Source organism: Paracidovorax cattleyae, assembly GCF_900104515.1.
In the GTDB taxonomy this organism is placed as follows: domain Bacteria; phylum Pseudomonadota; class Gammaproteobacteria; order Burkholderiales; family Burkholderiaceae_C; genus Paracidovorax; species Paracidovorax cattleyae.
On sequence record NZ_FNJL01000033.1, the window covers coordinates 1 to 55,795 of the forward strand.

Sequence of the window (55,795 nt, forward strand, 5' to 3'; positions counted from 1 at the left end):
CTCGCCCTGTCCAGCAACTGGTATTCCATCTGCTCGTCCGACAGGTTGTACAGGCGCTTCAAGACCAGGATGCGCACCATCACCTCGACGGGATAGGCCGGCCGACCACCCTTGCGGCCATCGCCGCGCTCGATGAGTGCATCCACCAGCCGCGCCAGCTCGGCGAAGTCGATGTGCCGCGCGATTACCTGCAACGGATCGCCCACTTCATCTCTCTTATGCTGGCGCGACGCCTCGGCAAACAGATCGAACTTCAAGGCGCTGCGAGGAGAGATCATGGTGAGGAGGACGGCTCAGGTCTTGTCGGTGAACAAGGGAGTGGCCGGGTTTTGAGAGGTTCCCGGTAGAGATAGGTGGCGAGACGTAACAGTTCCACTCGCCGAAACGCATGCCGTCACCGCTTGACTGCTCTGTGCCAACCATGCCAACGAGGCTTCCCGGCCCATCGCGTCCCACACTGCCAGCCTTGCGCAAAGCCGCGGGCCGCGCGCCGCGGTGCATGCCACACTGCTGCTTTCCCCGCCTTCGCGCCCGCGCGCCCGTCCCGTGCCCTCCGATACCGCTGCTGCCTCTCCTCCCCCCGCAAAAGCCGCCACCGGCCTCGTCCTCGCCCTCGTGGGCGCCATTGCCTTCAGCGGCAAGGCCATCATCGTCAAGCTCGCCTACCGCTATGGGGTGGATGCGGTCACGCTGCTGATGTACCGCATGCTGTTCGCGCTGCCGATCTTCGCGGTGATGGCGTGGTGGGCGAGCCGGGGCAAGCCGCCGCTGTCGCGCCGCGACTGGGCGGGCATCGTGGGCCTGGGCGTCACGGGGTACTACCTCGCGAGCTTTCTCGATTTCGCCGGGCTGGCCTACATCACGGCGAGCCTGGAGCGGCTCATCCTGTACCTCAACCCCACGCTGGTGGTGGTGCTGGGCTGGCTGCTGTACGGGCGTGGCATCCGCCGCGGGCAGGTGCTGGGCATGGCGATCAGCTATTGCGGCGTGGTGCTGGTGTTCGGCCACGAAGCGAGCCTGCAGGGCAAGGACGTGGCCTGGGGCGTGCTGCTGGTCTTCCTCTCGGCCGTGAGCTATGCGGTCTATCTGGTGTACAGCGGCGAGATGGTGCGGCGCGTCGGCTCGCTGCGGCTGGTGGGGCTGGCCACCACGGTGGCGTGCGTGTGCTGCATCGCGCAGTTCGCGGCGCTGCGCCCGCTCTCGGCGGCCGTGGTGGCGCCCGAGGTGCTGTGGCTGTCGGTATGCAATGCGGTGCTGTGCACGGCCGTGCCGGTGCTGCTGGTGATGATGGCGATCGAGCGCATCGGCGCGGGCGCGGCGGCGCAGGCCGGCATGATCGGGCCGCTGTCCACGATCCTGATGGGCGTGTGGCTGCTGGGCGAGCCGTTCACGCTCTGGGTGGCGGCCGGCACGGTGCTGGTGATGGCGGGCATCTTCGTGTTCACGCGAATGCGGGCCTGAAGGGCAGGCGCCATCCGCTATTCCCCGGCACCCCACGCGGATGCCGTGCTTCCGTACCATCGCGGTTCCGGCGCCGGGCGCGCCACCAACCACCACTGCGTTGCCGCACCGTGCGGCACGGCGCGGAACGAAAGGACAAGCACTATGGATCTGGGTATCACGGGCAAATGGGCACTGGTCTGCGGCGCGAGCAAGGGCCTGGGCTACGGCTGCGCCGAGGCGCTGGTGCGCGAGGGCGTGAACGTGGTCATCAATGCGCGCAACCCCGAGGACCTGCGCCTGGCGGCCGCGCGGCTGGCTTCCGCGGGTGCGGAGATCACGGCGGCCGCGGGGCAGAAGGGACCCCCGCCGCAGGTGGTGGCCGTGGCCGCCGACATCACCACGCCCGGAGGGCGCGAGGCGGCGTTCGCCGCGCCCGGCGGGCCGGGGCGCGATTTCGACATCGTGGTGACGAACGCGGGCGGCCCGCCGCCCGGCGATTTCCGCGAGTGGGACCGCGAGGCCTGGATCCGCGCGGTGGATGCCAACATGCTCACGCCGATCGAGCTGATCCGCGCGACGGTGGACGGCATGGCGGCGCGCGGCTTCGGCCGCATCGTGAACATCACGTCGAGCGCGGTGAAGGCGCCGATCGACATCCTGGGCCTGTCCAACGGCGCGCGCAGCGGCCTCACGGGGTTCGTGGCGGGTGCCGCGCGCAGCGGGATCGCCGCGAAGGGCGTGACCATCAACAACCTGCTGCCCGGCAAGTTCGACACCGACCGGCTGGCGGCCACGATCCAGGCGGCCGTGAAGAAGTCGGGCAAGAGCGGGGACGATGTGCGCCGGGCCCAGCAGGCGGCCATTCCGGCCGGCCGCTACGGCACGCCGGAGGAATTCGGCGCGATCTGCGCCTTCCTCTGCAGCGTGCAGGCAGCCTATGTGACCGGGCAGAACGTGCTGGCGGACGGCGGCGCCTACCCCGGCGCGTTCTGAGCGGCGTCCCGCGGGCGCTCAGTGCCGGCCCGCGAGGCCGACCAGCAGGCGCGCGAGCGCCAGCCGGGCGCGCGTGTAGGGCGGGAACAGCAGCCGCAGCCCGTTGAGCGGGCCGTCGGCCAGGCAGGCACGCTCATGCGAGAAGGCGCGGAAGCCGTGCCAGCCATGGGCGCTGCCCAGCCCGGAGCGGTTCACGCCGCCGAAGGGCAGGCCGGCATGGGCGTATTGCTGCACGCACAGGTTCACGCCCAGGCTGCCGGAGCTGGTGCGCGCCGCCACCCGGGCGATGGCCTCCCGGTCGCGGCTGAAGATGTAGAGGGCCAGGGGCTTGGGCGCGGCGTTGGCGCGCGCGATGGCTTCGTCCAGCGTGTCGAAGGTGCGCAGCGGCATGACCGGCCCGAAGATTTCCTCGGCTTCGATGCGGGCGTCTTCCGGCACCTCGGCCAGCAGGGTGGGCGCGACGTAGCGCGCGGCCGCGTCGTGCGTTCCGCCGTCCAGCGCCACGGCGCCGCGCGCGAGCGCATCGTCCAGCAGTTCCGCCACGCGCGCGGCATGGCGCACGCTCACCATGCGCCCGAGGTCGGGGCTGGCGGCCACCGTGTCCGCACCGCGCCCGTAGTGCCGCGCGACCGCCTCGCGCCAGCATTCGGCGAAGCGGGCCGCAACGCTGCGGTGCACGAGCACGTGGTCGGGTGCGACGCAGGTCTGGCCGGCGTTGGCGAGCTTGCCCCAGGCCAGCATGCGCGCGGCGGCGGGCAGGTCGGCGCTCGCATCCACGATCGCGGGCGACTTGCCGCCCAGCTCCAGGGTGACGGAGGCGAGGTGGCGCGACGCCGCGGCCATCACCACCTGGCCCACGGCGGGTGAGCCGGTGAAGAAGATGTGGTCGAAGGGCAGGGCCAGCAGGTGCGTGGCGGTGGCCACGCCGCCCTCGACCACGGCCACTTCGGCGGAATCGAACACTTCCGCGATGACCTCGGCGACGAGGGCATTCACGTGCGGCGTGAATTCCGAGGGCTTGACGATGGCCGTGTTGCCGGCCGCCACGGCCGAGACCAGCGGGCCCAGCACCGTGTTCAGGGGGTAGTTCCACGGGCCGATGATGAGGCAGCGCCCGCGCGGCTGGCATTGCACTTGCGCCCGGGTGCCGATGGTGGCGAGCGTGGGGCCGACGCGGCGCGGCCGCATCCAGCGCTGCAGGTGGCGGATGGCGTGGCCGGCTTCGCCGAGCACCGGCAGCAGTTCGGTCAGCTCCACCTCCACCGCAGGCTTGCCGAGATCGGCGCGGAAGGCGGCATACCAGCGTTCGCGGCGCATCTGCACGGCACGGTGCAGGCGGCGCAGCATGCCGCGGCGCCGGGCGGCATCGGAGTGGCGCAGCGCCAGGGCCGTGGCGGCCTGCGCATCGAAGAGGGCGCGCACGGCGGCCTCGGAGGCATCCGGGGGTGCGTTATCGCGTGCGGGAGGCAGCAGCATGTTCAGTAGCCCTTGCTTTCCTCGGGCAGCAGGCCGTGCCGCACGCGCTGCCGGGCACTTTGCTCGTCCTTCATGAGCCGGCGGTTCGCCACGTGCCGCACGATCCAGGGCAGGGGCCGCACCGCGCCGCCGCTGGCCGTGGCGAGCACGTAGGCCTTGGCGCATTTCTCGAACAGCTCGGCATTGAGCGCCAGCCGCGCGCCGGTCATGCCCAGCGCCAGCGGGTCGCCCTCCACCAGCAGCACGTTGCCGCCCCGGCCGAGGGCGGATTGCAGCCGCCCGCCAGCCGCCGTGGGCTGGGGCGGTGGCATGTGGCCGAGGTGGCGCACCTGTTCGTCGAACACGCCGGGCATGGCGCCGCCGAAGCCTTCCAGGCAGAGCCCGAACGGGCCGCCACCGGAGGCCACGGCGCAGACATCGGGACGCAGCGCGTACACGCCCGCATGCAGCGGCGCGCGCGCATCGGCAGGTCCCAGGGCGCCCGGTTCGTCCAGGCCGAGCAGGGGCAGGCGGCGCGGCGCGACGTCTGCCGCGCGGCCGAACCACATGTCGCCGGTGCCGGGAATGCGCAGCGACAGCGCCGGCCGGCGGCCGCCCAGCAGCTGACGGGCCTCCAGGCGGTCGCGCAGCGTGTGCCAGAGTTGCTCGAGGGTTGCGTCCATGGCAGTCTTCCTCACACCAGCGCGAACACGTCGTCGAAGCGGTTGAGGGCGTCGTCGATGACGCCGTCCGTATCGGCCAGGCTGGTGTAGATGCGGCTGCCCGCCAGCGTGACCAGGCCGTGCGCGGTGTAGGCCGCGCCGATCTCTTCCATCATGTGCTTGCGTTCCTTCGCCTCGTTGCGCACCCGGATGAGCTTCCACAGGCTGCCCGTGTCCAGCAGCAGCACGCCCGAGGTCTGCAGGTGGACGATGGAGCCCATGTTGTAGGCCACGTAGGGCAGGCCGCGGCGGCGGATGATGTCTTCCAGCCCGGCGCGCAGGCGGTCGCCGGCCCGGCCCGCGGCCACGGCGGCCTGGGTGCGCTCGGCCTCGACGAGGGCGTGGTAGCCCGCGGCGCACGACAGCGGGTTGGCCGAGAGCGTGCCGCCCACGAAGGCCCGGCGCGAGGTGGTGCCGATGCCGCCCACCAGCGACATCATGATGTCGCGCCGCCCGCCGATGGCGCCGGCCATGGGGTAGCCGCCGGTGAGGCACTTGCCGAGCACGGTGATGTCCGGCACGACGCCGAAATAGGCCTGTGCGCCGCCCATGCCGACGCGGAAGCCCGTGACGACCTCGTCGAAGATCAGCAGCGCGCCGAACTCGTCGCACAGCGCGCGCACCTGGCGGTTGTAGTCCGCGAAGACGGGCCGCGTGCCGCTTTCGGGGCCCAGGGGTTCGAGCAGGACCGCCGCCGTTCCGCCGCGCAGGCGGTTGAGCTGCAGCTTGCGCCGCAGGGCGTCGAGGTCGTTCGGCGGGCATTCCTGCGTGGGGCCGGTGGCGCCGCGCGGGATGCCCGTGGCCTCCATGCGGCCGGTGTTTGGCAGGCGCATGCCGTAGACGAGCTGGTCGCTCCAGCCATGGTAGGCGCCGCCGATCTTGATGATCCGGTGCTTGCGGGTGAAGGTCCGCGCCAGCCTTACCGCGCCCATCACGGCCTCGGTGCCGGAGCCCAGCAGGCGCAGCATCTCCACGCCGGGCATGTGGCGGCACACCAGCTCGGCGAGCTTGACTTCGTATTCGTGCAGCAGGCCGGTGACCGGCCCGCAGCCGTCCAGCAGCTCGTGCATTTTCTGGCGCACGGCCGGATGGTTGCTGCCCAGCAGCGTGGGGCCGCCGGCCTGCAGGAAATCGATGTAGCGGTTGCCGTCCACGTCGGTCAGGTAGGCGCCTTCGGCCTGCGCGATGGCCAGGGGGAAGGGGTGGTTGAATGCCAGGTTGTGCTGGATGCCGCCGGGGATGACGGCCCTGGCCTGTTCGGCCAGGCGCTTCGATCCCGCGCATTTCTCGTCGAACCAGCGCAGCACCTTGGGCATGGCATCGCGCCGCACGGGGCGCATGGGCTGGCGGACCAGCTCGGCGAAGCGGTCATAGAGCGCGGCGGTGCCGGGCCAGGCGGAGATGGCGGAAGGCACCGTGGCGGGGCCGGTGGCGGCAGGGGCGGAGGGAGGGGGGGCGGGGTGTCTCATGGCGTTGGCGGCGAAAGAAAAGGGCTGGGGCGGGCCTTCCCGGGGTGGGGCGGTCTGCAGGGGCTAGTGGGTTGCGCGAGGCGGGTGGGGCCCGGCGTGCTGCCGGAGCGCGTCGTGGACGCGCCACAGCGCATCGCTGCCGGCGGTGTCGGCGATGGCGGTGGCCGTGGCGGCGCGTTCTGCGATCCGGTCGGCCAGCAGTGCGCGAGCCAGGGCTTCCAGGTCGTCCACCGCCTGCAGGGCGGCCTGGCTGTCCCGGCCGCAGCACAGGATGCCGTGGTTGCGCATCAGGTAGGCATGTGTGCCGGGCCGCACCGTATGGGCGAATTTGGCTGCGAGCAGGCCGGTGCCGGAAGGGGCGTAGCCCACCATGGGCAGGAAGGGGCCCAGCTTGGCCTGCCAGCGCGGCGGCACGGGCACGGCGCGGCCCAGCAGGGCCAGGGCACTGGCGATGGGCTGGTGCGTGTGGATGCTGCAGCCGGCATCCGGCCGCGCGCGCAGCAGGCCGGCGTGCAGGCCAGCCTCCACCGATGGGGCACGGTCGCCATCGACCTGCTGCAGGTCCGACAGGCGCAGCACGCAGACGTCGGCAGGCCGCATCGCGTGGTAGTCGATGGCCGAGGGCGTGACGGCCACGTGCCCGGCATCGAGGCGCAGCATGATGTTGCCGCCCGTGCCGGCGAAATAGCCGAGGCGCGACAGGGTGAGGCAGAGGTCCACGACGTGCTGTTTCTGGGCGAAGTGCTTCATGGCGATTCCGGAACGGCCGTGGGGGAGGCGGGGGCCGGTGCCGCGGCGGCATCGGTGGTGGTGGCCGGCGCGTTCAGCCGGCGGTAGAGGGGTGCCAGGCGGGTGCGCACTTCCTTGAAGGCCTCGAACTTGTCCGCATACAGGCGCTGCAGCGCGGCGTTGGGCTCGTAGACGCGGCGCGTGCGGCGCAGCCGGTGCAGCCCGGAGAACTCCAGCTCGCCGGTGCCCACGCCAGCGATGAAGGCCGCGCCGATCGCGTTGGCCTGGATGGGGTTGTCGGGCTGCCGTATCGGCTGGCCCGTGACGTCCGCCATGATCTGGCACCAGACCTCGCTCTGCGCGCCGCCGCCCACCGCGGTGACGGTGCCGGGATCGCGGCCGAGCAGCCTGGCGAAGGGCTCCATCATCCAGCGCGTGTTCAGCGCCACCCCCTCCAGGAAGGCACGGAAGATGTCTTCGCGCGAGTGCTCCAGGGAGAGGTTGACGAGCCCTGCGCGCAGCCGTGGGTCGTCCACCGGCGTGCGCTCGCCGAAGAGCCAGGGGGTGTAGATCAGGCCGCGCGCGCCGGGCGGTACCCGGGCGGCGATGCGGTTGAGCACTTCGTACACCTCGGGGTGCTCCTCGTCGCTGGCGAGTTCGTCGGGGTGGTAGAGGATGCGGTCGCGCAGGAACGAGAGGTTCGCCCCGGCGGTGGATTGCAGCGCCATGGCCAGGTAGCGGCCGCCCACCGCGCAGGGCACGGCGGCGATCTTGCGGAACACGTCGGTCTTCATGGCCGGCACGTGCGCGCCGAGCCAGGACGAGGTGCCCAGGTAGAGGTGCGTGGCGTGGTCGTCCACGGCCGCGCCCACGGCGACGGCGGAGTTGTCCACCGCTCCGGCCACCACCACGGTATGCGGGTCCAGGCCCAGGGCCCGCGCGACCTCGGGCCGCAGCGGGCCCAGCACGTCGGTGGACTGCACGATCTCGGGCAACTGGCACGCCTCGATGCCCAGCCGCTTCAGCAGGCCCGCGTCGTAGCGGACGCGGTGGGGATCGCGGTTGTCGGTCACCCAGGCCGTGAGGATGGAGTCCTGCGTGGCGCACACGCGGCCGCACAGGCGCATGTTGAGGTAGTCCAGCGCATTGAGGAATTTGTCGGTGCGCTCGTAGAGGTCGGGGCGCTCGTCGCGCACGTAGGCGATGTGGCCGGCGATGTCGCGGCCGGTGCCGGAGGGTGCCCCGCCCGTCAGGCGCAGCCAGCGCCACAGCTTCAGCGGCGCGTAGCCCGCGATGTTGGCGAAGCGGCCCCGGGTGCGCCGGGCGATGGCGGCGGCCCCGCGGGCATCGAGCCAGCTGATCGCCCGACCGAGGGGCCGGCCGGCGCGGTCCACGCACACGGTGACCTCGGTCTGGGTGGAGCAGCAGACGGCGACCACCTGCCGGCGCCGCGCCGCATCGGCCTGCAGCAGTTCGGCGGCGGCATCGAGCAGGGCCTGCCACCAGTGTTCCGGATCCTGCTCGGCCTGCATGCCCTGCACGTGCAGGGCCACGGGGCGGAAGGACCAGGCATGCACGGCACCGTCCAGCGACACGAGCGCGCACTTGCAGCCGGAGGTGCCGAGATCGATGGCCAGGACCAGCCTTTGGGCGAGGGGCATGACCATCTTCAGAACTTGCGCGAGACGGCGAGCACGAGGCGGTTGCCGTCGGCCGCGCGCAGCCGGTCGCCGTCCACCACCTGGAACATCTCGCGCACGCGGGTGTGCGGCATGACGTATTCGGCGCTCCAGTCGAAGCCCCAGCGGCGGTGCAGGATGCCCACCGAGTAATCGGAGAAGTCCACCTCCTTGAAGTGGCGGATCTTCTGCGTGCCCGCGTGCAGTTTCAGCGTGGTCTGTGCATCCAGCGCGATGCGGTAGTCCAGGTCGAACAGCCAGCTGCCGCGCGAGTTCTGCTCGCCGCGGGCATAGCATTCCAGCGCGCGCGTCGGATCGGACGAAACCGACAGGATCTGGCCGCAGACGCCACCGGTATCGGCGCCGCGGTAGGTCTTGGAGATCACGTTCAGGATGCGCCCTTCTAGCGCGCCCCAGCCGATCTCCAGCACCGCGTACGAGGTGTCGTAGCGGGTCGTGCGGAAGTCCGTCGGCGCCCCGGCGCCGGGGTCGATCGCATGCGGCGCGCTGAAGCTTGCGCCGGGGAAGAACTCGGTGGCGAGCCCGGCGCCGAAATGCCAGCCATCCGGATCGCCGAAGCGCCATCCCGCGCCCAGCAGCAGGTTGTAGCCGTCGCTGCCCGTATAGGCCTTGCTGCTGACGGTGGAGAACTGCGCCTGAGCGACCAGGCCGCTTTCATGGGCGACCTGCACGCTCAGCTGCGCGCCGGGGCGCATGACCGAATCAGAAATGCCGCGCGTGCGCTGGTCGCTGACGAGCTTCACCTCGGTCTCGACGACATAGCTGGCGGTCTCGTCGGCCGGGGCGGCGCCAGCGGCGCCGCCATACAGGGCGCCGACGGCACCGAGGGCGGCGATGGGGAGCAGGGTGGAGTGCATGGAGGGCCTTTCTGGAGCGGGGCGGGGCAGGGCGTGGACGGGAGACGGCATGGGCGGGCCGTGTCAGTGCCGGCAGGCCGGCGCCGCGGGGATCTCGGCCACGCGCTGCAGCCGCTCGGTCTGGCCGAGCAGTTCGGTGCCCACGAACGCCCGCACCTGCAGCTCGCCCGACTTCACGCGCAGCGCGCCCTTGTATTTGCGGCTGTCGCGCGGGTCGTACACCCAGCCGTCGCGCCAGGCGTCGTTGTCGTAGCGCTCCAGGCGCGCGATCTGCGCGCCGCAGGTGTCTCGGGGCTGGCCGGCGTCCTTGTCCCAGACGACCTGCCCGCAGAGCGCGGAGGGTGCGTCGGCGCAGGGCTTGAACTCCAGCACCGCGTCCTTCTCCGCGGTCATCCACAGCCCCTTGGCGTCGTCTGGAGCCGCCCGGGCCGGCGACAGGAATGCCGACAGCAGGCCGGCGGCGAGGAGGAAGCGCGTGCGTGGCGTCATGGAGGGTTCCATGTTGTTTGATAGTGATGACTATTTTATAGCTATGACTATTTTTATGACAACGGTGTGGCATCCGTAAAAACCCTATCCCGGCATGGAAAAACCGTGGAAGGACAGGCCTCACGTGGGGAGTGGAGTGCGGCGGGGCGCGGCGTGGGCGAAGACCGTCGGCGCGGCCCATGCCGGCAGACATGCCCCGGGCCGGAGGTGGCGATGGATCGGGCCGGGCGCTGTGCCGTTAGCGGCGCGCCCCGGGGGGCGGCAGGGCGGTGGGGGCGCACCGCGGCCTTCGCCGCGTCAGCGGGCCAGCGCGCGGCGGCGGGCTGCGGATCCCAGTGCGAGCACGAGCACCGCGGCCGCGCCGAACGCGGCGCTGACGAGCGGAACGGTCCGCGCCTGCTCGCCTTCGACGAAGAACGATGCGGCCAGCGGGCCGCACGCGATGCCGAGCAGCTGGGCGGCAGGCACCAGCGAGGCCACGCGGCCGCTGGGGTCCGCATCGAGGGCCAGGCGCATCTGGAACGGCGTGATGAACAGCCACAGGAAGGCGAACAGGCCGCACAGCAGGACGAAGGCCGTGGTGCCGCCGCCGGCCGTGGCCGGTACCGACAGGGCCACGGCCCCCAGCAGCACGGAGGCGGGCAGCAACACCGCCGTTGCGCCCACGCTGCGCACGAGGGCCGACCCGCAGCTGCCGCCGACGACCTGGATGCCCAGGCAGGCAGCGATCAGCGTCTGTACGGCCGTGGCCGAGAGACCCGCGTCCCTGCCCAGGGGCTCCACATAGGCCCAGAGCGCGCCCAGCGTGGACAGTTGCAGGAAGGCCGCGAGCAGCGGCATCGCGCGCGCGGGCGTCCAGGCGAAGCCGCCGTTGTCCGCCGCCGGCAGGGGCTGCAGCGAACGGGGCAGCGCGGGCGCCAGCACCGCCGGCACGGCCAGCAGCGCGGCCAGCAGGGTGAATGCGCCCTGCCAGCCGTGGGCCGGGATGACCACGTGCGCCAGCAGCAGGCCGGCGAGCGCCTGGGCCACCGTCTGGGTGACGAAGAAGGCGCCCGCGATCCGGTCGGGCTGGGCGCTGCGCACGATCACGGCCGTGGTGCCCCAGACCAGGATGCCTTCGGCCAGGCCCGCCGCCCCGCGCACCAGGGCGAAGCCCAGTACGCCGCTGGCGTGCAGCGTGCCCCAGTCCAGCGCCGCGGCGGTTAGTGCGGCGCCGGCCGTCGCCAGGGGGAGGAACCGGAGGGGCAGCACCTGGTCGCCGAGCAGCACGCCCAGTGCCAGGGCGATGATTTCCGCCATGGCGACTGCGCCCAGGCCGTCGAGGCCGAGGCGACCGGCCTCCAGCAGTTCCCCGAGCAGGATCGGCTGCAGTCCCAGGGTCAGCAGCGCGAGCGATCCGACGCCCAGGGCCGACAGCAGGGCGACGGGGCGGATCTCTTGCTGGATGCAGGTCATGGGAGTGTCCGGAAAATAGTGATTGCTATCGTATAGTCAATGGGCCCGGAATGCCATCCACCATACCCTGGGAGAATCCCGAACCGACATGACCAAAACCGCCGCTTCCCGGCCCCGCCGGCCCCAGCCCGACCTGGCCACCAAGGTGCAGCCCGCGCAGCAGCGCGCGGCCGACACGTTCGAGCGCATCCTCGAAGCCGCCGCGCAGACCCTCGACGATGTGGGCATCGAGCGGCTGTCCACCAACCTGGTGTGCGAGCGGGCGGGCCTGACGCCCCCGGCCCTCTACCGCTACTTCCCCAACAAGTACGCGCTGCTGTCCGAGCTGGGCCAGCGCCTGATGCAGCGCCAGAACGAATGCGTGGGGCGCTGGATCGGCGCGGAGGTGTTCTCGCACGGTGAGCAGGCCCTGGCGAGCGCGCTGGAAGGGCTGTTGCTGGACACCTACGAGGTCACGCGCAGCACCCCCGCCGGGGTGTGGATCATGCGCGCCATGCGCGCCGTGCCTGCGCTGCAGCAGGTGCGGCTCGCCTCCCACGCCGAGGTGACGCAGGCGCAGACGGAGCTGCTCGCGCAGGTGCTGCCCGGGACGGACCGCGGTGAGCTGCGCCTGGCCAGCCGCGTCGTGGTGGAGATGATCTATGCCGCCGTGGAGATGCTGTTCGACGAGGCGCTGGACCCGAAGGCCGTGGCGCGCACCGTGGCCGCCATGCTGGCGAGCCAGCTGGGGCGCACGGCGCATGCAGCGCCCCCGGTGCCTGCCGCGGCCTCCCGGCCTGCGCGCAAACGCACGCGCTGACCGCAGCCGGCGCGGCGGGCTACATCGCCCAGATGCGCGGCAGCCGGGCCGGCAGGCCCCACAGGTGCGTGCGCCAGGCGCCCCAGGCCTGCCGCAGCAGTTCCATGGCCGGCTCCACCACGGGCGCCAGCACGCGCACCACCACCACCTGCGGGTGCGGGCTGGTCGCGCCCGCGGTGTCCCGCAGTGCATGGGCATCGATCACGGCGCGGGCCGCGTCCAGGGCCGACTCCCGGCGCTCCCGCGGCAGCGCCTCGCCGGCCACGAAAAACACCGAGGCCAGGCAGCGGTGCCCGGCCAGGCCGAGGTGGCCGTCCATCAGCAGCGTGTCGGCGGCGTCGATGGTGCCGCGTTCCAGCCAGATGCCGGGCACTTCGATGTGCTGGGTGAAGCGCCCTTCGGCGAAGGGCTGGCCCGAGTGCGGCAGGCCCAGCGCCGTCACGTCCCAGGCGATGCATTCGGCGCCCGGCGCGAGCGAGAGGGCGAGCCGGTTCTCGGCCTGGCAGGCGCTGTGGCACAGCGCCTCCAGCGGCAGCCATTCGAGGCGCGCGCCGGCGGCCAGCGTGGCCTGCGTGCGCTGCAGCGCGGGAGCGCCGGTGGAGCGATAGAAGCGCGTGGCGCCCGGCGTGGTGACGAGGCCGTGGGCCCCCGGCGCCACCGTGGCCGCGATGTCCAGCGTGTCCCCGCCCACCAGTCCGCCCGGCGGATGCACGAGCACGTTGTGGCAGATGCCGTCGCCTTCGGGGTAGAGGCTCTGCAGGATGCGCAGCGGACCGTCGTGGAGGAAGCGGGCCACGGTGCGCGGGCCTTCCCGCCGGTAGTCCAGTTGCAGGCGGGCGTGCCAGGTCATCGGTCGGGGTTGCCTTGCGGTCGTTGCGTGGGGTGGGTGGAGCGAGCGCCGCATGATAGCGGCGTGCCCGGGCGTCACGCCTTCCAGGCGCCCTCGTGCGATGCGGAGGCTTCGGCGACCAGCGCCGGGCCGATGCAGTCGATCGGGTGCGGCGAGGCGTCGAAGACGTCGCGGCAGGAGAGTTCCGCGTCGCGCTGCTCCTGCCGCTCGCCGCGGAAGCCGCGCAGGCGCACCGCGTCGATGCCATAGACCACGCGGCCGATGTTGGCCCAGAAGATGGCACCCGCGCACATCACGCAGGGCTCGCCCGACGAATACAGCGTGGCGCGGGCCAGGACCTCGCGCGGATGCTGCGGGCTCGCCACGCGGATGGCGGAGGTTTCGGCGTGCGCCGTGCAGTCGCCGGTTTCTCCGTTGGCGTTCCAGGCCTCCGCGAGCACCGTGCCGTCGTCGCCGACGATCACCGCGCCGAACGGCCGGTTGCCGCGCGCGCGGGCCTTGTCCGCCAGGGCGATGGCCTGCCGCAGGTAGCGGCCGTCGCGTTCGTCCAGCGGCATTTCCTCGGGCAGGGGCATGGCGCTCATGCGGCGCCTTTCGGGCCTGCGGGCAGGAAGCCGTTGTTGAACACCCGCTCGGGCGCGGGCTTCGCGGCCAGCTGGAACACGGTGGCCACTTCGTCGATCTGGCGCTCGAGCACGTCGGGCTGCACGCTGCCCAGGGCCTGGGCCTGCAGGTCCGGCGGCGCCAGGTACTGCCGGGTGATGGACCAGCGCTCGCGTTCCACATCCATGTTGAGGATGGGTTCGCGCGCCTTGATGGCCGCCAGCGCCGCATCGGGGTTGGCGAGGGTTTCGCGCAGCGCCCGCTGGCTGGCGCGCAGGAAGCCGCGCGCCGCCCCGGGCTTTTCCTGCAGCAGCCGGCCCGCCAGCAGGGCGTTGCCGTACAGGTGCAGCCCGGCCTTGCCGTATTCGAGCACGGCGAGGTCCCTGGGCGGCATGCGCGCGAACAGCGACACGGCGGAGTCGTGGAAATAGGTGGCGGCATCGACGTCGCCGCGCACCATCACGTTGTCGCGGGCGCTGAAGTCGGTCGTCACCCACTCGAAGAGGTCGGGGCCGGTCTTGAGCGCGCGCGCCACCATGGGCCAGCAGCGGCGGGTGGATTCCACCGCTGCCGCTGCCACGCGCTTGCCCTTGAGCGACATGAAATCGGTGGTGATGCCGCGGTCCTTGCGGCCGATGATGACGAAGGGGGCGCGCTGGTAGTACTGGTAGATGGCCTGCACCGGCGTGCCGGGGTTCTGGGCCTGGAACTCGACCAGGGAGCTGAGATCTCCCAGGCCCAGGTCGTAGGCGCCGCTGACCACGCGCGTGATGGACGCCACGGAGCCCGAGCCCACGTCGATGCTCACGTCCAGTCCCTCTTCCCTGTAGTAGCCCTTGGCGAGCGCGAGGAAGAAGGGCGATGTCTGGCTGGTGACGCGGAAGTCGAGCGTGAACTTCAGCGGAACGAGCGTGCCCTGCGCATGGACGAAGGGCGCGAACGGGGCCCCCAGCGCGGCGGTGGTGGCGAGGGAGCGTGAGAGAAACTGGCGTCGTTGCATGGCCGTGCCTTGTTGGTCATTGCGTGATGGCCAGTGCGCCGCTCGGCGTGCGCCGCGCGCAAGGGCACGGCGCACCGCCGGGCGCGCACCGGTGCGGATCGAGCAATTTCCGGGCGACGGCGGGGTGGGCCCCGCCGTGCTGAACGCTTCTACTCGCCGGCGTCAATGCATGAAGCATGCCCATCGTGACGCCGCCGGCACGGCACGCGAAAGCCGGGGCGGGCGGCGTTGGTGCTGCGTTGGTGCGCCATGGGCGCGCCGGCAGTGCACCGCCGTTCCTGCATTCCTCGTTCTGGTGCGCGCGGTCACCGCGGCAGTGCGGGGGACGGCGGTTTTGCCTGGCCCGCGGATTGCATCCGGCTCTGGCGAGAGTAGAAGCGTTCAGCAGGGCCGCCACCCCGTTTGCCGGGGGCGGCCGGCGGGTCATTGCTCTTGAAGCCGGAACCGGCACCGTGCCCGGCACGGGGCCGGAGCCTTTCCCACTTCAAGGGCCTGCGCCGCGTGCGCCATGGAGGGTGACCATGGGCGTGCTTCCACGGCCCCTGCATGCTGCAACGACAAGGAAACCACCATGACTTCTGCCACCATTCCCGGCACGGCCGACCACTCCGGCGTCCAGGAGGAACTCTCCCGCGAGGCCCGCATGGGCGGGCTGGGCGAAGAAACGCGCGAGCGCGAGGTGCGCTGCATCGACATCTCGGATTTCGACCGCCGCAAGGAAGAGATCGCCGAGCAGCTCTGGAGCGCGTCGGTCGATATCGGCTTCTTCCAGGTGTCCCACCACGGCATTCCCATCGAGGACGTCTGCGCGGCCTTCGGGCGGGCCGAGGCCTTCTTCGCGCTGCCGCGCGAGACCAAGGCGCAGTGGCCGCTCGCGCGCAACGCGGGCTGGGAGCACAAGGCGCAGATCCGCCCCTCCACGCGCACGCCGGACCAGAAGGAGTCCTACCAGGTCACGCGCCCGCGCATGGAAGGCCTCTGGCCCACGGACGAGGAACTGCCGGGCTTTCGCGCGGCCACGCTGGCGTTCGAGCGCCAGTGCTGGGAGGTGGGCATGCGCCTGCTCTCGTGCTTCGCGTGGAAGCTGGGGTTCGACGACGCGTTCTTCACCCGCGCGCACGATCCGTCCGTGCCCGCCTACCAGAGCACGCTGCGCATGCTGCATTACTTCGCGGTGGATCCGGCGCTGAAGGATGAACTGGGCCTGTGGCGCGCGGGCGCTCACACCGACTTCGACTGCCTGACGCTGCTGTTCCAGAAGCCGGGGCAGGGCGGGCTGCAGGTGCTGCCGGGCAAGGAGATGGAGGGCCGCCGCTGGACGCCGGTGGAGCCCGCGGAGGGCGTGATCACCTGCAACATCGGCGACATGCTCATGCGCTGGAGCGACGACGTGCTGCCCAGCAACTTCCACCGGGTGCGCAATCCGCTGCCGCACGAGTACCAGGGAGCGCGCTACAGCCTGGCGTTTTTCTGCCAGGCCAACGAGGATGCGGTGATCGCGGGCCCGGCCGGCACGCACCCGCCGATCACGGCGGGCGAATACCTGAAGCAGCGCATCAGCGCGAACTTCTCCAACCGCTACTGACGAAAAGGGGGCGGTCAGCGCGCGCCCCGCTGGGGAGGGCGCGGGCCGCCGCGGCCTTCGATGTGCCGGAAGGTGAGCCGGCCCTTGTTGAGGTCATAGGGGGACAGCTCCAGCGACACGCGGTCGCCGGCGAGCACGCGGATGCGGTGCTTGCGCATCTTGCCGCCGGCATAGGCGACGAGCTGGTGCCCGTTGTCCAGGGTCACGCGGAAGCGGGAGTCGGGCAGGACTTCCTCGACTTTGCCTTGCATTTCGATCAGGTCTTCTTTGGACACGGAACTCCTTCGGGATGGTGGGAAAGAAAGGGATGCATGGGCGCGGGGCCGTGCGTCAGGCCGCGCCGTGCAGGGCGATGTGCCGGCCCTGGTCGAGGGCGTAGCGCGAGGCCAGGGCATCGCTGTCGAACTGCGGCAGGAAGCGGAAGACGCGGTCGTGCATGCCGCGGCGGATGGAGACGGAGGCGGTGTAGCGGCCGGATTCGATGCGCCGGATCAGCGGCGTGACGAGGTAGCGGCCCACGGCCAGGGCGACGGGTGTGTGCATGTCGGAACGAAAAAAACGGGCGTACGGCGCGCGCACGCGGGGAAAACACAGGACGCCGGTGTAGGCCGGGCGCAGCCGGATGGGAGGCCGGCGGCGTGGAAGCAGTCGGCGGGAGCCGCCGGGAGCGACGCGGGCCGGGAGTCCGGAACGGAGCGCGTCGTGAAAAAGGGGGGGAGCTTGCCGGAAGGAATGCGGGCCGTGTTGCAGGCCCGGTGCGGCGGGGGCATGCGGGACGATGCGTGCGCCGTGGGCCCCGGCATGGCAGGCACGTCGCCAGGGCCGCCACAGTGTAGCGCATGCGCGCCGGCCGGTGTGCGGCAAAGGCCATGTGTTGCGCGCTGGCACTGGGCCACCGTGCCTGCATGCTGCCGTGCTAGCCTGTGTCTTGATTTTTCAACCGAAGGTACGTTGCATGGCTACCGCGTCCACTTCCACCGCCCGGCTGGGCGAACTGCGCGAGGCATTGCCCCGCATCGACAGGTTGTTGCGCAGCAACCAGGCGGGCCAGATCGGCGAGGACGTGATCGACGAACTCGTCCAGTGCTCCTGGATGGAGTGGAACGCGGGCGCGCTGCGCCTGACGGCCACGGGCCAGAACATCTGCCGGCAGATGCAGGCCCGCTGATCCGGGCCGCGCAAACGTTTGCGCCACGGCGTGCCGCCGCAGGCCGCCCTCAGTCCGGCGCCACCGCGCGCCAGGGCGCCATCCAGCCCAGGCCTGCGCTGGTGCCGCCCGCTTCCGCGCCGCGCGCGGGCCGGTATTCGCAGCCGATCCAGCCGGCGTAACCCAGCGCATCGACGAGGCGCAAAAGATAGGGGTAGTGCAGTTCGCCCACGTCGGGTTCATGGCGTTCCGGCGCGCCGGCGATCTGCAGGTGGCCCACGCGGCCCGTGGGCAGGTAGCGCCGCAGCTTCGTGGCCACGTCGCCTTCGCCTACCTGGCAGTGGTAGAGATCCATCTGCACCAGCACGTGCGGGCTTCCGATCCCGTCGATCCAGGCATGCGCCTCCTCCTGACGCCGCAGGAAATAGCCGGGCATGTCGCGGCCGTTGATGGGCTCCAGCATCAGCGCGATGCCGTGCGGGGCCGCCAGGGCCACCGCATCGCGCAGGTTGGCGGCATAGGTGGCGCGCAGCGCCGCGGGGTCGGCCCCCTCGGGCACGATGCCGGCCATCACGTGGATCCGCGGGCAGGCCAGGGCGCGGGCATAGGCGACAGCCTGCACGATGCCGTCGCGAAACTCCGCCTCCCTGCCCGGCAGGCAGGCCAGGCCGCGCTCGCCGGCCTCCCAGTCGCCAGGCGGCGCATTGAACAGCACCTGCTGCAATCCATGGCGATGCAGCAGGCCGGCCAGCCGGTCTGCCGGATGGGCGTAGGGGAACAGGTACTCCACCCCGCGGAAGCCATCGCTGGCCGCCGCGGCGAAGCGGTCGGTGAACTCCATCTCCGGATAGAGCATGGACAGGTTGGCGGCGAAGCGGGGCATGGCGGGTGTGCGCTGAACGGCGGTGCGCCATTGTGCCGGGCCCCCGCCGCGCCGGCCGGGCAGCGAGCGGTTTCCGCTGCTGCCGCCGCTACTGCTCGGTGTAGTGGTAGGTCAGGCCGCCGTCCACGAAGTGCGTGCCGCCCGTGATGTAGCGCGCCTCGTCGCGCACCAGGAAGGCCACCAGCCCGGCCACGTCCTCGGGCTGGCCCATGCGGCCGAGGGGGATCTGGGCATTGAGCGCGCGCAACTGCTTCGGGTTGTCCAGCAGCTGTGCGTTGATCGGGGTGGCGATGGCGCCCGGCGCGACGTTGTTCACGCGGATGCCCAGCGGGGCGAGTTCGCTCGCGAGGTTGCGCGCCAGCATGCGCAGCGCGCCCTTGCTCGCGCAGTACGAGGCGAAGTGCGGGAAGGCGATCTCTTCGTGCACCGAACTGATATTGACGATGGCGCCCCCGCTCTTGCGCGCCCGCAGGTGCCGCACGAAGGACTGCGTGGCAAAGAACAGGCCCTTCACGTTGGTGTCCATGACGAGGTCGTAGTCCTCCTCGGTCACGTCCCAGAAATCGGCGCGGCGCTCCACGCCCGCATTGTTCACCAGGATGTCCAGACCGCCGAGCGCCTGCGCGGCTTCGTCCGCCAGCCGGCCCGCCTCGGCCGCGCCCCGGCTGAGGTCGGCGGCCACGTACACCGCGCGGCGGCCGAGTGCGGCGATGCACTCGATGAGGCCGCCGGGCGCTCCGTCGGGACTGCGCCCGTTGAGAACGACATCGGCACCGTCCTGCGCGAGCCGCAGCGCGATGGCGGCGCCGATGCCTTGCGTGCTGCCGGTGACGAGGGCCTTGCGGCCGGCGAGGGGTGCTGGGGCCATGGGGCGATCCCTTTCCTGAAAGAGCCGATGGATGAGTGGCCACTGTAGGGATGGCGAGGCCGCAACCGCGTAGTCCGGAGACTCTCCGGCGAGTGGGAAACCTGCGGCCGGTGGCAGGGACCGGCGCACCGGCCCGGCAGGGGTGCCGGCAATCCCGCCCGCCATGCGTGCGCAGCGGAGTCGGGTTCCTGGGGATGGCTTCGCGCACCCGCTGGGCACGGCGGCGGCGGACCGGCAGGATGGGGCCGTGTCCCTGCTCGGCAAACTTACCCGCTGCTTCGGTATCTCCCGGGTCGCTTTCGACACGCCGGCCGGCCAGGCGCAGCGGATGCCGTCGCTGGCCAGCACCGCCGTGCGGCCGCTGGACGCGCCGGCCCGCCGGCCGGAGCGCCAGCCGCGGGTGGACTCCTCCCGCCCTCCGCGAGGCGCGGTGCCGGGCGCCGCCGCAGGGGCCGGCACGGCGGGCGCGCCGCGCGGCACGGCACGCACCGGCAGCGCAGGTGGCATGGCGTCCCATGCCCTGCTCGATGCGATGGAGCAGGCCCGGCCCGACATGTCCCGGTGCGTCCGTTCGCTGTTCGGCCGCACGGCCCGCCGCTTTGGCGCAGCGGCGGACCTTGCCGATGCACTGTCGCAGGTGGATGTCTCGCGCATGGCACCGATTCCGGGCTTGCCCGGTGCGCCGCGCGTGCTGCTGGCGCAGGCGATTGCCGCGGCCACCGGAGGGGATGCTGCCCTGGCCCTGGACGCACTCGCCGTGCTGCAGGAGACGGACCCGGCCCGGGAAGTGGCGACGGCCTGGCGGCAGCAGCAGGCCGCCGCTTCCGAAGGCGATGCCGGATCGGTGTATGGAACGCCCGCGGAATCTCTGGACGGCAGCGAGGATGGATCGGAATACGGGACGGTCCGGCCCTCCCTGGGGGCCGATGGACCGGACCTCTCCATGCCGCGGCATTCGTCCGACAGCGTGGAAGCAGACGGGATGGCCCGCGCTGTCGCTGCCAGGCAGGCGGCGTGGCGGACGGCCGCCGCGCTGGCCGCCACGCCCATGGGGCAGGACGTGCTGCAGGCCGTGGTCGCCGTTCCGGTGGAGGCTGCGCAGCGCCAGGATTTCGCGCTGCTGCTGAAGGCGGCTGCGGCCCTGCCGGAGACCTTGCTGGACACTGCCGGGGGGCCGGCCGAGGGATTGGCTGCGGGAGCGGATCCCGCCGCGCTGCTGGCCCGGGCCGGGGCACGGGACTGCCTGTCGGGCCAGGCGATCGCCTGTGCCGCCGCCCGGATGGCCGGCGACGTGCAGGCCGCCCGGCCGCATCAGTGGGCGCTGGCCGCCGTGCGCAACGACCTGTTCGAGACGGGCCCTGGCTCGGACTTTGCCGCGATCGACGCGCGGCTCGTGAAAACAGGGCGCTGGATCGAGCGGGCTGCGCCGCAGCAGGGCAGGCTGCTGCGCAATCCCCTGGTCGGAAAGACGCCTTTCACGGCCTTGCGGCATGGCACGCAGGGCGTGGAGCGAGGGCCCGCCATCGCGCGCCACCGCCGGGCCCGCGAAGCCGCGCTGCGCGAGGCCGCCGGGGGCCTGCAGGCGCACCTGGCCGATGCGGCCCTGCGCATGCGCACGCCGGGCCCCGGGCAGGTGCCCGAGGCGCTGCTGCGCGCCGCGGTCCTGGCGCACTGCCTGCAGGCTGCGGCCGCGGAGCCGTTCGAGCGAGAGGGCTTCGATGAAGCGGCCCTGGGCGATATCGCCGAGCGCCTGGCCGGCATGCTGTCGCCGGGCCTGGACGCGGACGGGCGGGCGGGCCTCGCCCACCGGCTGGCCGGTGCGCCCGGGCTGCAGGCGCTGGCCACCCTGCGCTTCGACGAACGGACCATGGAGCGTTGGCTCGCCGAGGCCCGTGCGGCAGCCGGCGGCGCTGCGCCGGCAGCGCAGGATGGGCCGGCAGGCCTGAGCGAGGCCGCCGCGGCGCTGGCGCGGGCGCACGAGGAAGCGGTGGGGCGCGACACCCGCGTGCCGGTGGTCGATCGCGAAACCGTGCGCACGGCGCTCAAGGAGATCATCGCCCGCCTCGAAGGATCGAGCCGCCTGCGCCTCAGCAGCGGGGGCCTGGTGGGCGTGGGGCTGCGGCAGATCACGTCGTCGGTCAGTGCGATCGCGAGCGCTTTCTTCCTGCGAGGCCGGATCGATGGCAGGGTGCAGCGCGGCCGGCAGGCCGTCTTCGAGATCGCGATGCCGCCCTACGACATGGAGATCGTGCTGGGCACCCAGCGCCAGGCGGCCCGGCAGGTGGGCGTGGGTGCCTTCGTGGGGCCGGACATCGGCCTCGCCAAGGCAGGCGTCAACGTGGACACCGTGCTCTACGGCAGCGAGCGCGCCGACGTGAGCGGCATTTCGCTGCGCCTGCCGCGCGTCGGACGGCCCGTCCCGGAACTGCGGGCCGAGTTCTCTGCCCTGGTGGACGCGTTGCTCGACGGATGCCACGGCGGCGCGCATTCGGGCGATGGGCCGCCGCTGCTGCAGCGCCTGCTGCAGGCGTTTCCCGAACTGACCGTGAACCGCATCGGCCGCGCCGGCGACGGCCGGCGGCGGCATGCGCTGGGCGTGGACGCCGCAGCCTCGGCCGGGCGCTGGGGGGCCAAGCTCAGCGGCAGCGTCGGTGGATTCGTCGAGGCCCAGCGCAACGTCACGAAGCACTATGCCGACGCGACGGGCCACATGCGTGTCGAGCGTTCGATCGAAGGGCACTTGAACAAGGCCGGGGTGGCAGCCAGGGTGTCCGCCGGTTTCGGTACATCGCTCGCGTCGGCCACCGCCGCGTCCGGTGGCGTGGACCTCTCGGTCGCGGCGCTCCAGGCCGGCGCGGCTGCGGAGAATGTCTTCTCCGGCCTGTCACGCCGCCGGGAGGCCGTCTATGAAGCGGGGCGCCTGCACCCGCTTTCGTTCGTCGAAACCGAATACCAGAACGTCGATGCCTTCCTCGAGGCGATGGAGCCGCAGGCCGCCGCTTGGGTCGATGCCGGCATCGAACAGCCCCGGCTGGATGCGCTGCTGCAGGCGGTTCGGCAGCATGTGGCGCCGATCCACAGCTTCGCGGCGCGCTCCACGGTGACGCCCGCCATGCGCCAGCGGGACGACGCCTACCGCTCGGCCCTGCAACTGTGCGCGCAGCATCCGGGCAGCCCGCCGGACGCGGCGCAGGCGCTGGCCGCCCGGATCGAATCCCAGTGGACGGATCCGGCCGCGGTGCAGCCCTATTCGCTGCGCTCCTACGAGCGCCGCATGGTCCAGCGCACGCGCGGCATCGATCTGGTGGTGCAGTGGGCCAGCCTGGAGGCGGCCGAGGCGTCCCACATCGACAACCGGATCGACGTGCCGGCCCGGCGGCCGGCGCCTGCGCCGGCACAGGCGCCTACCCGCCCGGAGGGCCCGCCAGCAATTGCTGCAGGCGCCGCGGGTAGTGGTTGAGGAAGTCCCGCGTCACCTCGAAATGCTCGGTGTCCGTACACGTGCAGGGCATGGGTGTTGAAGGCCCGGACGTTCAGGCGTACTCGGACACCTCCTTGCCGCGCCACCCAGTCCTGGGCCAGTTGCATGAGTTTCCTGCCGATGCCCCGGCCCCGCTGGCTTGCGGTGATGCCGACGCTGCCCACGCGGCCGAAGCGCACCCTGCGAATCGGCGACGAAGGTCGCGGCATCGTCCCGGCCGCTGCTGCCGCTCCAGTGCGCCGCATCCCGGTCCGCCGCGTTCACTTCCTCGCCGAGTGCGCAGATCGCGTGGAGGTCGGTGTCGGTGGCTTCGCGGTAGGCGGGTATCCGGAAATCGCAGGGCTGCGGTCCTTCATTCCCCCTGCGATCCCCGCCGTGCCCAGCCGGTGGTGTGCTTCTCCAGCACGCTGAAAAGCTCGTACATCACCATCGCCATCGCGCCCACCACCATCAGGCCGGCGAAGGCCAGGCCCATCTGCATGGACGATCCGGCAGAAATCAGCAGGTAGCCGATGCCTTCGTTGGCGGCGGTCATCTCGCTCACCGTCGTGCCCACGAAGGCCAGCGTGATGGCGACCTTGAGCGAGCCGTAAAAGTAGGGCAGCGAGCGCGGCAGGCCGACCTTGGTGAGCACGTCCCAGCGCCGCGCGCCCAGCACGCGCAGCACGTCCTCCAGCTCCGGCTCCAGGGTGGCCAGGCCGGTGGCGATGTTCACCATGATCGGGAAAAAGCTGATCAGGAACGCCGTGAGGATGGCCGGCCCCGCGCCGATGCCGAACCACACCACGAGGATGGGCACGAACGCGGCTTTGGGCAGCGCGTTGAAGGCGGTCATGAGCGGGTAGATGGCGGCGTAGGCCAGGCGCGAGGAGCCGATCACGAAGCCCAGCAGCACGCCCACCACGATGGCGATGCCGAAGCCCGCCATGGTGACCCAGAAGGTGCGCCAGGCGTGGCCCGCGATGATCCACTTGAACTCCACCAGCTGGTTCCAGATGGCCAGCGGGCTGGGGAAGATGAATTCCGAGACGCCCAGGCCCGAGCAGACGACCTGCCAGAGCACGATCACCGCGAAGAGCAGGACCCAGGGCGACCAGCGCTCGACGCGCTTGCGGTGCTGTGCGTTCATTGCATGATCTCCCCACCGGCCTTGCGCAGCGCCCCGATGTGGCCGCGCAGCTCCAGCACGATGTCGGTGAATTCCTTGGTGTAGGTGAGCTCCAGGTCGCGCGGCCGCGGCAGCTCGATGTCGCGGCGCACGACGAAGCGGCCCGGGCTCCTGCTCATCACATAGACCGTGTCCGCCAGGAACACGCTCTCGCGCAGGTCGTGCGTGACGAGGATGACGTTGAATTGCTGCTCGGCCTGCAGGTCGCGCAGGATGCACCACAGCTCCTCGCGCGTGAACGCGTCGAGCGCGCCGAAGGGCTCGTCGAGCAGCAGCATCTGCGGCTCGTGGATGAGCGCGCGGCAGATGCTGGCGCGTTGCTGCATGCCGCCCGAGAGCTGCCAGGGGTACTTGTCCTCGTAGCCCGCCAGGCCCACTTTCTGGAGCAGGGTACGGGCGCGCGCTTCGTACTCCTTGCGGCGGGCTTTGAACTGCGAGCGGTGCGGCTCCACGATCTCCAGCGGCAGCAGCACGTTGTTCACCGTGGTGCGCCATGGCAGCAGCGAAGGCGCCTGGAAGGCCATGCCCGAGATCTTCAGCGGCCCGGTCACCGGTTCGCCCGCGATGCGGATCTTGCCCATGGAAGGCATGCGCAGGCCCGTGGCCAGTTTCATGAAGGTGGACTTGCCGCAGCCCGAAGGGCCGACGATGGCGATGAACTCGCCGCGCCGCACCTGCAAATCGATGGCTTCCACCGCGAAGTGGTTGGCGCGCAGCAGCTCTTCGTTGTAGGCGAGCCAGACGTCGCGGAAGTCCACGAAGAAGGTTTCGGTGGCCTGCATGGGGAAAAATCCTGAACGGGGTGTGCCGGAAACCCGGCGGCGGACGGTGCCGGCGAGCGCGCGCCCTCCACGCAGCGGCGTGGACGGGCGGGCTGCCGGGCCGGGCGGGGGCTACTTCTTCGGAAGGATGTTCAGTTCGGCGGCCGCGGGCAGGAAGCTGCCGTTCCACACGGTGGCGGGATCGACGCGCGTCTTGGTGTTGTAGGCGTCCGAGACCTGCGAAGCCATCAGGGCGAGCCGCTGGGGCTTCACCTGGCCGAAGCCCTCGGCACGCGCATCCGGGCTGTTGATCACCGTGTCGATGGCCAGCTGCAGCCGGCGCGTCTCGAGCACGGTGTTCACGATGCCGTCGCGCTCCTTCACATAGGCGATGGCGGCGCCGGGGCTGGCGATCACCTCCTTCGCGCCGCGGGTGAAGGCCTTCAGGAAGGCCTTCACCGCCTCGGGGTTCTCCTTGAGGATCTTCGGGCTCGCGATGATGGCGTTGCCGTAGAGCTTCACGCCGTAGTCGGCATAGGGCAGCACGACCACGTCCGACGCCTTGGCACCGCGCGCCTCCAGGTTCAGCAGGGAGGTGAAGGTGAACCCGGTGATGGCATCCACGTCGCCGCGCACGAGCATGGTTTCGCGCAGCGGAGGGTCCATGGCGGTCCATTGGACGCCGGCGATCTGGTTGGCCTTGGCGAAGATCGGGAAGCCGCGGCGCCCGGCGTCGAACACCGGCGCGCCGAGCTTCTTGCCGTTCAGGTCGGCGGGCTTGGTGATGCCGCTCTTCTTCAGCGCCATGACGGAGGCGGGCGTGTTGTTGTAGACCATCATCACGGCCACGGGCTTGTTCTGCGCGTCGGGGTTGTTGCCGTGGAATTCCATCACCGCGGCCAGGTCGGCGAAGCCGATGTCGTAGGAGCCCGAGGCCACGCGCTGCACGGCGCCGCCCGAGCCGTTGCCGGCATCCACCGTCACGTTCAGGCCGGCCTCCTTGAAGTAGCCCTTGGCCGTCGGCAGCAGGAAGAAGGCCGCAGGCCCCTCGAAGCGCCAGTCGAGCTGGAACTTGATGGGGGTGGGCGCGCCGGACTGGGCTTGCGCGGCAGGCACCAGCAGGCCCGATGCGGCGAGCAGCAGGGCGGATTGCAGGAAGGAACGCTTGGTCATGGGGTCTCCATTCGTGTCGATCGATACCGAGGGTATCAGCAAGATCGATGCCTGTCCGACGCCGGCTGCAGGGCCCGGTATGTACGGATTGCACCGGAATGGTGCATGCTTTCGTGCCTGCCAGAGGCTCAGCGGCGTTCCCAGAAGCCGCGGTGCGTGGCGACGAGCGCAGCGCGCAGTGCGGGGACGGGGCCGGTCACCTCCACCGGGCGCTGGCCGCGCACGAACAACTCGCGGCAGGGCAGGTCCAGCGTGGGGTTCTCGGGGTGGTCGCCCGTGAGGGCGCGCAGCGCCGTTTCTTCGGCACCGTACAGCACCCGCCCGATGCCGGCCCAGTAGATGGTGCCGGCGCACATGGCGCAGGGTTCGAAGGTGGTGACGAGGGTGCAGCCGCGCAGGATGTCGGCGGGCCAGCGCGCCGCGGCCTCGCGCGCGAGCGTGGACTCGGCGTGGTTCACCGTGTCGATGTTGCCCTGTTCGGCCAGCACGGTGTCGCCGTCCGGTGCGACCAGCAGCGCGCCGAAGGGATGGCGGCCGGCGTCCATCGCGCGGCGCGCCACGGCATCGGCCCGCAGGAGGTGGCGGGCGATGCGTTCGGGCGTCAGCGGGGCTGCGGCGGGGGAAGGGGCAGGAGAAGGGGGTACGGGATCGGGCATGGCGCAGGCCGCATGCAAGCCGCGTACCGGTGGCCGGCCCGCTGCCCGCGTGCGGGGGCAGCGGGCCGGCGGGCGCTTCAGCGCTGGGCCTTGGAGGCCACGGCGTTGGCGGCGGCCAGTGCCGTCATGTTGACCACGCGGCGCACGGTGGAGGAGGGCGTGAGCACGTGGGCCGAGGCGGCGGCGCCCAGCAGGATCGGGCCGATGGTCGTGCCGTGGCTGCCCGTGGTCTTGAGCACGTTGAACAGGATGTTCGCCGCGTCGAGGTTCGGGCAGATCAGCACGTTGGCCGAGCCGGTGAGGGTGCCGTCCTCCAGCGCGCTCTGGCGAATCTTCTCCGACAGGGCCGAGTCGCCATGCAGCTCGCCATCGCTCTCGATGTGGGGCGCGGCCTTCGCGAAGAGGTCGCGCGCCGCGCGCATCTTGCGGGCCGAGGGGCGCGTGGACGAGCCGTAGTTGGAATGCGAGAGGAACGCGACCTTGGGCGGCAGGCCGAAGCGCTGCACTTCCTCGGCCGCCATCTGCGCGATGTGCGCGAGCTGCTCGGCGCTCGGATCCTCGTGGATGTAGGTGTCGGCGATGAACAGCGTGTGCTGGTCCAGCGTGAGGGCATTCACCGTCGCGAGTCCCGCGGCGCCGTCCTTGAGGCCGATCACCGTGCGCACGTGCTCCAGGTGGTGGTCGAAGCGGCCGACCAGGCCGCACAGCAGCGCGTCCGCGTCGCCCAGGCGCACCATCAGCGCGCCGATGAGCGTGTTGGAGCGGCGCACGGCGGCCTTGGCGGCCTCGGGCGTGATGCCGTCGCGGCCCATGAGGCGGTGGTAGGCCTCCCAGTACTGGCGGAAGCGCGGGTCGTCCTCGGGGTTGCAGACCTCCACGTCCTTGCCGAGCTGGATGCGCAGGCCGGCCTTCTTGATCCGCATCTCGATCACGGCCGGGCGGCCAATGAGGATGGGACGGGCCAGGCCGTCGTCCACGGCCACCTGCGCGGCGCGCAGCACGCGCTCGTCCTCGCCCTCGGCATAGGCCACGCGCTGCAGGCTGGCCTTGGCGGCGGCGAAGACCGGGCGCATGAACATGCTGGTCTGGTAGACGAAGCGCGTGAGGCTGTCGCGGTAGGCGTCGTAGTCCTGGATCGGGCGGGTGGCCACCCCCGAGGCCTCGGCCGCGCGCGCCACGGCGGGCGCGATGCGCAGGATCAGGCGCACGTCGAACGGCGTGGGGATGAGGTAGTCCGGGCCGAAGGAGAGTTCCTGGCCCGCGTAGGCGGCGGCCACCTCGTCGCTCATCTCGGCCTTGGCGAGGTCGGCGATCTCGCGCACGCAGGCGAGCTTCATCTCCTGCGTGATCTTCGTGGCGCCGCAATCGAGCGCGCCGCGGAAGATGTAGGGGAAGCACAGCACGTTGTTGACCTGGTTCGGGTAGTCCGAACGGCCCGTGGCGATGATGCAGTCCGGGCGCACGGCCTTGGCCAGCTCGGGCCGGATCTCCGGCTCGGGGTTGGCCAGCGCCAGGATGATGGGCTTGTCCGCCATGGTCTTGACCATGTCGGCCGTGAGCGTGCCGGCGGTGGAGCAGCCCAGGAACACGTCGGCGCCGTTCACCACGTCGGCCAGGGTGCGGGCCCCGGTCTTCTGCGCGTAGCGGGCCTTGGATTCGTCCAGCGGGCCGCGGCCTTCGTAGATCACGCCCTTGGAGTCGCACACGAAGATGTGCTCGCGCTTCACGCCCAGGCCGACCATGACGTCCAGGCAGGCGATGGCGGCGGCGCCGGCGCCGGAGACGGCCACCTTCACGGCGCCGATGTCCTTGCCCACCAGCTCCAGCCCGTTGAGCAGGGCGGCGCTGGAGATGATGGCCGTGCCGTGCTGGTCGTCATGGAACACCGGGATGTTCATGCGCTTGGAGAGCTCACGCTCGATGTAGAAGCACTCGGGCGCCTTGATGTCTTCCAGGTTGATGCCGCCCAGCGTGGGCTCCAGCGCCGCGACGATGTCGATGATCTTGTCCGGGTCGCGCTCGGCCAGCTCGATGTCGAACACATCGACGCCCGCGAACTTCTTGAACAGGCAGCCCTTGCCTTCCATCACCGGCTTGCCGGCCAGCGGGCCGATGTCGCCCAGGCCCAGCACGGCCGTGCCGTTGGTGATCACGCCCACCAGGTTGCCGCGCGAGGTGTAGTCGAACGCCAGCGACGGGTCGGCCTGGATGTCCAGGCACGGGTAGGCCACGCCGGGCGAGTACGCCAGGGAGAGGTCGCGCTGGTTGGACAGCGGCTTGGTCGGCGTGACGGCGATCTTGCCGCGGCTGGGGTTGCGGTGGTATTCGAGCGCTGCTTCGCGCAGTGCCGCTTCCGCGGCGGAGAGTGGCTTGGTCATACGGGGACTTCCGGAAAAAAGGGCGCAGAGGCGATGCCTGTCGAGCTTAACCGCCGGGCCCGCGGCAGGGGACCTGGCCCCATGCGATATGTGCATGGGGACCGAATGCCCGCGCCGGATGCGGCGCGGGGCTGTGCCGGGGCAGGCCGGGCTCAGTGCGCTTCGGCCTGCCGGGCGGCATCCACGGCCGCGGAGGTGTCGCGGCTGGTGCCATTGAAGAAGACATTCAGGAGCACGGCGGTGATCGAGGCCAGCAGGATACCGGATTCGATCAGCGGGTGGATGGCATGCGGCATCCACTGGCGGAAGTTGGGCGCCACCAGCGGCACCATGCCCACGCCGATGGACACGGCCACGATCATGGCGTTGAAGCGGTTGGCCTTGAAATCGACCGAGCCCAGGATGCGGATGCCGGTGGCCGCCACCATGCCGAACATCACCAGGCCCGCACCGCCCAGCACCACGGTGGGCAGCGATTCGACCAGTGCCGCCATCTTGGGCACCAGGCCCAGCAGGATGAGGATCAGGCCGCCGGCCACGCAGACGAAGCGGCTCTTGACGCCGGTCACGGCCACCAGCCCCACGTTCTGCGAGAAGCTGGTGTAGGGGAATGTGTTGAACAGGCCCCCGATGAGCGTGCCCAGCCCGTCGGTGCGCAGGCCGCGCGTCAGCGCCGCCTGGTCCACCTTCCTGCCGGTCATCTCGCCCAGCGCGAGGAACATGCCGGTGGATTCGATCATCACGACCACCATGACCAGCGTCATGGTGAGGATCAGCACCGGGTCGAAGATGGGCGCAGCGATCTCGAAGGGCAGCACCAGGTCGAACCACTGCGCCTTCGCCACCTTCTCGAAGCCCATCAGCCCCAGGGTCGTGGCCGCTGCGCCGCCGATGCAGATGCCCAGCAGCACCGAGATGTTGGCCAGGAAGCCGCGCGCGAACCTGGCGATCAGCAGGATGGACAGCAGCACCAGCGCCGAGATGCCCACGCCCGTCAGGTCGGCATAGCGCGGGTTGGGCACGGTGGGCACCACCGCGAAGCCCTGGGGCACGGGCGGCAGCGACGAGCCCGGCGCGCCGGCGGCGGCCTGCGCCTCGGCCAGCCACTTCACGTGGTCGGGGTTCACCACCGTGGGCGCCGTGGGGCCTGCCGGGTTGCCGAAGATCCAGTTGATGCCCACGCGCATCAGGCTGATGCCGATGACCGCGATGATGGTGCCCGTGACCACGGGCGGGAAGAAGCGCAGCATGCGGCTGATGAGCGGCGCGATCAGGATCGAGACCACGCCCGCGCCGATCACCGAGCCGAAGATCAGCCCCGCGCCCGCCGGGCCGGCGGTGGACTGGGCCATGGACACCATGGGCGCCACGGCCGCGAAGGTCACGCCCATCATCACCGGCAGCTGCACGCCGAACCAGCGCGTGGCGCCCAGTGCCTGGATCAGCGTGACCAGGCCGCAGCAGAACAGGTCGGCCGAGATGAGCCTGGCGACCAGATCGGGCGTGAGGTTGAGCGCCCGGCCGATGATGAGCGGCACGGCGACCGCGCCGGCATACATGACCAGCACGTGCTGCAGGCCCAAAGCGGCGAGCTGGCCGGCGGGCAGGCGCTGGTCCACGGGGTGGATGGCGGTGGAAGTGGAAGTGGAAGACATGGCGGGAATCCTCGGCGGCTGGACTGCATACACGGCTGTATGGAAAAAATGTATGCAATTCCGATGCCTGCCGCCACGATGGAAAACCCGCGCGGCCGCGTTCAGGCCAGCAGGGCCTTCACCAGGTCCAGCTGCCGGTCGGCCCGCTCGCTGTCGAGCTCCAGGCTGGCTTCGATGCGGTCGAGATGGTCCACCATGCAGGCGACCGCCGCCTCGGCATCGCCGCTGCGGCACACGCGCAGGAACCCGGCATGCTCTCCGGACGAGCAGTGCGCGTCGTTGGACGAGTGGTAGAGCATGGCGATGAGCGAGCTGCGCGCCACCATCTCCTGCACCAGCTGGGCGAGCGTGTGGTTGCCTGCCGCCTCGGCCAGCGCGACGTGGAAGTCGCCCAGCAGCTTCTCCTGCACGCTGCCGGTGGCGGGGCCGGCCTTGAGTGCCGTGCGCTCGAAGCGGATGTGCTGCTCCAGCAGCTGGTAATCGGCCCGCTTCGCCCGGGCCACGAACAGCCGCACGACCTCGCTCTCCAGGATGCGGCGCACGGCGAAGACCTCGCGCGCCTCCTGCACGCTGGGCCGGCTCACGAACGAGCCCTTGTCGGGAATGGTCTCGATCAGCCGGTCCTTGGCCAGCATGACCAGCGCGGCGCGCACCTTGGTGCGGCTCACGGAATAGATGCGCCCCAGTGCTTCCTCGCGCAGCCAGGTGCCGGGCGGCAGGCGCTTCTCGACGATGGCGGTCGCCAGGTCGCGCGCGATGCCTTCGATCGAGACTTGCACCGCCTCCGGCGCGGCGGGCGCGTCCGCGCGCTGCGCCGGTGCGGGGGGCCGGGACGCACGCGCCTTGCGTGCCGGCGCGGGCGCGGCGGTGGAGGCGCGGCGGGGTTCGGGTGGGGAGGCGGGAGCAGGAGCGGAAGTGGGGGCGGCGCGGGGCATGGCGGGATTGTCGCGGCAAGCGGCGCCGCCGCGGTCAGGCGCGCCGCAGTGCCGGCGCGGGGGGCGGCGCCGCAGCCGCGGGAGCCTCGCCCAGCGTGAAGCCGGCCAGCGCCCCGGCCATGGCCTTGGGCAGCGGCCGGGCCAGCTCGCCGTGCTTGCTGGTGGACAGGCGCAGCGCCACCAGCGATTCGACCAGCAGGGCGGCGGCCGCCACGCCGTCGATCACCGGCACGCCCAGCACGCCACCGATGTGCTCGCACAGGTCGGCCATGCCGGCGCAGCCCAGCACGATCGCGTCGCAGCCGTCTTCTGCCAGCGCGCGGCGGCATTCGTCGATGATGCGTTCGCGGGCGTCGGAGCCGGGCACTTCCAGTTCCAGCACCGGCAGCTCGCAGGCGCGCACGTTGGCGCAGAAGCGCTCCATGCCGTAGATCTCGGCCAGGTGCCAGGCCTGGCCCATGGTGCGGCCCAGCGTGGTCACCACGGAAAAGCGCGTGCCCACCATGCTCGCCAGGTGCATGGCGGCCTCGGCGATGCCCACCACCGGGCCGCGAGCCAGTTCGCGCGCGGCCTTCAGGCCCGGGTCGCCGAAGCAGGCGATCACGTAGCCATCGACGCCTTCGGCTTCGCCGCGGGCGATCTCCTGCAGCAGGCCGGGCACGGCCAGCGCCTCGTCGTAATGGCTCTCGATGGACGCCGGGCCCATGGCGGGGCTCACGGCGATGACCTCGGTGCCCGGCCGCGCCACGGCGCGCGCGCAGGCCCCGATCTTCTCGGTCATGCTCCAGGTGGTGTTGGGATTGATGATCTTGATACGCATGGGCGCTGCCCGTTCCTTCTTCGGTTTCAATGTTGCTTGCGGTTCAGTGCCAGGTAGATGACCAGGCCCAGGCCCATGCCGATGAACCAGGCATAGCTGGCGGCGCCGCGCCAGCCGGGCACGATGACGCACAGGATGGGCACCAGCGCGGCGGGCACCATGGTCATCACGGCGCGGGGGTTGTAGCCGCCCTGGTACCAGTAGCGGCCTTGCGTGTCCATGGTGTAGAGGTCATCGACCACCACCTGCTGGCGGCGCACGAAGTAGTAGTCGGCGATCAGGATGCCGAACAGCGGGCCGATGAACGAGCCCAGGATGTCCAGCGTGTAGTGGATGACCTGCGGGTTGTTGTAGAGGTTCCAGGGCGTGATGAAGATCGAGCCCACGGCGGCGATCATGCCGCCCGTGCGCCAGCTGATGTGCTGCGGCGCCACGTTGGAGAAGTCGAACGCGGGCGACACGAAGTTGGCGACGATGTTGATGCCCACGGTGGCGATCATGAAGGTGAGCGCGCCCAGCACCACGGCGGTGGTGGAGTCGATGCGGCCCACGGTGTGGACCGGGTCGGTGATGAGTTCGCCGAACACGGGCAGCGTGGCGGCGGTGGTGACCACGGTGAGCAGCGAGAAGAACACGAAGTTGACCGGCAGGCCCCAGAAGTTGCCCTTCTTCACCGCGTCGAAGCTCTTGCCATAGCGCGAGAAGTCGCCGAAGTTGAGCATCGGGCCGCTGAAGTAGCTCACCACCAGCGCGATGGCCGAGAGCATCACCGGCACCGCGTCCCGGCCCTGGAAGCGCACGCCGCCCAGGTTCAGGTCGATGTTCTTCCAGCCGGCCTTCCAGACCAGCCAGCCGCAGAGGATGGCCATCACCACATAGACGCCCGGGCCGGCCCAGTCGATGAAGCGGCGGATGGCCTCCATGCCGTGCCAGAACACCAGCGCCTGCAGCACCCACATGACCATGAACGACACCCAGCCCAGCGTGGACAGGCCCGCGAAGCCGTGCCGCGTGACATCGGCATAGGCGTCGAGCGAGGGGTAGAAGTGCAGCGCCAGGATCATGAAGGCGCTGGAGGCCAGGTAGGTCTGGATGCCGTACCAGGCCACCGCGATCAGCCCGCGGATGATGGCCGGGATGTTGGCGCCCAGCACGCCGAACGAGGCGCGGCAGATCACGGGGTAGGGCACGCCCGTCACCTGGCTGGGCCTGGCCACCAGGTTGCAGAAGAACTGCACGATCACGATGCCGATCAGCAGCGCCGCCAGCACGTGCCAGCTGGACAGCCCCAGCGCGAACAGGCTGCCGGCCGTGACGTAGCCGCCCACGCTGTGCACGTCCGACATCCAGAACGCGAAGATGTTGTACTGGCCCCAGGTCTGTTTCCTGAGCGGGGCGAGGTCCTCGTTGGTCAGCCGCGGGTCGTAGCCGGGCTTGATGAGCGCGTTGCCGGCATGGGGCGAGGCAGGGGCGCCGTGCGCTGGCGAGGACGTGGCGGGCTGGGCGACCGCGGCGTGGCCTGCGGTGCCCGCCGGGCTGGTGGCGGATTGCATGGGGCTGTCTCCTTGTATTGGCTTCCCAGAATGCATGCGAGTTTGTATACAAAAAATGGATGCATTTAAAGTCCCGGAGTGCACCAGCGGGTCGGTGCTTACCCGCTTGCCAGCGAGCGCTTCAGGGTGCAGGAGACAGGCAGGGGAGAGGATGCGGCCGGCAGGGCTGCCGGCCGGGGCGCGCTCAGTCGGCCGCGGGCCGGGCCGCGGCGGCCAGGGGGGCGAGCGATTCGCGCAGCCGGTCGCGCACCAGGGGCTGGCCCGGGTCGAGCGCGTCTTCCACGTGGCCGATGTGCGCCAGCATGCGCTCCCGGGCCAGGGCGGTGTCCCCGGCCTCCAGCGCCTCCACGATGGCCGCGTGTTCCTCGCAGGACTGGCTGGCGCCGTGCTGCGACTGGTAGAGCGATGCGGCCAGCGTGGTGCGGGCCGTGAGGTCGCGCAGCAGGTCGCTGAGCGTGCGATGGCCCAGCGCCTCGGCCAGGCAGACGTGGAAGTCGGCCAGCAGGAAGGCGCGCGTCGCGGCATCCGCGCCCTCGATCGCGCGCCGCTCCTCGCCGATGTGGGCGCGCAGGCGCGGCACCACGGTCTGCTGCAGCGGCCGGCCGGCGTCGGCCAGGATGCCCGATTCGATGATGCGTCGCGCGGAGAAAGCGTCGCGCGCGTCCTCCACCGACGGCTCCACCACGTACCAGCCGCGCCGCGCGCGCACCTCGACGAAACCACGCGCCTGCAGCTGCATCAGCGCTTCCCGCACCATGGTGCGGCTGACGCCGAACAGGTTGGCCAGGTCCTGCTCACCGAGTCGCTCGCCGGGCGCGAGCTTCTGCGCCAGGATGGACTCGACGACCTGCTGTGCGATCTGGCTCTGGCTGACGCCCATCGGTGCCGTCGGGAGAGGCCGGCCGCGCTCAGCGCGGCAGGGCCGGTGCGTGGGAGCCCGGCGCGGAGTGATCGTCGAGCGTGAAGCCCGCCACGGTGCGCGACAGGTGGTGGGCCTGGTCGTTGAGCACGCCGGAGGCGGCGGTGGATTCCTCCACCAGGGCCGCGTTCTGCTGCGTGGCGCGGTCCATCTCGGCGACGGCCTGGTTGATCTGCGCGATGCCCGAGCTCTGCTCGGCCATGGAGCCGTTGATCTCGCCGATGATCTGGGTCACGCGCTGGATGCCGTCCACGATCTCGCCCATGGTCTCCCCGGCCGCACGCACGCGCTCGGTGCCGGTGAGCACGCTGGCGCCCGAGGCGTCGATCAGCGACTTGATTTCCTTGGCGGCCTCGGCGCTGCGCTGCGCGAGGCTGCGCACCTCGCCGGCCACGACGGCGAAGCCCCGGCCCTGCTCGCCGGCGCGCGCCGCCTCCACGGCCGCGTTCAGCGCCAGGATGTTGGTCTGGAAGGCGATGGAATCGATCACGCCGATGATCTCGCCGATTTTGGACGAGGCCTTGGAGATGTCATCCATGGTGTGGACGGCGCTGGCCACCACCTCGCCGCCCTTCAGGGCGGAGGCGCTCGCCGCGTTCGCCAGGCGCGTGGCCTGCGCGGCCGATTCGGCCGACTGCTGCAGGGTGCCGGTGAGCTGCGACAGCGATGCGGAGGTCTCCTGCAGGGCGCTCGCCGAACCCTCGGTGCGGTTGGAGAGGTCCTGGTTGCCGGCGCGGATCTCGTCGGTGGCCGTCTTCATGGATTCCACGCCGTGGCGCACGTCCTGGAGCACGGTGCCGATCTGCTCGACGAAGGCATTGAACGAGGAGGCGATCTGGGCCACCTCGTCGCGGCCGGACACGGGCAGGCGCTGGGTCAGGTCGCCGCCGCCGGAGCCGATGCGGTCCATGGCGTCGCGCACCTGCGAGAGGCGGCGGAAGGACGTGGCGGTGAGCAGGGCGGCGACGCCGGCCGCGGCCAGGGCCAGCAGCACGATCGCGACGGCCAGGGTGTGCAGCACGCTGCGCAGGCCGGCGGTGGCCTCGGCCTTGTCGAGCGCCACGATCAGCGTCCAGTCCGTGCCGTGCACGGTGCGGCCCTTGAGCAGCTTGGCGGCGCCGTCCATCCCGACCTCGAGCGGCTTGTCCGACGTGGCCAGGGACGCCATGGTGGCCGGCGTCAGCACGGAAGAAATCTCGGTGACCGGCTTGAGCGCCAGCCTGGCGTCGGCATGCGCGATGACCTGCCCGTCGCTATTGACCACGAAACCGAAGCTGCCGGGCGTCGGGCGGATGGCCGCGACCACCTCGCGCACGCCGTCGAGCGGCACCGCGCCGCTCAGCACGCCCTCGAGCTTGCCGCCGCGCAGCATGGGCGCCACGAAGGCCACGTGGGGCACGCCGGTGGTCGAGTCGCCATAGGGCTTGGTGACGGCCAGCTTGCCGGCCTGCACGGCGCTCTTGTACCAGGGGCGGGCCGTGGGGTCGTAGCCCGGGGCCGTCTTGGTGGTGGAGAAGAAGGTCTTGTCTTCCCAGCCGACGGTGGTGATGGGGAAGCCGTTGGCCTTGCCCATCAGCGGCACATAGCCCTGCGGGTCGCCGTGCTCGATGGCCGCTGCCGTCGCCTGCACGGCTGTGCCCTTGGAGGCCACCCACTGGTCCACCGCCATGGCATTGCCGGCGGCGATCGCATTCAGATCCTGCTCGATGGTCTCGAACGTGCTCGCGCGGGTGATGGTGTAGGTGGCGGCTCCGGTGACCGCCAGGGCGCACACGACCGTGGCGGTGCTGATGAAAAGTATCTTGGAGCGCAGTGTCTGGAGCATGGAGAACCTTCGGGCAGGGCGCTTCGATTACACCGCAGAAGGTTTCTTTTGTTACGCAAAACACGAAACTGTTGCAAATGTGCCCCGGGACTGGTCAAGGCACGGGCGGCACTTCCTTGCCGTCGAGCACGGCCCGGGCGCGTTCGCGGTCGATGTCGCCTTCCCAGGCGGCGATGGCCACGGTCGCCACGCAGTTGCCCACCAGGTTGCCCAGGGCCCGGGCGATGCCCATGAACCAGTCCACCGACAGCACCAGCACCAGGCCGATGGCGGGAATGGCCGGGATCGCGTGCAGCGTGGCGGCCAGCACCACGATGGCCGAGCCCGGCACGCCATGCGCGCCTTTGGAGGTGACGAGCGAAATGGCGAGGATGGTCAGCAGGTCGGTCATGCTGATCGGGGTGTTGGTCGCCTGGGCGATGAACACGGCCGCGAGCGTGATGTAGATGGAGAATGCATCCAGGTTGAACGAGTAGCCGGTGGGAATCACCAGCCCCACGGTCGAGTCGCGCACGCCCATGTGCTTGAGCTTGGCCATGATCTGCGGCAGCACGCTGTCGGACGAGGTGGTGGCGAACACCACGGCCAGTTCCTCGCGCAGGTAGCGCAGCAGCTTGAAGAGGCTGAAGCCCGAGAAGCGCATGATGAGCCCGAGCACGACCACGACGAACAGCGCCACGGCCAGGTAGAACAGCCCCACCAGCATGCCCAGCTGCTTGAGCGAGCCGACGCCGTACTTGCCCACGGTGAAGGCGATGGCCCCCAGCACGCCCAGGGGCGCGAGCTGGATGATGAGGCCCATGGCGCGGAACAGCACCACCGAGAAATCCTCGATGAGCCCTGCCACGCGGGCGCCGCGCTCGCCCACCAGCGCCAGCGCGCAGCCGAAGACGATCGAGAACAGCAGCACCTGCAGCACGTCGCCCGTGGAGAAGGCGCTCACGGCGGTGCTGGGGATGAGCTTGAGCAGGAAATCGCTGAAGCCGCCGCCCGAGAGCTTGTTCGCCGTGTCCGTGTAGGCGCTGAGCGCCGAGGCATCCAATGCGCGCGGGTCCACGTTCATGCCCACTCCGGGCTCGAACACGAAGGCCAGTACGAGGCCCAGCGCCAGCGCGACGGTGGTGACCACCTCGAAGTAGATCAGCGACTTGATGCCCACCCGGCCCACGCGCTTCAGGTCCCCCGTGCCGGCGATGCCATGCACCACCACGCAGAACACCACCAGCGGGATCAGCATCTTGATGAGCTTGATGAACCCGTCGCCCAGCGGCTTGAGCTGCACGGCCCACTGTGGCCACAGGAGGCCCACGGCGATGCCGGCCACGAGGGCCAGCACGACGCGGCCGAACAAGGTGCGGAAAAGGAAATGCATGGAAAACCCCCGATGGACGCGATATCTTGTGCGCCAGTCTTGCATACAAAAAATGTAGACAGTAAACGGCCGGGTCTGATGCGGGTAATCCCTGGTTACGTGTCGCCCAGGCGAAAAAAAGCCGGGCGGTGCCCGGCAACCTTGTAGGGGATGTTCAGACGTTGCGTTCGTGCCACGCCAGGAAGCCACCCACCTGCAGGCCGTAGCCCAGCATCTGAAGGTATTCCTCGCGCCGCGGCTCGGCCGCCTGCGCATCGGACGGCCAACGGTCCATCAACCCCTGCAGGCGGGGCAGGTCGAGCACCCGCCGGGCCAGCGCGGAGCCGTGCAGGGCATCGAGTTGCTGCTGCAGTGCCGGGCGCTGGGCGGTCAGGCGGGCGAACCAGTCTCCGTGCTGCACGCCCACCTGCCGGTTGGCATGGATCTCCGGCGGCGCGCCGCGCGCGGCCAGCAGGCGGCGAGGGAGGGAGCGGCTGACGCCGTCGCGCAGGAACTGGTCCAGCGGCAGGCTGCCGAAGAATTCGATGACCCGCCGGTCGGCGAGCGGCATGCGGACATCCACGCCGGAAATCGCGCGCAGCGTGCCCCACCCGTCCATGGCCCCGGCATGGCCGGTCAGCCATTCGCGCAGGGCGCGCACCGACCGATGGCGTCCGCCGAGGCGAAACCGGTAGCGGTCCCGGTCGAGATTCCGCTGCAGGCCGAGTTCATTGGCCAACTGCGGATGCAGTGCCGCGTATTGCGTCCAGAACGCCGCCGGCAGGCGGTGCCAGCGGCGCAGCACCGCGACGGGTGCGAACGGGCGCAGTACATGGCGTTGAGCGGCTTTGCGAAAAGTCAGGCCCTCGGCCCTCGCGAGCGAGCGGGTCTGTGCCAGCAGAGTGCGCCACTCGCGGCTGCGCAGCAGTTCCGGCAGGCGGGCCAGGCCGTCGTAGCTGTAGAAGGCATTGCCCATTTCGCCTCCCATCAGCACGTTCGCCCCGTGCTCGCGCATGAAGCGGTAGAAAGGGAAGAACCAGGCCATGTTCAATGGTGCACGCATCGGCTGGCCGTTTTCCTGCCACCAGCGCCCGGCGTCATATTCGCCCCAGTCGCCGGCATCGTCGCCTATCGTGTGCCAGTCAACGCCGGGATGGGTGGCGGCCAGCAGGCGCGCGCGGGGCGACTCGTCGTAGTAATGGGTCTCGCTCGCCGTCGCAGTGGCTGCGCGTGGCACCCGTGTGAGGGTGAGCAGGGGGGCCGGCGCCAGTTGTCTCGCCGCCGACAGCACCACCGAGCCGCTGTCGAGCCCGCCGGTCAGGCAGGCTGCCATCGGGCCACGGGCTCTCAGCGCATCGCCGACGGCACGGTCCAGCACCTCCGCCGCCGCGGCCTCGACATCGGCATCGCTGCCCAGGCGCAGCGACCCCGCTTCGGGCAGCGACCACCATCGCTCGGTGCGCAGAGTATCCGGCGTCAGATGCATGACATGCCCCGGCAGCACGCGGTCGATGGCCCGATACACCGTGCGGTGCGGCCTGCAGCGGTCCATGATCAACTGGTCGGCGAGCGCCTGTTCGTCCAGATGCCTGGGAATCTCCGGCAATGCCAGCAACGCCCGCACTCGGGTGGAAAAAGCGATGAGCCGCGCTCCGCGATGGACGAACAGCGAGCACTGGCCCACGGGGTCGCGCGCCAGCAGCAGCCGCCGCTGGTCCGGCCGGTACAGTGCCAGGGCAAAGGAACCGTGGATTCGCGGCAATGCCGCGGCATCCCAGCGCTGCAGTGCCTCCAGCAGCAGGCGGCCGTCCGGCCGCGATGGCGGGGATGCGGGTCCCAGCGCGGCGGCAAGCTCACTGCGAGCGGCCAACGTGACATCGGCGGACAGAACGGCGCCGGACGCCCCGGTGGCCGGCATTGCCTCGCCCTCGTCCTCCGGCGTGAAGAAGTGCTGGCGGTGCACGATGGCGATGTGGCCGCCGTGCCAGATGCGCGCGGGGCCTATCCCCCGCGCGTCCAGTGCGTTGCCCAGCCGTTCGATCAGGTCGTCCGGTACGGGCCGACCATCCAGGTGCCAGATGCCGGCGAAATCGCTCATCGGAAATTGGCCCGGCCGCGTCGGATCCGGACCCCTCAGGAGCCGGTCGTGGGCCCCCGGCCGTCATCGCCGACGGTGGCGTTGAGCGCCGTGTCGTCCATCGAAAGGAAAGAGACCACCGGAGTGGTCCAGGCCTTGCGGTCCGTCGGCTGCGAAGGCTCGCCAGGTGCTGTGGATTCGTGGTCGTTCATGCGGAACCTCTCTGGCTGTCGGATTGCGGGTCGCGGCAACTGCCGCGGGTGTTCCTTATCATAAATGGCGTGGCCAGGCACGTCCTGGACGAGGGAGGGTTCAGGGTGCGGCGTGCACTCCAGAAAGGAGCGTGGAAGCCGCGGCCCAGGCCATGTGCCAGCCGATGCCGGTGTCGGCGAGGGGGCAGAAGCCGAGCCGGCGGTAAAGCCCGGCAGCCGGATTGCCCTTGCCCACTTCCAGCAGCACCCGTCGCCCATCCATCGCCGCCTGGTCCTGCAAAGCCCCGATCAGGGCCGTTCCCAGGCCCTGGCCGCGGTATTGTGGCGACAGCAGGATGTCCAGCAGGCCCAGGTCGCCGGCCTCGCTGCGGCCCAGATAGAGCCGGCCCGCTGTCTGTTCCTGGTGCATCAGCACCAGGAACAGCACCTGCGGATGGGCGCTCGCGTAATGGCGCCGCTGCGCGTCGAACTGCTGGTCGAGCAACGCCGCCTTCGCCGCATCGTCCCACGGCAGCATGGCGAACTCGGCCCATCGCTGGTGCCGGAACAGCGCGCGCAGCGCCGGCAGGTCCGCCACGCGCTCCTCGTGCAGCGTGATGCCCCGCGCCAGCAGCGGCGCCGGGCAGGCGAACCGCAGCGGCATCACGGCCTGGGCGGATAGACGCCGTCGGTGGCGCAGATGCAATAGCGCAACGTGGTGAACGGCTGCCGGTTCTCATGCGCCTGCGCCGCCGCCGCGGTGGACGGGAACGGCGTCAGCGCGGTGGACTGCAACTGCACGATCGGCGTCGTGCTGTTCGGCGCATAGGCGCTGTTGGTCGTCGGTGGCGAGGTGGTTGGATCGAGCAAGCGCGACAGGTACGCGTTGCCGCTCGGCGCACTGCCGGATGCGCCTGGCGCAGTACCGGGCGGCATGAACTTGCTGGTGATGGTGTGGGTGTGCGCGGGCAACTGCGTCGGCGACACCAGCGCGACGCTGTCCGCCCCCTGCAGCTGGCCGATCGCATAGCTGCTCAAGCCCGGCCCCTGGCCCTGGCCGACCGCGGCACGGCCACGCAGATCGGGCAGGCCAAAGGTCGTGCGGTTGTCGCCGCCGTATGTGAATCCGATGACTGCGAAAAGTGCCTGATACTGCTGCAGGCTGACGAGCTGGCCCATGCAGTCGAGCCAGCCTTCCGGAGCGAAGTTGTAGGGAAACGCGCGGATTTCACCGATGAAGCTATTGGACATGTCGAACTCCTTTGCGAAGGCCGATCACGGCCGGTCCGGGAACAATCCGTTCAGGCAGATCAGGTAGTTCAGCGTCTGCGTCGCCATGCGGTTGTCGTGCGGCTGGCCGGCCCCGCTCGGGTTCACGGCATTGACTGCCAGGGTATTGACCGCAGGCGTGCTTCCGCTGGGCGGCGTGAAGTACGGCGCATCGCCGTTCTGTCCGATGGCAGGCAACTGGCCGGCGGGCGTCAGCGCCGTGGCCGGCGTGTTGAGCGCCTGCAAGGTGTGCCGGTGCGCGGGCATTTCGGCCACCTGCAGGGCCACCGTCTCGGTGCCGAGCCTCTGCCCCAGCACCCGCGCGGTCAATTGCGGCGCCGGAGCACGAGCCACGCCCTGGCCCTGGCCGATCGCCAGCCTGCCGCGCAGGTCCGGCAGATTGAAGGTGGTTCTCGCATCGCCGCCGTACGTGGTGCCGATCAGTGCGTACAGGGCCTGGTAGCTGTTGATCTGCAACTGGCGCCCGTCGCAGAACGCCCAGCCTTCGGGCTCGTAGTTGCCGGCGAACAGGATGATCTGACCGGTATAGGCTTCCATGGTGTCGTTCCTCTTGTAGTCAGACCATCAGGCGCGCTGCGGGTAGAGGCCCACCGTGCAGATGCAGAAATTCAGCACCAGAGACGGCTGCATGTTGTTGTGCGTGGCGTTGGCACCTTCCTGGCTCACCGAGTCGGCGGCCAGCCCCACCGCTGGACCGGCTGGCGCATACAGGTTGTGCGGAGCGGCGGGCTGGGCAGGCAGGACATTGGACGTGGTCACGACTGCGCCGGTGGTTGCCGCAGCACCGACTGCATTCACGGAATGCGAATGGGGTGGCACCTGCGCCGCCGTCAGCGCGACGCCTTCCAGCCCGCCGTAGTTCCCGACCGCGTAGGTCACCGGCGGCGATGTCAGCGGATTGACACCCTGGCTGACCGGCACGCGGCCGCGCAGGTCGGGCAGGTTGAAGTTGGTCTTGCCGTCGCCACCGAACTGGTTGCCCAGCAGCGATGCCAGCGCCTGATTGCCCTGGATCGTCAGCGTGCGGCCGTCGCACGGCAACCATCCCCTGGGTGTCCAGTCGAACGGAAACAAACGGATTTCGCCAATGTATGCGTCGGACATCAAGTTCCTCCTCGGATGCGAACATCACCGCCCGGGATGCCACGATCGCGGCCGCCCGGACCCCTCCAAATCTCCTGGCTGCGCATGCGTCGCACTGCGCGCCGGACGCCATGCTACATGGGGTCCGTGCCACCGGGGCCCAGGTTTACACCGACGTGGGCACTCGCGCAGGGCCGGACCGGGCGCCGTGGCTCGATCGGTATCGGCTGCGACGCATTCCGTATCATCGGCCCCACGACCGCCGCCGGACTCCCGATGCCAAACCTGTCGCGCCATCTTTCTGTGACCACCCGGCATGTCCCGTGCTTCGCCGGATGCCGCCGCGCGGCCACGCGGCCATGAGCCCGCCCGGGCGACCCTGGCGCCGACTGCAGGCAATGACCGGCCTGCGCCTGCTGTACCGTGCCTTGCGCAGCCGCGAAGGACGCGGCTATGCGTGGCTGCGAATCACCTCGCCCGAGCCGCTCTTCCAGGACTACGGCACCACGTCCGCAGACCGCTATCCAAGCCTCTTCGGGTTCGTCCAGGAATCCTTGTCCGGCACTGCGGCCCCCCGGCTGCTGTCGTTCGGCTGCTCGACCGGGGAGGAAGCCGCAAGCCTGCGCCGGTACTTCCCGGACGGGCTGATCACCGGACTGGACATCCATCCGGGCCATATCGCCACCTGCTGCCAGCGGCTCCGCACCCGGCCCGACCCCGGCATGCGGTTCCGCGTGGCGGGCAGCACGGCCGCGGAGGCGGACGCCGCCTACGACGCCGTCTTCTGCCTTGCGGTGCTGCGCCGGGGTGACCTGGCCCGGCACACTGGCGAGCGCTGTGACCATCTCATCCGTTTCGAGGATTTCGATGCGCAACTGGAGGATTTCGCGCGCTGCCTGCGGCCCGGTGGACTGCTGGTGCTGCGCCATTCCAATTTCCGACTCCGCGATGCAGGTGCCGCCCGCTGGTTCGAGCCGGTCCTGCGCATGCCGGAGGCGCCGCGCGCGGACACACCGCTGTTCGGGCCGGACAACCGGCGGCTGCGGGAGCAGGCCTACGGCGAAGTCGTGTTTCGACGCCTCGCCTGCCCCCTGGGCGGCTGACGTTCGAGGCGATCGCCGCCGCGCGCGCCGCGCGTCGATAGAATTCCTCAACGACGCTCCCTGGGCGATGTCCCCCCTTCCCGAAGAAAGATGCAGTGGATGAACGTTGAACCGGATGCCCTGATCGCCCGTGCGCCCGATTGCCTTGCCGCAGACATGGGCGAAGAGCTGGTCATCATGATCGCCGGGCGCGGCACTTATCTGGCGCTGGATTCGGTCGGTCGTGACGTCTGGTCGTGCATCGCCCTGCCCTGTTCGTTCCCGGCGCTGTGCGACTGCCTGGAGGGAATCTACGCGGGCGCCAGGGCCGCCATCGAGGCCGACGTGGCAGCGCTGCTCGGCAAGCTGCAGGAAGCTGGCGCGGTGGAGATCCGCCGGTGAGTCTCCACCATTACCAGTTGTGCGGATGGCACGTCCGCAGCGGCATCGCGCTGCCGGAGCTGCCGCCATGGCCCGGAGCCCTGGAAGCGCCGGAGGATATCTCCATCGAGGAAGGGCCGGTCCCGGACCGGCTCGATGCCTGCATGCAGGAACCCTCCTGGCTGGAGGTGGGCGGGGATGGCACGGTCCTCATGCAGATCCCGGACCTGGTGCGCATCCACGTCCAGGGCGGGCGAAACATCCGCGTGCAGCGGTTGCGTCCGGACGATGCGGGCTGGCGCCTGTTCCTCCTTGGATCGGCACTGGCCTATCTGTGCCTGCAGCGCGGACTCTTCCCGCTGCATGCCGCCTGCTTGCGCATGGGGACGCGAACGCTGGCCATCGCGGGCCACGGTGGTGCCGGCAAGTCGACGCTGGCGGCTGTGCTGCTGCGACGGGGGCATGGCCTGCTCGGGGACGACCTCGCCGTGCTGGATGTGGCCGGCGGCGGTGGCCGTATCGAGGTACTTCCGGCATTCCCACGCCTCAAGCTCTGGCGCGAAGCCATGGATGCGCTGCGGATTCCGGGCGAAGGTGCGCCGCGGGTGCGCGAGGGGATGGACAAGTACGATCTGCGGCCGCAAGCGGGCTTCGATCCCGCTCCTGCGCCGCTCTGCGCCGTGCTGGTGCTGCGGGAAGGATCCGAAGTGGCTCTGCAGCGGCTTTCGCCTGCCGCCGCCGTGCCCGCCCTCCATGGGCACCTCGCGAGGCCTCGAGTGGCTGCGCGCATGGGCCTGCGGGATGCCCTTTTCGGCCAGGCCGCGTCCATCGGTCGCGTGGTGCCGGTCTGGACGCTGCAGCGTCCGCGCAGCTTCGATGCACTGGACGCCACGGCGGATCTGGTCGAGGCGCACTTCCGTACATGACGCGCCGCGGCATCTTCTGGATCGCTTCGTATCCCAAGTCCGGCAATACCTGGGTCCGGTGCCTGATCGCCAGCCTGCAGTCCGGCGGTGCGCCCGTGCGGCTGGGCGGGCTGGGCGATACCGTGCCCAACTCCGCCGCGCGCGCCTGGATCGAGGCATGCATCGATGTGGGCAGCGGGGACATGCTGGCGTCCGAATTGAATGCGATGCGCGCCCAGTCCCACCGTGAGGAGGGCGCGCGGCGCCTTTGCATTCTCAAGGTGCACGATCGTTACGACCCGGGGCTGTTCCCTGCAGAGGTGACCCTTGGGACGATCCACATCGTGCGCGACCCCCGCGACGTGGCGCCCTCCTGGGCAGACCACATGGGGGTGGACGTGGACACGGCCATTGCCCGCATGGCGGACGATGCACTGACCCTGAGCCGCAGCATTGACTCTTTCCGGCCCCAGGCACCCCAGCGGTTCGGGTCGTGGTCCGGGCACGTGCGTTCCTGGCTGGACGATGCGCCGGGTCCCCGGCTGCTGCTGCGCTACGAAGCGCTGCTGGCCGATCCGCTGGGTGAAGCCGCGCGGCTTTCTCGCTTCATGGGTCTGTCGGTGGATGCGGATTGCGTGGCCCGCGCCGTGGATGCCTGCGATTTCGAGGCCTTGCGCGGCATCGAGGAGCGCGAGGGGTTCTCCGAGCGCCAAAAGGGGCAGCGGCGGTTTTTCCGGCAGGGCCGCTCCGGCGCATGGCGCGGCGTGCTGCAACCTGATCAGGCAGGACGGATCATGGGGGACCACGGGGCCATGATGCGGAGGCTGGGCTACGGTGCGGACACGTTGGCGGATCCTGTGCAGGCGTGAAGCGCGAAGCACCCCTTGCTGAACCTCTGCCGACGCGAGCGATCCTGCAGGCCGGCCTGCGCCGTGGAGAGTGCAAGCCGATTCCACTGTCCCTCATGGTCTCTGCATTGCTCTGCTGTGGGGTGCCGTTATGCTGGCCCCGATGCGCGGGGTCCTGCAGGCAGCGCGCACTGCCGAGTCATCCTTGGAGGAGGGGAAGAAATCAAAACCGTTCGTTTGCCAGACAGGTCGGCACCGAGTGCGCCCAGGGCCGCCGCGGGGCCGGTGGGTGGTTGCCTTGCGGGCGGGCTGCGGCCAGACTTGCCCAGGGAGCTTCCAGCCCCCGGACGGCCGGGTGGACGGGAGTGAGCCCGGTGAGGGCTACGTCGAGCCGCGGCGCTTCCGGCGACCATGTCAGCTGGTCTCCTGCATTCGCATGCATTCTTCGCATGTGGCAGGGAGAGGCTTGCAATGACCGTTGTCACGGCATCGAGGAGGAGGCTTTCATGCACGCGCTGGCGCGGCACCGGATGGCGCTGGCGCTGCCCTCCGCGGGCCGGCTCGATGCTCTCCTGCCGTCGAAGCTATGCAGGGCATTGCGTGAACGCCAGCGCAGCATGGCCCTGCGCGCGCTGCAGCACACTGCGGCTGTGCGCGGCATCGTTGATGCGCTGCGGGGGGCCGGCATCCGGTTCTGCCTGGTCAAGGGCCAGGGGTATGCAGCGCTTTTCGGCGATCCCCTGCGCCGCGAGGCGAGCGACATCGACGTGCTGGTCGATCCGGAGAGCGTCGCCCGGGCACTGCCGCCGCTGCAGGCCATCGGCTACCTGCCCGACTCCGCGGCGGTGGCGGACCTGGACCGCTACGGCATCCACCACCATGACCTGCCGCTGCGCCATGCCGCCACGGGGGTGGTGGTGGAACTGCACCTGCGGCTCGCCAACCGGCGAAGCCAGTTCCGCCTGGAAGGGGCGGCGCTCTGGGAGCGGCATGTCACCACGGTGAGGCTGGGCGGAACCGAGGTTCTCACGCTGGCGCCACCTGCCGCCGTGGCCTATGCCGCATTCCATGGCACCAAGCACCACTGGCACCGTGCCTTCTGGCTGGTGGACATGGCCCTGGCGTTGCGCAGTACCACGCTGGACTGGGACGCCACGCTCGCGCTGGCCCGGCAGTTGGGCGTCGAGCGTTCCCTGGCGATGGCCGCGTTGCTCGTGGAGGCCACGCTGGGCGTGGAGGTGCCTGCCGTGCTGCGCGGGCAGCCCGCGTTGCTGCACGCGGCCCGTCCCGCGGCCGATGCGCTGCTGCCGCACCTGGATGCGCTGGGCTCCGACCGCGGCGCGGAACTGGCGGCGAGGATGGGCGGTATTGGCTACCTGCGTTGGCTGGTGTCGCTGCAGTCGGGCTGGCGCGGGCGCCTGCGGCTGGTCGCTGTCCTGCTGGCCCCCACCGACGATGATCGCGCCGCGCTGGCCCTGCCCAGCCCGCTGGAGTGGGCCTATCCGGTGGTGCGGGCCTTGCGGCTGGCCGCGCGCCACCTCGCCAGGCGCCGGCGCGTCTGACGGTGCGAGGCCACCTGGATGCAGCGTCTTTCTCCTGCGTTGTGCGAGCCCGCCGTATCCGCTGTAATGCGTGGCATTCCCTGCGTGGCGGCGTGCCGCCTGCATTCTTCCGAACGGATGTCCCTGCGTGTCTGATGTGCTGCCCCTGAGGCGCCTGCGTGCGTTCCTGCGCCTTCCGCGTTTCGAGCGCTGCCTGTTCTTCCCGGCCTGGCTGCTGCTGGGGCTTGCGCGGGTGGCCGTCCTCTGCCTGGGGTTCCGGCGGCTCGCACCCTGGCTGGGGCGCGCGGTCGCCGAGACGCCGTCCCTGCCCCCCCTGGAGCAGCGCGGATGGAGGCGCGCACAGCAAATCGGCCGCACATTGCGCCTGGCCGCGCGGCACACGCCCTGGCAGTCGAACTGCCTGGCCCAGGCGCTGGCGGCGCGCTGTCTGCTCGGAGTGTTCGGGATTCCCCATGCGGTGTGTTTCGGTGTGGCGCGCTTGGACGCGTCGCAACTGCAGGCGCATGCCTGGGTCGTCGCAGGGCAGGGTTTCGTGACCGGTGGCGTCGGCGCGCAGCGCTTCACCTGCACGGGATGCTTCGTCGTCGGTGCGGAGGGCGCGTGACGGGACCTTGGAAGGCATTGGCACGGCTCCTGGCCTGGGCGCCGGCGCGCTGGCGCGTGGCGTTGTTCCTGCTGATGCTGGTGGCAGGCGCCACCGAGGGCATCGGCGTGCTGTTGCTCGTGCCCCTGCTGGGGATGTTGCAGGGTGATTCCGTGGCGGCATCGGGCGCCGCCGCGCGGGGCGTCGTCCAGGCCGGGGCATCGCTGGGCCTGCCCTCGGGGGCGCCGCTGCCGTTGCTGGCACTGTTCTGTGCGCTGATCCTGCTGCGCAACGCGATCCAGTATGCACGGGAGTGCGCCGCTGCGCGGTTGCAGCAACAGGTGGCGGATCGGCTGCGCGAGGCCAGCTTCTCGGCACTGCTCGGTGCGCAGTGGCGCTGGGTGGTCGCGCAGCGCACGGCGGAGCAGGCGAACCTCCTGCTCAGCGACGTCGCGCGCATCGGCATCGGCCTGGGCCACGGCATGGGCATGCTGGCGTCTCTGGCCACCGCTGCGGTATATCTGCTTGCCGCGTTCGCGCTGCACTGGAGGCTGGCGCTCGCCAGCGCCCTGGGTGGCGCGCTGCTGCTGGCCCTGCTGGCAGGGCACCGGCGCGGGGTGATGGCCCTGGGGCGGCAGCTCACCGTGGCGAGCCAGCGTCTGCACGCCAGCCTGCACGGCAGCCTGGCCGGATTGCGTCTGGCCAAGATCCTGGGCGCAGAGGAGCGTTACCGGGCCTGGGTCGCGGGCGACGCGGGCCGGCTGCGCGACCAGCAACTGCGTTTCGCCACGGGGCTGAGCCTGTCGAAGGCCCTGCTGCACAGCGCCGGCGCGCTGCTGCTGGCGACCTATGTCTACCTGGGGCTGCGGGTGTGGGCCGTGCCGGTTGCCGAGCTGCTCACGCTGGTGCTGGTGTTCGCCCGCCTCCTGCCATTGCTGGCGACGGGTCACCAGCAACTGCAGATGTGGCTGCATGCGGCGCCAGCCTTCGCCGGGGTGGAGCGCCAGCTGGCCGAGGCCCGCGCCTGGGCCGAACCGGAAGGGGGCGCCCAGCAGGCGGTGCCCGCCGCACGGACAGCGATAGCCCTGCGCGGCGTCGTAGTGCGCTACGAAGGCCGTGAGGTCCGGACGCTGGACGATGTCTCGCTGACGTTGCCTGTACGGACGACCACCGCCATCGTCGGCGCCTCCGGTGCCGGCAAGAGTACCCTGGCCGACGTGCTGTGCGGATTGCTGGGCCCGGACGGGGGCGCGCTGGAAGTCGATGGCGTGCCGCTGGACGCCCGTGAACGCCGTGCCTGGCGGCGTGCCGTCGCCTATGTGTCGCAGGACACTTTCCTGTTCAACGACAGCGTGCGCAGCAATCTGCTGCTGGCCGCGCCCGATGCCGATGACGAAGCATTGCGACGCGCCCTGGAACAGGCCTGTGCGCAGTTCGTGCATGCCCTGCCGCAGGGGTGGGACACGGTGGTGGGGGAGCGCGGCGCGCAGCTGTCCGGCGGCGAGCGGCAGCGCATCGCGCTGGCGCGCGCGCTGCTGCAGCGACCGGCGCTGCTGATCCTCGACGAGGCCACCAGCGCGCTGGACCACGACAACGAAGCGCGCGTACGCGAAGCCATCGAGCGGCTACATGGCGACTTGACCGTGGTCGTCATCGGCCATCGGATCGCCCTGCTGGAGCAGGCCGACCGTGTCGTGCTGCTGGAGCGGGGACGCATCCGCGTGCAGGGGCGGTGGGATGAGGTGGCACCGCACTGGATGGGTGCGCGGTGAGCATGCCGGACAGGATGCGCGCATGGCGCCGGCTGCTTCCTGCGCACCGGCATGCAGGCGCGTGCGCGCTGTCGGCACAGTGGTTGTCCGTTGTCTTCGTTGCGGCCGTGTCCCTGGCACTGTCGGTATGGCCGGCCCGGTGCATGGAGCCGTCGGGGTTCGGCCGCTATGCCTATCTGCTGAACCTGGCGACGCTGCTGGCGCTGGTGCGGGATGCCGGCCTGCGCACCCTCGTGATGCGCGAACGCGTGGCGTGCTGCCGCCCCATTGGCGCTGTTCTTTTTTTCGGCGCCTGCGGCTCGCCCGCCCGCATGCCGTCACCGCGCAGCGGCCGTACGCCAGGACGTCGCCGGCCGCCGTCGGGGTGGGTTCGGGTCTTGCCGTGGCTGGCTGGCCTGCTGTCCGGAGCGGCATACCGCGCAGTGGGGGAGGGCTGGCGGCCCGCAGTTTCCTGACACTTCTGCATGCCTGTGGATATGGTACAACCTGCTACATCCCTTCCGCCGCGCTGGAGGTTCCGCGCGCTTGGCCGACTGGCGCCATGCCGATGCAGCCCAGGCGTTCAGACATGCCGCCACCCATCCGATACCAACAATGAACGACGTGCGTGAGCGAAGCGGCGATGTGTCGCTGGGTGATCTGCTGCTGGAGCTGCTGCGCTTCTATCGCGACTTCGGTTTGCTGCTGGTGCCGGTAGCGCTGGTGGCTGCACTGGTGGCTGGTGGGCTGGCCCTGCGCTACCCGCTCTACGGCGCCACCGCGCTGCTGGAGACGCCTCAGATGTCGCTGGACCAGTGGCGCAGGCTGCTGCCCATGCTGTCGGACCGCCAGCTGGTGGCGGCCACGCTGGCCGATGCCTCCCTGCCCGACGGCGCGGCTCCCCGGCTGCAAAGGCCGTTCCAGCAGCCGCGCTACTGGAGCACGCGGGTGGGCTACCGCAGCACGGTGGGGCGGGACGATATCCGGGAGCAGATCAACATCGATCCCAAGAAAATCGGGGCACTGGGGCTGGAGGTTTCGCTCAATGTGCGCGACGAAGCCGCTGCGGCGCAGCAGTTCGCCGTGATCGCATCGCACATCCGCCAGGTCATGCTCTGGGGTGACCTGCGTGAATACCTGGACCGGCTGCGGCAGGAGGTGCTGGAACAGCGCTCGCAGCTGCAGATCGAGCAGATCCGGCGGCAGTTCGCCATCGAGCAGGGCCAGAAGCAGGTGGAGGACATGCACCGGCTGCTGCAGCAGTATCCGGAACTGCGCCGCAGCGAAGTGAACACGGTGGTGTCGGTGGGCGATGGCGGTGGGCGGTACCTGTCGCCGCTGGCCCAGATCGTGGCGCTGGAATCCACTATGTCCGATACCCGATCGCAGCTGCGCAAGGGGGTGCGTGAACTCGAGCAGCTGCAGTGGAAGCAGCGCTTCCTGGATCGCGTCGATGCGCGCCTGGATGGGCTGGCCTCGGGCAAGGAACTGGCCCGCTGGATGGAGCAGTGCCTGGCCGGCCTGTTCCCTGCCGATACCGCAGAGAACACGGCGCAGCGGCAGGCCGGCAGCGAGATCCGGATGAACCTGGAGCAGTCGCTCTCCAGGGCCGGTCAGCTGCGCTACAAGGCTTTGCCGGCGCTGCCGGTTGCACCGCTGCCATCGCGGCGCCATTCCTTCGTCGCCGCGGCGGTATTCGCCGGCACGCTCCTGGCGCTGTCCATGGCATTGGGAAGCTATGTGGCACTGCGCCGTGCGGGCGGGGCGCCGGGGACCTGGTCCGCCCGCCAGGATCCGCTCTTCGCCTGGCTGCCGGAGCGCCTGCGGCGCAGGCTGCCGGCGGGCGGGGCCGAGGGAGGCCGCGCGTGAGCCGGGTGCTGGTGACCGGTGCGGCCGGCATGATCGGGCGGCGGCTGGTGGCCGTGCTGCAGCAGCGCGGAGACACCGTCGCGGGCCTGGACGACCTGTCGAGTGGCATGGCGATGCCTCCGGGGCTGGAGGCCGCAGCGGTGGCGGACGTGCGCGACACCGCCGCGGTCACGTCGATGCTGCGCGACCTCCGGGCCGATGCGCTGGTGCACCTGGCCGCCGTGCACCACATTCCCACCTGCGAGACCCGGCGCATGCACTGCCTGCAGGTGAACGTGGTGGGAACCGAAAGCGTGCTGCAGGCGGCGGGCGAGGCGGATGTGCGGCAGGTGGTGATCGCTTCCAGCGGCGCGGTGTACGCCTGGGGTTGCGAAGCGCTGGCGGAAGACCACAGTCCCACGGAGGCGCGCGATAACTATGCGCTGTCCAAGCTGTGCAACGAGGGCCAGTTGCGCCTTTGGTGCGGCCTGGGCGCCGGGCGCCGCGGCCGCGTCGCGCGCCTGTTCAACTGCATTGCGCACGATGATCCGAATGCCCACCTGATCCCCGATGTGCTGGCGCAAATCAACGCCGACCCGTCGGCGGAGCCGCTGCTGCGGCTGGGCAACCTGGAGCCGCGCCGGGACTACATGCATGCCGACGAAGCCGCTGCGGGGCTGGCCGCATTGCTCGACGACGCCCGTGCCGACGCCGCATTCGACGTGTTCAACCTGTGCTCGGGCGTGGAGCATTCGGTGGGCGAGCTGGTGTCGGACATCGGCGCGCTGCTCGGACGCAGGCCCCGCGTGGAAGCGGACCCGCGGCGCAAGCGCCCCCATGACCGCGCGCACCAGCTGGGTGATCCGGCCAAGGCGGCAGCGCTGCTGGGCTGGAAAACCCGCTGGACCCTGCGCGAGGCGCTGGAGCGCACGCTGGCACCCCGGCGCGGCGCGATGGTCCGGCAAGGCTCGTGAGCACCCCGGCCCGCATGCGCGCTGGATTCCTTTCGGGCGCTGTCCTGTACGCCCTCGGGCAGGGCTGCACCCTGCTGTTCCAGTGGCTGCTGCTGCGCCAGTTCGGAATGCAGGGCTATGGGGAAGTGGGGCTGGCGCACCTCGGGCTGCTGACCGTGCTGTTCCTGGCGGACCTCGGCTATGCCTCGCTGTTCCTGCGCGAAGACCCGGCCTCGGCGGACTGGGTGGTTCGCTGGCGCCGGGCGCTCTGGCACCGCCTGCTGGCCACGCTGGCGCTGGACCTGGCCTGGGTGGCCGGTGCGTGGTGGCAGTCGGGCGGCCAGGGCGAGGGATTCGCCTACCTGCTGGCCGCGTTGCCGGCCACGCTGCTGGGGCTGGTCGGCTACTCCGCGCCGCTGCTGGCGCAGGGGCGACGGCTGGCCGGGTTCGGAGTGCAGCAGGTCGCGATGCCGGCAGCCATCGCGGCCTGGCTCGCCCTGCGCGGCATGCCGGGGTGGGAGGGGGGCATGGGTGCCGGTGTCGCGGTGAGCCTGGGCTATCTGGTCCAGGCCGTTGCCAATGTCGCGGTGTTCGGGGGGCCTCCGCGCCTGCTACTGCCGGAAGCCGCGGGGGGAGGGCACATGCTGGGAACCGGGCTGCGGCTGTCGGCGCTGGGCATCGCCGGCACGCTGCACGACCGGCTTACCCCGTTCCTGCTGGCCTCGGCAGCACCTGCGTTCCTGCCGAGGTACCTGTTCCTGGGTTACCTGATCGGTGGCGCGAGCGGGGTCTTCAACCAGTTCAACCGGCTGCTGCTGGCCGAGGCGCACAACGATCCCGGGGCGCGCTGGACCCGCTCCCTTGTGTCGCTGGTGCTGGCATTGTCGGCGCTGGGCGCGCAGGCCGTGCTGGCGGCGGCCGAGGCCTGGGGCACTGCGGCGCAGCAGGCCTGGCTGCCCTGGGTGATGCCGGTGCTGGCGACGGGTGCTATCGTCCTGTCGGGCGGCGTGCTGTCGGCCCAACTGATCGGACGCCACCGCGAGAGCGCGTTGCTGCGCGTCCTGGTGTGCGGCTTCTCGTGCAGCGCACTGCTGCAGCTGGCCGCAGCCGCCTGGCATGCGCCGCTGCCGCTGCTGTGGAGCCGGCTGCTGTGCATCCTGGGCATTGCCGTGGCCAGCCTGCAACTGTGCGGCCTGCGGCTGCGTCCCGGCGGGCATGCCGCGCTGTGGTCGTTGCTCCTGGCTGCCGCGCTCTGGCTCGGGGCCGGTGGATGGGTGCTCGCCGCGGTGCTGCTGGTGCCGGTGGCATGGTCCGCCTGGCGCCACCGCAGCCTGCTGTACCCGGCGCAGGAGACGCGGCCATGACGAGTGCCGCCATGCCTGGAGGCCACGCGCCGCGATGTGCCTGGAGCCCCCCATGTGCGGCATAGTCGCGCTGCGCAGCTTCGTGCCCGGCGCGCCGCTGCAGGCGCGGGCGGAGCGCGCGCTCGCGGCGCTGGCCCGGCGCGGCCCGGACGCGCAGGGCCTGCTGTGCCTGGAACTGCCGGCACCGACCGCGCTCGGCCACCGCCGCCTGTCCATCATCGACCTGAGCAGCGCCGCCACCCAGCCCATGCGCTGCCCGGACACCGGCAACGTGGTGGTATTCAACGGCGAGATCTACAACTTCCTGGAACTGCGCAGGGAACTGGAAGGGCTCGGCCACCGGTTCCGCACCGACAGCGACACCGAGGTGATCCTGCAGGGCTGGCGTGCCTGGGGCGAGGATTTCTTCCCGCGCTGCAATGGCATGTGGGCGGTGGTGCTGCTGGAGCAGGCGACGGGCGACCTGGTCTATTGCCGCGACCGGCTCGGGGTGAAGCCGCTGTACCTGCACCACGACGGCCGGCAATTGCTGCTGGCCAGCGAGATCCGCGCGATCGCTGCGGCCCTGGGCGGGCATCCCGCGCCGAACCCGGGCGCGGTGTTCGATTTCCTGGTCGCGGGCCTGTCGGACCACCGAGGCGAGACTTTCTACGAAGGCATCCGCGCGGTGCCGCCGGGCTGGCTGTACCGTGTGTCGCCGACGGGGCGCAGCACGAAGCGCCCGTACCACCGGTGGCCGCATCCCGGGGAAGGGCCGCCGCTCGACGCCGCCACGGTGCGCGCCCTGCTGCAGGATGCCACGCGCCTGCGGCTGCGCTCCGACGTGCCGAGCGTGGCCCTGCTGTCGGGAGGCCTCGACAGCTCCATCCTGACGCGCATCGGCCTGCAGGCGGGCGCGGCGCCGCGCACCTGTTTCGAAGGGGCATTCACCTATGGCTACAGCGATGCGGCACACGCCGGCTTCGACGAGGTCGGCGCCGCGGCCGCGTCGATGGCTGAATGGGGCCATGCCGACCGCCACCACGTGCACCGCGCGCATGCACTGCCGGACGTGCACGAACTGCGGGCCCTGGTGGAGGCGCAGGAGGAGCCTTTCTGCACCCCGTCCATCCTGGCCAGCTTCCGGATGTACCGGGCGATCCGCGAGGCGGGCTACAAGGTCGTGCTCAATGGCGAGGGCGCGGACGAACTGTTCGGCGGCTATGTGCGGCTGTACCTGGCCCTGTCCGCGCGGAGCGCGCTGCGCGGCCTGAGGCTCCCCACGCTGGTGCGGCTGCTGGCCAGTGGCGCGGTGGACGCGCGGCTGCTGCTCAATCGCCTGGCCTGGGACTTTCCGGCCCTGCCGCTGGGCGCGCTGCTGCGGCGGCATCGGCCGAGCGTGGCCAGCATGTCGGAGGCCCTGTGGCATGACCAGGCGCCGCGCCTGGAGGCCCTGCAGGCGGATCGCCGGGGCGATGCGCAGACGCGCATGCGTGGGGACGTGCTGGCGACCAACCTGCCGATGGTGCTGCGCATGACCGACCGCAACAGCATGCATTCCGGCGTGGAGGTGCGGGCGCCTTTCCTGGACTACCGGCTGGTGGAGCGCGCCCTCGCCACGCCCGCCCACCTGCGCATGGGTGACTACCACGGCAAGGCACTGCTGCGGCAGGCCTTCGCCGCCGATGTGCCGCCGCGCATCGCGGGCCAGCGCAAGAGCACCGGCTTCGGCCACGCCGAGCAGTTCCTGGTGGACCGCATGCCCCTGCAGGAGGCCCTCGCGTCGCTTCCACCGGGCCTGGGTGATTTCCTCGATCTGCCGCGATTGCGCCGTGAACTGGCCACCGGGCGCGCCCACAGCACGCTGTGGCTCGCGGTGTCGGTCGCGCTGTGGCATGGGAGCGTGTATGGGTAGCCGCGCCGGCACGTGGGAAGGAGCGGGCCATGGCAGCTGAGTGGGCGCCCGACGACGGCCGCTGCCGCTGCTGCGGCGCGACGGGCGCGCAGCGCTCCGTCTGGCCCGAGGCATATGCCGGCAGCGGGCAGGAACTGCGCCGCTGCGGCTGGTGCGCTGCGGCGTATCTGGCACCGGATTTCACCGATGCATCGCTGGCGCGATTCTATGCGGGCGACTACCGCAGGCTGTTCCCGGCGGAGGTGCCCTGGCGCAGCGAGG

53 protein-coding genes and 1 pseudogene (1 of these 54 cut by a window edge) are annotated in these 55,795 nt (G+C 70.8%); 19 read left to right on the top strand and 35 right to left on the bottom strand.

Annotated features, from left to right (window positions below):
- Positions 1-275, bottom strand: a 275-nt coding sequence (locus BLR05_RS26825) for a transposase (RefSeq protein WP_244160119.1), incomplete at its 3' end; no start/stop codon positions are given.
- A gap of 271 nt (positions 276-546) precedes the next feature.
- On the opposite strand from BLR05_RS26825, the gene BLR05_RS21215 reads away from it, so the two are divergent.
- Together BLR05_RS21215 and BLR05_RS21220 are read left to right on the top strand one after the other, a co-directional pair.
- On the top strand, positions 547-1,461 hold the full coding sequence (locus tag BLR05_RS21215) for a DMT family transporter (RefSeq protein ID WP_092838680.1): 915 nt from the start codon (positions 547-549) through the stop codon (positions 1,459-1,461).
- 144 nt (positions 1,462-1,605) lie between these two features.
- Positions 1,606-2,436, top strand: coding sequence for an SDR family oxidoreductase (locus BLR05_RS21220; RefSeq protein ID WP_092838547.1), 831 nt, complete (start codon positions 1,606-1,608; stop codon positions 2,434-2,436).
- Between the two features lie 18 nt (positions 2,437-2,454).
- Here the strand turns inward: BLR05_RS21220 and BLR05_RS21225 are convergent, their stop codons facing one another.
- The 8 genes from BLR05_RS21225 to BLR05_RS21255 form a co-directional block, all read right to left on the bottom strand.
- Positions 2,455-3,912: an aldehyde dehydrogenase family protein gene (locus tag BLR05_RS21225; RefSeq protein WP_092838550.1), complete on the bottom strand. Its 1,458-nt coding sequence runs from the start codon at positions 3,910-3,912 to the stop codon at positions 2,455-2,457.
- A gap of 2 nt (positions 3,913-3,914) precedes the next feature.
- Positions 3,915-4,574 (bottom strand): hypothetical protein, encoded by a 660-nt coding sequence (locus tag BLR05_RS21230; protein WP_092838552.1) that lies wholly within the window; start codon positions 4,572-4,574, stop codon positions 3,915-3,917.
- Positions 4,575-4,585: 11 nt separating this feature from the next.
- Positions 4,586-6,082 carry an aspartate aminotransferase family protein gene (locus BLR05_RS21235; RefSeq protein ID WP_208606041.1) on the bottom strand — a complete coding sequence of 499 codons (1,497 nt, stop codon included), beginning with the start codon at positions 6,080-6,082 and terminating at the stop codon, positions 4,586-4,588.
- A 63-nt stretch (positions 6,083-6,145) separates the two neighbouring features.
- Positions 6,146-6,832, bottom strand: coding sequence for a class II aldolase/adducin family protein (locus BLR05_RS26830; RefSeq protein ID WP_107204709.1), 687 nt, complete (start codon positions 6,830-6,832; stop codon positions 6,146-6,148).
- Positions 6,829-8,472: a xylulokinase gene (locus BLR05_RS21240; protein WP_208606042.1), complete on the bottom strand. Its 1,644-nt coding sequence runs from the start codon at positions 8,470-8,472 to the stop codon at positions 6,829-6,831. The genes BLR05_RS26830 and BLR05_RS21240 overlap by 4 nt, the downstream gene beginning before the upstream one ends.
- A gap of 8 nt (positions 8,473-8,480) precedes the next feature.
- Positions 8,481-9,368 (bottom strand): TorF family putative porin, encoded by an 888-nt coding sequence (locus BLR05_RS21245; protein WP_092838558.1) that lies wholly within the window; start codon positions 9,366-9,368, stop codon positions 8,481-8,483.
- Positions 9,369-9,431: 63 nt separating this feature from the next.
- Positions 9,432-9,857, bottom strand: coding sequence for a DUF2147 domain-containing protein (locus BLR05_RS21250; RefSeq protein WP_092838561.1), 426 nt, complete (start codon positions 9,855-9,857; stop codon positions 9,432-9,434).
- 297 nt (positions 9,858-10,154) lie between these two features.
- Positions 10,155-11,312 (bottom strand): MFS transporter, encoded by a 1,158-nt coding sequence (locus BLR05_RS21255; protein WP_092838564.1) that lies wholly within the window; start codon positions 11,310-11,312, stop codon positions 10,155-10,157.
- An 88-nt stretch (positions 11,313-11,400) separates the two neighbouring features.
- Here BLR05_RS21255 and BLR05_RS21260 point away from each other — a divergent pair, with 88 nt between their 5' ends.
- On the top strand, positions 11,401-12,111 hold the full coding sequence (locus BLR05_RS21260) for a TetR/AcrR family transcriptional regulator (protein ID WP_092838567.1): 711 nt from the start codon (positions 11,401-11,403) through the stop codon (positions 12,109-12,111).
- A 19-nt stretch (positions 12,112-12,130) separates the two neighbouring features.
- On the opposite strand, the gene BLR05_RS21265 is transcribed toward BLR05_RS21260, so the two are convergent.
- The 3 genes from BLR05_RS21265 to BLR05_RS21275 form a co-directional block, all read right to left on the bottom strand.
- Positions 12,131-12,961 carry an urease accessory protein UreD gene (locus tag BLR05_RS21265; RefSeq protein ID WP_092838570.1) on the bottom strand — a complete coding sequence of 277 codons (831 nt, stop codon included), beginning with the start codon at positions 12,959-12,961 and terminating at the stop codon, positions 12,131-12,133.
- Between the two features lie 74 nt (positions 12,962-13,035).
- A complete protein-coding gene (locus BLR05_RS21270) occupies positions 13,036-13,545 on the bottom strand; it encodes a nucleoside deaminase (RefSeq protein ID WP_092838572.1) in 510 nt (169 codons plus the stop codon).
- Positions 13,542-14,564, bottom strand: coding sequence for an ABC transporter substrate-binding protein (locus tag BLR05_RS21275; RefSeq protein WP_092838574.1), 1,023 nt, complete (start codon positions 14,562-14,564; stop codon positions 13,542-13,544). The genes BLR05_RS21270 and BLR05_RS21275 overlap by 4 nt, the downstream gene beginning before the upstream one ends.
- Positions 14,565-15,135: 571 nt before the next feature.
- Between BLR05_RS21275 and BLR05_RS21280 the strand changes: the two genes are divergently transcribed.
- Positions 15,136-16,149, top strand: coding sequence for an isopenicillin N synthase family dioxygenase (locus BLR05_RS21280; protein ID WP_092838682.1), 1,014 nt, complete (start codon positions 15,136-15,138; stop codon positions 16,147-16,149).
- A 14-nt stretch (positions 16,150-16,163) separates the two neighbouring features.
- On the opposite strand, the gene infA is transcribed toward BLR05_RS21280, so the two are convergent.
- Together infA and BLR05_RS21290 are read right to left on the bottom strand one after the other, a co-directional pair.
- Positions 16,164-16,424 carry a translation initiation factor IF-1 gene (infA, locus tag BLR05_RS21285; protein WP_092838577.1) on the bottom strand — a complete coding sequence of 87 codons (261 nt, stop codon included), beginning with the start codon at positions 16,422-16,424 and terminating at the stop codon, positions 16,164-16,166.
- A 55-nt stretch (positions 16,425-16,479) separates the two neighbouring features.
- Complete coding sequence (locus tag BLR05_RS21290) at positions 16,480-16,692, bottom strand: hypothetical protein (protein ID WP_092838580.1); 213 nt, start codon at positions 16,690-16,692, stop codon at positions 16,480-16,482.
- A 412-nt stretch (positions 16,693-17,104) separates the two neighbouring features.
- On the opposite strand from BLR05_RS21290, the gene BLR05_RS21295 reads away from it, so the two are divergent.
- Positions 17,105-17,317, top strand: a complete 213-nt coding sequence (locus BLR05_RS21295; protein ID WP_092838583.1) for a hypothetical protein — start codon at positions 17,105-17,107, stop codon at positions 17,315-17,317.
- 49 nt (positions 17,318-17,366) lie between these two features.
- Here BLR05_RS21295 and otnI read toward each other — a convergent pair whose 3' ends face one another.
- Positions 17,367-18,179 (bottom strand): 2-oxo-tetronate isomerase, encoded by an 813-nt coding sequence (otnI, locus tag BLR05_RS21300; protein WP_092838586.1) that lies wholly within the window; start codon positions 18,177-18,179, stop codon positions 17,367-17,369.
- Positions 18,180-18,267: 88 nt separating this feature from the next.
- On the bottom strand, positions 18,268-19,047 hold the full coding sequence (locus BLR05_RS21305) for an SDR family NAD(P)-dependent oxidoreductase (RefSeq protein WP_092838588.1): 780 nt from the start codon (positions 19,045-19,047) through the stop codon (positions 18,268-18,270).
- A 247-nt stretch (positions 19,048-19,294) separates the two neighbouring features.
- Between BLR05_RS21305 and BLR05_RS26660 the strand changes: the two genes are divergently transcribed.
- Positions 19,295-22,507, top strand: a complete 3,213-nt coding sequence (locus BLR05_RS26660; protein ID WP_092838685.1) for a hypothetical protein — start codon at positions 19,295-19,297, stop codon at positions 22,505-22,507.
- A gap of 89 nt (positions 22,508-22,596) precedes the next feature.
- Here the strand turns inward: BLR05_RS26660 and BLR05_RS27670 are convergent.
- The 19 genes and pseudogenes from BLR05_RS27670 to BLR05_RS21400 all read right to left on the bottom strand — a co-directional run.
- A pseudogene (locus tag BLR05_RS27670) lies at positions 22,597-22,773 on the bottom strand (GNAT family N-acetyltransferase); the annotation flags it as partial.
- A 107-nt stretch (positions 22,774-22,880) separates the two neighbouring features.
- Positions 22,881-23,657, bottom strand: a complete 777-nt coding sequence (locus tag BLR05_RS21320; RefSeq protein WP_019703587.1) for an ABC transporter permease — start codon at positions 23,655-23,657, stop codon at positions 22,881-22,883.
- Positions 23,654-24,478, bottom strand: coding sequence for an ABC transporter ATP-binding protein (locus tag BLR05_RS21325; RefSeq protein ID WP_092838591.1), 825 nt, complete (start codon positions 24,476-24,478; stop codon positions 23,654-23,656). The genes BLR05_RS21320 and BLR05_RS21325 overlap by 4 nt, the downstream gene beginning before the upstream one ends.
- A 111-nt stretch (positions 24,479-24,589) precedes the next feature.
- Entirely contained in the window at positions 24,590-25,630 is a 1,041-nt protein-coding gene (locus BLR05_RS21330; RefSeq protein ID WP_092838594.1) for an ABC transporter substrate-binding protein, read from the bottom strand.
- Between the two features lie 128 nt (positions 25,631-25,758).
- On the bottom strand, positions 25,759-26,286 hold the full coding sequence (locus tag BLR05_RS21335; protein ID WP_192883868.1) for a nucleoside deaminase: 528 nt from the start codon (positions 26,284-26,286) through the stop codon (positions 25,759-25,761).
- 77 nt (positions 26,287-26,363) lie between these two features.
- Positions 26,364-28,664: an NADP-dependent malic enzyme gene (locus BLR05_RS21340; protein WP_092838597.1), complete on the bottom strand. Its 2,301-nt coding sequence runs from the start codon at positions 28,662-28,664 to the stop codon at positions 26,364-26,366.
- Positions 28,665-28,816: 152 nt separating this feature from the next.
- Complete coding sequence (locus BLR05_RS21345) at positions 28,817-30,319, bottom strand: nucleobase:cation symporter-2 family protein (protein WP_092838600.1); 1,503 nt, start codon at positions 30,317-30,319, stop codon at positions 28,817-28,819.
- Between the two features lie 101 nt (positions 30,320-30,420).
- Complete coding sequence (locus BLR05_RS21350; RefSeq protein ID WP_092838603.1) at positions 30,421-31,254, bottom strand: GntR family transcriptional regulator; 834 nt, start codon at positions 31,252-31,254, stop codon at positions 30,421-30,423.
- 34 nt (positions 31,255-31,288) lie between these two features.
- On the bottom strand, positions 31,289-32,074 hold the full coding sequence (locus BLR05_RS21355) for an aspartate/glutamate racemase family protein (protein ID WP_092838606.1): 786 nt from the start codon (positions 32,072-32,074) through the stop codon (positions 31,289-31,291).
- Positions 32,075-32,100: 26 nt separating this feature from the next.
- Positions 32,101-33,627: an NCS1 family nucleobase:cation symporter-1 gene (locus BLR05_RS21360; protein ID WP_092838609.1), complete on the bottom strand. Its 1,527-nt coding sequence runs from the start codon at positions 33,625-33,627 to the stop codon at positions 32,101-32,103.
- Positions 33,628-33,811: 184 nt separating this feature from the next.
- The gene (locus tag BLR05_RS21365) at positions 33,812-34,507 is read right to left on the bottom strand and encodes a GntR family transcriptional regulator (protein WP_092838612.1); all 696 of its coding nucleotides are present in this window, start codon (positions 34,505-34,507) and stop codon (positions 33,812-33,814) included.
- Between the two features lie 28 nt (positions 34,508-34,535).
- Positions 34,536-36,371, bottom strand: a complete 1,836-nt coding sequence (locus BLR05_RS21370) for a methyl-accepting chemotaxis protein (protein WP_092838615.1) — start codon at positions 36,369-36,371, stop codon at positions 34,536-34,538.
- A 94-nt stretch (positions 36,372-36,465) separates the two neighbouring features.
- A complete protein-coding gene (locus BLR05_RS21375) occupies positions 36,466-37,743 on the bottom strand; it encodes a C4-dicarboxylate transporter DctA (RefSeq protein WP_092838618.1) in 1,278 nt (425 codons plus the stop codon).
- A gap of 154 nt (positions 37,744-37,897) precedes the next feature.
- On the bottom strand, positions 37,898-39,820 hold the full coding sequence (locus BLR05_RS21380) for an asparagine synthetase B family protein (protein WP_092838621.1): 1,923 nt from the start codon (positions 39,818-39,820) through the stop codon (positions 37,898-37,900).
- 35 nt (positions 39,821-39,855) lie between these two features.
- Positions 39,856-40,011 (bottom strand): hypothetical protein, encoded by a 156-nt coding sequence (locus BLR05_RS26670; protein WP_167361314.1) that lies wholly within the window; start codon positions 40,009-40,011, stop codon positions 39,856-39,858.
- A 100-nt stretch (positions 40,012-40,111) separates the two neighbouring features.
- Positions 40,112-40,654 carry a GNAT family N-acetyltransferase gene (locus BLR05_RS21385; RefSeq protein ID WP_092838624.1) on the bottom strand — a complete coding sequence of 181 codons (543 nt, stop codon included), beginning with the start codon at positions 40,652-40,654 and terminating at the stop codon, positions 40,112-40,114.
- Positions 40,654-41,241, bottom strand: coding sequence for a phage tail protein (locus tag BLR05_RS21390; protein ID WP_092838627.1), 588 nt, complete (start codon positions 41,239-41,241; stop codon positions 40,654-40,656). Before BLR05_RS21390 ends, BLR05_RS21385 begins: the two co-directional genes overlap by 1 nt.
- 24 nt (positions 41,242-41,265) lie before the next feature.
- The gene (locus BLR05_RS21395) at positions 41,266-41,817 is read right to left on the bottom strand and encodes a phage tail protein (protein ID WP_092838630.1); all 552 of its coding nucleotides are present in this window, start codon (positions 41,815-41,817) and stop codon (positions 41,266-41,268) included.
- Between the two features lie 27 nt (positions 41,818-41,844).
- Complete coding sequence (locus tag BLR05_RS21400; RefSeq protein ID WP_092838633.1) at positions 41,845-42,384, bottom strand: phage tail protein; 540 nt, start codon at positions 42,382-42,384, stop codon at positions 41,845-41,847.
- A 377-nt stretch (positions 42,385-42,761) separates the two neighbouring features.
- On the opposite strand from BLR05_RS21400, the gene BLR05_RS21405 reads away from it, so the two are divergent.
- The 13 genes from BLR05_RS21405 to BLR05_RS21465 form a co-directional block, all read left to right on the top strand.
- A complete protein-coding gene (locus BLR05_RS21405) occupies positions 42,762-43,466 on the top strand; it encodes a class I SAM-dependent methyltransferase (protein WP_208606043.1) in 705 nt (234 codons plus the stop codon).
- Between the two features lie 99 nt (positions 43,467-43,565).
- Positions 43,566-43,847, top strand: coding sequence for a PqqD family protein (locus tag BLR05_RS21410; RefSeq protein WP_092838636.1), 282 nt, complete (start codon positions 43,566-43,568; stop codon positions 43,845-43,847).
- Complete coding sequence (locus tag BLR05_RS21415; RefSeq protein ID WP_092838638.1) at positions 43,844-44,752, top strand: phosphoenolpyruvate carboxykinase (ATP); 909 nt, start codon at positions 43,844-43,846, stop codon at positions 44,750-44,752. The genes BLR05_RS21410 and BLR05_RS21415 overlap by 4 nt, the downstream gene beginning before the upstream one ends.
- The gene (locus tag BLR05_RS21420) at positions 44,749-45,600 is read left to right on the top strand and encodes a sulfotransferase domain-containing protein (protein ID WP_092838641.1); all 852 of its coding nucleotides are present in this window, start codon (positions 44,749-44,751) and stop codon (positions 45,598-45,600) included. Before BLR05_RS21415 ends, BLR05_RS21420 begins: the two co-directional genes overlap by 4 nt.
- Before the next feature lie 428 nt (positions 45,601-46,028).
- Entirely contained in the window at positions 46,029-47,141 is a 1,113-nt protein-coding gene (locus tag BLR05_RS21425; protein ID WP_167361315.1) for a nucleotidyltransferase domain-containing protein, read from the top strand.
- A gap of 127 nt (positions 47,142-47,268) precedes the next feature.
- Positions 47,269-47,745, top strand: coding sequence for a lasso peptide biosynthesis B2 protein (locus tag BLR05_RS21430; protein ID WP_092838647.1), 477 nt, complete (start codon positions 47,269-47,271; stop codon positions 47,743-47,745).
- Entirely contained in the window at positions 47,742-49,496 is a 1,755-nt protein-coding gene (locus BLR05_RS21435; protein ID WP_092838650.1) for an ABC transporter ATP-binding protein, read from the top strand. Before BLR05_RS21430 ends, BLR05_RS21435 begins: the two co-directional genes overlap by 4 nt.
- Positions 49,493-49,951 (top strand): hypothetical protein, encoded by a 459-nt coding sequence (locus tag BLR05_RS26835; RefSeq protein ID WP_208606045.1) that lies wholly within the window; start codon positions 49,493-49,495, stop codon positions 49,949-49,951. The genes BLR05_RS21435 and BLR05_RS26835 overlap by 4 nt, the downstream gene beginning before the upstream one ends.
- 139 nt (positions 49,952-50,090) lie before the next feature.
- Positions 50,091-51,344 (top strand): hypothetical protein, encoded by a 1,254-nt coding sequence (locus BLR05_RS21445; RefSeq protein ID WP_092838653.1) that lies wholly within the window; start codon positions 50,091-50,093, stop codon positions 51,342-51,344.
- The gene (locus BLR05_RS21450) at positions 51,341-52,297 is read left to right on the top strand and encodes an NAD-dependent epimerase/dehydratase family protein (RefSeq protein ID WP_092838656.1); all 957 of its coding nucleotides are present in this window, start codon (positions 51,341-51,343) and stop codon (positions 52,295-52,297) included. Before BLR05_RS21445 ends, BLR05_RS21450 begins: the two co-directional genes overlap by 4 nt.
- A 14-nt stretch (positions 52,298-52,311) precedes the next feature.
- Positions 52,312-53,640, top strand: a complete 1,329-nt coding sequence (locus BLR05_RS21455) for a hypothetical protein (RefSeq protein WP_092838659.1) — start codon at positions 52,312-52,314, stop codon at positions 53,638-53,640.
- Positions 53,641-53,692: 52 nt separating this feature from the next.
- Positions 53,693-55,534: an asparagine synthase (glutamine-hydrolyzing) gene (asnB, locus tag BLR05_RS21460; RefSeq protein ID WP_092838694.1), complete on the top strand. Its 1,842-nt coding sequence runs from the start codon at positions 53,693-53,695 to the stop codon at positions 55,532-55,534.
- Positions 55,535-55,563: 29 nt separating this feature from the next.
- Positions 55,564-55,795, top strand: the 5' end (the start) of a protein-coding gene (locus tag BLR05_RS21465) for a class I SAM-dependent methyltransferase (RefSeq protein WP_092838662.1). The gene runs 767 nt beyond the window's last position; 232 of the gene's 999 nt are visible here — the first part of the coding sequence; the start codon lies at positions 55,564-55,566; its stop codon lies off the right edge, out of view.

Coding starts and splice junctions, on each gene's coding strand:
- BLR05_RS21220 (WP_092838547.1), top strand. CDS start 1,606: ATGGATCTGGGTATCACGGGCAAATGGGCACTGGTCTGCGGCGCGAGC.
- BLR05_RS21225 (WP_092838550.1), bottom strand. CDS start 3,912: ATGCTGCTGCCTCCCGCACGCGATAACGCACCCCCGGATGCCTCCGAG.
- BLR05_RS21230 (WP_092838552.1), bottom strand. CDS start 4,574: ATGGACGCAACCCTCGAGCAACTCTGGCACACGCTGCGCGACCGCCTG.
- BLR05_RS21235 (WP_208606041.1), bottom strand. CDS start 6,082: ATGAGACACCCCGCCCCCCCTCCCTCCGCCCCTGCCGCCACCGGCCCC.
- BLR05_RS26830 (WP_107204709.1), bottom strand. CDS start 6,832: ATGAAGCACTTCGCCCAGAAACAGCACGTCGTGGACCTCTGCCTCACC.
- BLR05_RS21240 (WP_208606042.1), bottom strand. CDS start 8,472: ATGCCCCTCGCCCAAAGGCTGGTCCTGGCCATCGATCTCGGCACCTCC.
- BLR05_RS21245 (WP_092838558.1), bottom strand. CDS start 9,368: ATGCACTCCACCCTGCTCCCCATCGCCGCCCTCGGTGCCGTCGGCGCC.
- BLR05_RS21250 (WP_092838561.1), bottom strand. CDS start 9,857: ATGACGCCACGCACGCGCTTCCTCCTCGCCGCCGGCCTGCTGTCGGCA.
- BLR05_RS21255 (WP_092838564.1), bottom strand. CDS start 11,312: ATGACCTGCATCCAGCAAGAGATCCGCCCCGTCGCCCTGCTGTCGGCC.
- BLR05_RS21260 (WP_092838567.1), top strand. CDS start 11,401: ATGACCAAAACCGCCGCTTCCCGGCCCCGCCGGCCCCAGCCCGACCTG.
- BLR05_RS21265 (WP_092838570.1), bottom strand. CDS start 12,961: ATGACCTGGCACGCCCGCCTGCAACTGGACTACCGGCGGGAAGGCCCG.
- BLR05_RS21270 (WP_092838572.1), bottom strand. CDS start 13,545: ATGAGCGCCATGCCCCTGCCCGAGGAAATGCCGCTGGACGAACGCGAC.
- BLR05_RS21275 (WP_092838574.1), bottom strand. CDS start 14,564: ATGCAACGACGCCAGTTTCTCTCACGCTCCCTCGCCACCACCGCCGCG.
- BLR05_RS21280 (WP_092838682.1), top strand. CDS start 15,136: ATGACTTCTGCCACCATTCCCGGCACGGCCGACCACTCCGGCGTCCAG.
- BLR05_RS21290 (WP_092838580.1), bottom strand. CDS start 16,692: ATGCACACACCCGTCGCCCTGGCCGTGGGCCGCTACCTCGTCACGCCG.
- BLR05_RS21295 (WP_092838583.1), top strand. CDS start 17,105: ATGGCTACCGCGTCCACTTCCACCGCCCGGCTGGGCGAACTGCGCGAG.
- otnI (WP_092838586.1), bottom strand. CDS start 18,179: ATGCCCCGCTTCGCCGCCAACCTGTCCATGCTCTATCCGGAGATGGAG.
- BLR05_RS21305 (WP_092838588.1), bottom strand. CDS start 19,047: ATGGCCCCAGCACCCCTCGCCGGCCGCAAGGCCCTCGTCACCGGCAGC.
- BLR05_RS21320 (WP_019703587.1), bottom strand. CDS start 23,657: ATGAACGCACAGCACCGCAAGCGCGTCGAGCGCTGGTCGCCCTGGGTC.
- BLR05_RS21325 (WP_092838591.1), bottom strand. CDS start 24,478: ATGCAGGCCACCGAAACCTTCTTCGTGGACTTCCGCGACGTCTGGCTC.
- BLR05_RS21330 (WP_092838594.1), bottom strand. CDS start 25,630: ATGACCAAGCGTTCCTTCCTGCAATCCGCCCTGCTGCTCGCCGCATCG.
- BLR05_RS21335 (WP_192883868.1), bottom strand. CDS start 26,286: ATGCCCGATCCCGTACCCCCTTCTCCTGCCCCTTCCCCCGCCGCAGCC.
- BLR05_RS21340 (WP_092838597.1), bottom strand. CDS start 28,664: ATGACCAAGCCACTCTCCGCCGCGGAAGCGGCACTGCGCGAAGCAGCG.
- BLR05_RS21345 (WP_092838600.1), bottom strand. CDS start 30,319: ATGTCTTCCACTTCCACTTCCACCGCCATCCACCCCGTGGACCAGCGC.
- BLR05_RS21350 (WP_092838603.1), bottom strand. CDS start 31,254: ATGCCCCGCGCCGCCCCCACTTCCGCTCCTGCTCCCGCCTCCCCACCC.
- BLR05_RS21355 (WP_092838606.1), bottom strand. CDS start 32,074: ATGCGTATCAAGATCATCAATCCCAACACCACCTGGAGCATGACCGAG.
- BLR05_RS21360 (WP_092838609.1), bottom strand. CDS start 33,627: ATGCAATCCGCCACCAGCCCGGCGGGCACCGCAGGCCACGCCGCGGTC.
- BLR05_RS21365 (WP_092838612.1), bottom strand. CDS start 34,507: ATGGGCGTCAGCCAGAGCCAGATCGCACAGCAGGTCGTCGAGTCCATC.
- BLR05_RS21370 (WP_092838615.1), bottom strand. CDS start 36,371: ATGCTCCAGACACTGCGCTCCAAGATACTTTTCATCAGCACCGCCACG.
- BLR05_RS21375 (WP_092838618.1), bottom strand. CDS start 37,743: ATGCATTTCCTTTTCCGCACCTTGTTCGGCCGCGTCGTGCTGGCCCTC.
- BLR05_RS21380 (WP_092838621.1), bottom strand. CDS start 39,820: ATGAGCGATTTCGCCGGCATCTGGCACCTGGATGGTCGGCCCGTACCG.
- BLR05_RS26670 (WP_167361314.1), bottom strand. CDS start 40,011: ATGAACGACCACGAATCCACAGCACCTGGCGAGCCTTCGCAGCCGACG.
- BLR05_RS21385 (WP_092838624.1), bottom strand. CDS start 40,654: ATGCCGCTGCGGTTCGCCTGCCCGGCGCCGCTGCTGGCGCGGGGCATC.
- BLR05_RS21390 (WP_092838627.1), bottom strand. CDS start 41,241: ATGTCCAATAGCTTCATCGGTGAAATCCGCGCGTTTCCCTACAACTTC.
- BLR05_RS21395 (WP_092838630.1), bottom strand. CDS start 41,817: ATGGAAGCCTATACCGGTCAGATCATCCTGTTCGCCGGCAACTACGAG.
- BLR05_RS21400 (WP_092838633.1), bottom strand. CDS start 42,384: ATGTCCGACGCATACATTGGCGAAATCCGTTTGTTTCCGTTCGACTGG.
- BLR05_RS21405 (WP_208606043.1), top strand. CDS start 42,762: ATGACCGGCCTGCGCCTGCTGTACCGTGCCTTGCGCAGCCGCGAAGGA.
- BLR05_RS21410 (WP_092838636.1), top strand. CDS start 43,566: ATGAACGTTGAACCGGATGCCCTGATCGCCCGTGCGCCCGATTGCCTT.
- BLR05_RS21420 (WP_092838641.1), top strand. CDS start 44,749: ATGACGCGCCGCGGCATCTTCTGGATCGCTTCGTATCCCAAGTCCGGC.
- BLR05_RS21425 (WP_167361315.1), top strand. CDS start 46,029: ATGTGGCAGGGAGAGGCTTGCAATGACCGTTGTCACGGCATCGAGGAG.
- BLR05_RS21445 (WP_092838653.1), top strand. CDS start 50,091: ATGAACGACGTGCGTGAGCGAAGCGGCGATGTGTCGCTGGGTGATCTG.
- BLR05_RS21455 (WP_092838659.1), top strand. CDS start 52,312: ATGCGCGCTGGATTCCTTTCGGGCGCTGTCCTGTACGCCCTCGGGCAG.
- asnB (WP_092838694.1), top strand. CDS start 53,693: ATGTGCGGCATAGTCGCGCTGCGCAGCTTCGTGCCCGGCGCGCCGCTG.